Consider the following 46,539-nt stretch of genomic DNA (forward strand, 5'->3'; position numbering starts at 1 on the left):
ATCAGACTTAGAAGCTTTAATCGTTAAATGCAAAAATTGGTCATCTGTTATTTGAAGAACAGGACTAAGTTGATAATTAACGCATCCATAGAAAAATTTAAACTTGAATATTCCCATGAAAATACCAAAGGCTAATGCACTTTAGCGAAAAACATATTTAGAATGATTGACTTTAAGTGTTGATTACTTTATCCGCAGCACCAGTTAAGATTTCATCCATCCAAGCATTTATGCTTTTGCCAGCCTTTTTAGCAGCAATAAATATTTTGCGGTGGTGTTCTGGAGTTGTGCGGAATAGAAGTTTACCAGAGAATGGTTTATCAGGTTCCTCTCCTAGTTCTTCACAGAAAACAAGATAATCATCAACAGAAATTTGAAATTCTTGACGTGCTTCCTCTACAGTTTTTGCCTTAAAGGTAATCACGTCATTAATATCTAGGACTTGACCAAAAAGTATTCCCGCTTCTACATCTACTTCTATACTAGCTGTGTATCCTTTATAAGTCATCATATTTCAATTCCTGCCTTAATTAAAAATTCTCTAACAGATTTGACTGCTCCTTTATCTGTTTCATTTTGAGGATGCGGTTCGTGAAAAACAGCTTTCACATCATTTAATTTTACACGAACCCGCGAACCTCTACCTTGAGTAATATCAGCACCAAGAGCTATGAATAAACTTTCAATATCTTTCCAAAGAATATTAGATGGTACAGGATTTGTAAAAATTAACTCTAAAATCTGACGTTGTTTGTTATTGAGATCCATTTAATCAATACAATTACAGCCATATTACAGTTAAGTTGAATATAGCCACAGATATAATGATATCATATTATGATATCGTTGAAAAGATAGAAGTGTAGGTGTAGCCCGCACAACTCTTGGAGACGCTGCGCGTAGCTTGCTTCCACGTTCGCGTAGCATCCCGCAGGGAAGTGGTACGGCATGGTTCGACTCCTCTCACCAGCCGCTCAGTGACAATCGTAGACATCGCACTTCCACATTTCCAAAGCGATCGCCTGTTGTGGAAGAGTAAGTGCGATGGCTATTTATAAACATTCAATTCTCAATTTTGCGAGGCTACCATAGGCTCCTATCCCAACCCCAACCAACACCGCAAAGATTGCTCTAACAGTTCAGCATCAGCATCAGCTAACTTGCCAATTACTTTTACAACCAAGCTTTTATGCACTGTGTATAAACCTCTCTTGACTGCTGTAGCCACGTTTAGCCCTGCTGCTGCCCATTCTGACAAGACGAACTCACCTTCTAGTAATGCTCCCGTTTTGCTCGTCAAGGGCGTAATTAGGATGTCTTGAGAAATATGTGGCGCACTTACAACAACAGCAGGTCTAACTTTTGAACTGGACAAATCTGAAAAGGGATACTGAACCAAAATGATGTCATTTTTAGAGTAGTTGGGCATAGACATCATCCTCAGTGTTATCCCAAACTGATGAGAGTGATGTTTGACTGGTTTGAAGCCAAAATTCAGTTTCATCATCAGGAAGCAGCGTCACTAACACTCTTGTCCCTTCCGGTAATTCCTCTGACTCCAGCAATTCGATTTTTCCTTCCCGAACAGTAGCCCAAAGCGTTTTTAGCATATCTGTTTTATGAATAGTCATGCTTTAATTTTATGCTTTGATAGTTGATGACAAGCGATCGCTTTGCAGAAAACCTCAAATATAAGGCGATCGCCTGTTGTGAAAGAGTGAGAGATCATACTTAGTATTATCATCAATCAGGCAGATGTTAAATGCTGTTTCAGTTCAGGAGTTGGACAATCTGATTCAATTTTTACCTTGACTAATCAGTTGTGATTATATTTTTAAACTCTTCTAGTGTCGGTATAGGTTTTATTCTGTGTATTATACGGTGACAATTGGAACATAAAACAGTAAAATCAGTTGAAGGGTCTAACTGAACTTTCGTTTTTTCTAGAGTTGCAATCGGTACTAGATGATGAGCTTCTATATAATTCTTGCCTATATTGCCATATTTCATCTCGAAATCAAAACCGCAAGCTTTGCATATATACCCATGTATTTCTTTAGCTTTATTACACAAAGCTTGATTTCTTTCTACTCTTTTATGAATTTTATACTTTGTTAAATCTTCAAACCAAACTTCTTCAGAATCTAATTCATTATCCTGAGTATCTAAAGGTTGCTTTTCAATCAATTCTTCATAAATTTTGATAAAAAATAATAAATCATTGACTAGTTTATCTGAGTCTGGCAAACGTGTTTTTGGATAATAAACAGCTAATACATTACCGGCATGGTATGCCTGACCTAATCTTCGAGCAGTAGTTTCTTTAGGAATTGCTTCAAGTTTAAGATCAATATTTTCATAATACTTAATAATTATATCGGTCGATATAATTTTCCTAAAAGTTTTTGCTCTTTCTCGTAATATATCTTTTGCACCTCCAAGTCCATAATTTTTTTTCAAAGATGCTGTACCTTGATTCAAAGATAGATAAACACCAGAACAATCTGCCTGAAATAAATAGACAAGGAAAAATCCAAATCTCACACTTTCTGTAACCAGCTTATTAAAAACAGCTATCCAAGGGATATTTGCCCATGAGCCATTTCCTGCTGAAGCTTGTATACTATATATTTCAGAAAGATTCAGAGAATTATCTAACAACTTTGGAACATCATTCTTTAAATATCTTGGAAAACTATGGTTTTTGAATTTTTCTTGGTTTACTATTGGATATTCGTATAATAATTTTTCAATAGTTTGTTTGAGCATTTATATTTATACAATTAGATTGAAATGTTAAGATAGGCATTTTGCCTGCCCTATAAGCACTATTCTATTCCTTCAATTCGGTCTTTAATCTGTTGGTACAAATCGCATAGGCGATTTAAGATTCGTCAGAATTTCTTCTAAACCAATGTCATTACTTGTTCATATTCTTCTTTTTAGCTTTGCAAGCATCCCAAAGATCAACTTTTTGCTGAAGATTGAGCCAAAGTCTCGGCCCATTTCCTAAAGCTTTACCAAGACGTATTGCTATATCTACTGTAATTGATCTTTGACTATTAATAATTTCCTGAACTGTTTGATTAGATACTCCTAAATTTTCTGCAAATTTTGCGATATTAATATCTAAATCATCTAAAATATCCGCAATTACTTCGCCAGGATGTATTGGTCTTACTAATCTATCATCAGTAATATCTTGCCAATTATCCATAATTAACCTTATCTCATTGTTAAGGCAGGCATAAAGCCTGCCCATGTAATCCTAGTCTATCCCTTCAATTCGGTCTTCAACTTCTTGGTACAACTCGCGCAGACGATCTAAATTATCTTCGCTAGTCTCCCAATAACCGCGTCCATTCACTTCCAACAAAGTTGATACAATCTTGCGGAAAGAATGGGGGTTGAGGTTCAACAACCGTTTCTGCATTTCTTCATCTTTGATGAAGGTTTCGTTAGTATCCTCATAAATCCAGTTATCCACAGCGCCAGCTGTCGCACTCCAACCTGTTGTATTTACCAACCGTTTGGAGAGTTCGCGCACACCTTCATAACCGTGAGAGAGCATCCCTTCGTACCACTTGGGATTTAACAATTTGGTACGCGCATCCAAACGCACGGTTTCTGATAATGTCCGCACTTGGGCGTTAGCTGTGGTTGTATCTGCAATGTAAGATGCTGGTTTTTTACCATCACCCCGCAGACTTGCCACTAACTTAGTGGGATCTGAATCAAAGTAATGAGAAACGTCTGTTAAGCTAATCTCGGAAGAATCCAGATTTTGGAAAGTTGCATCAGCAGTTTTCAATGTACTTTCAAAAATCTGCCGGGATTCGTCCATGATTCCGGGGTTATCGGAATTGAAGGAGAAGGATTTCCGGTTGAGATACATTTCCTGCAACTCGGCTTCGCTATCCCAAGTGCTGTTTTCTACTGCCAAGTTGATATTTGACGAGTAGGAACCAGAAGCATTGGAGAAAACGCGCGTCGCTGCTTGACGCAGATTAATACCCATGTCTTCGGCTTGTTGCAAAGCGTGTTTGCGAACAAAGTTCATTTCTAAGGGTTCATCCGCCTCAGCCGCCATCTTCACGCCTTGGTCTAGCAGGTTCATTTGGTTGATGAACAAGTCGCGGAATACACCAGAACAATTGATTACTACATCAATTCTGGGTCTTCCCAACTCTTCTAAAGATATCAATTCCAACTTGTTCACCCGTCCCAAGGCATCGGGAACTGGACGCACACCCACCATCCACATAATTTGCGCTAGGGATTCACCGTAAGTCTTGATGTTATCGGTTCCCCAAAGGACGCAGGCGATGGTTTCTGGCCATTTTCCATCATTTTCAGCCTTGTTACGGATCAAAAGCCTGTCTACGACGATTTTGGCTGATTGGACTGCTGCTGTTGTTGGGATGGATTGTGGATCTAAAGCATGGATATTCTTACCCGTAGGCAATACATCCGGGTTGCGGATGGGATCGCCACCAGGGCCAGGTAGGACGTACTCGCCTTCTAAGCCTTTGAGTAATGCTCCGAGTTCGTTGTCGGCACAAACTTGTTGCAGGCAGAATTCCAAATACTCAAATAAGGGTTTGAGTGTGGCTGTGTCAACTTTGGGATAGCCAAGTTTATGCAATGCTTCTACCCAAGGTTCTTTTTTGCCCATGTTGAAGAAATTCAACCGCGAAACCAGAGAAACTCGTCCTTCCGCGTCGATTTGCTCTTGGACAAGGGCGGTAACTGCTGCACGGGTTGCTAAAGTGATATCTTGCAATAACTGGACATCTTCTAAAATGCCTCTGTCATTACTTTGATAAATATCGTCAATGTTACGCCCAATGCTGTTAGCGATAATTCCGGGTAAGCCTTGAAGTCCTTCTTCCTGACGATCTAAACTAGCAATGTTGACGAGAGTTGCGATCGCTTCTTCTGCACTTGGCGGTTTACCAATAACGTGCAAACCACAAGGCAACAACCGTGACTCGATTTCCATCAACTTGCGGTAGACGTTGCCAACAATATTATCCCGCTCTTCGGCACTCATGTCTCTGGCATCGGTTTCTGGCAGGTCAATATCCTTATCCAGATTCACGATCCGGCATTTATCCATGATGCTGTTGACAATGGAAACACCGCGTCCACTATCTTTTAAGGTTTGGTAGGAAGCAATTAATTCGCTGAGTTCCTTTAAACCTTTATATAAACCAGCATTTTCTGCCGGCGGTGTCAAGTAAGAAATTGTTTCAGCGTAACTCCGGCGTTTGGCAATTGTTGCTTCACTCGGATTATTGGCTGCGTAGTAATACAGGTTGGGAATTGAGCCAATCAAGTTATCTGGATAACAGTCACCAGACATCCCCATCTGTTTACCTGGCATAAATTCTAAGGAACCATGTGTACCAAAGTGCAGTACAGCATCAGCTTTCCAAACTTGCTCTAGGTAGGTGTAGTAAGCAGCAAAACCGTGGTGAGGACTAGCTGAACGGGAGAACAACAGCCGCATCGGATCGCCTTCGTAACCAAATGTGGGTTGTACACCGATGAAGACGTTACCGAATTGCTTACCATAAATCAGCAGGTTTTGCCCATCACTGTTGAGATGTCCGGGAGGTGGGCCCCAATTTTCCTCTAGGCGGTGAGAGTATGGGGTCAGCGCCTCATACTCAGGAACCGACATTTTGTAAGCAACGTTCAGTTCTGGGCTGTTGTACTGCGCCTGTGCATCGTGGATGACTTCTTGCATCAACGCTTCGGCTGATTCTGGCAATTCTGGTAAGTCGTAGCCGTTATTTTTGAGGGCTTTCATCACCTCGTAGATGGAACCGAATACATCCAAGTAAGCGGCGGTTCCGACGTTGCCTTTATCTGGCGGGAAGCTGAAAACGGTGATGGCAACTTTTTTATCCAGCTTCGGTTTGCGGCGGAGGTTAGCCCATTTTAAGGCGCGTTCGGCTACCGCTTCAACCCGATCGCGCAGTGCGATCGCTTTCCCTGTAGTTCCATCTCTACCTGACAAAATTATCGGCTCAATTGCCCCATCCAATTCAGGAATCGCAATTTGCAAAGCTACTTGAATTGGATGTAACCCTAAATCGCTATCCATCCACTCTTCTGTGGTTTGGAATACTAAGGGTAACGCCACCATGTAAGGACGGTTTAAGCGTTTGAGTGATTCAATTGCCTTGGGATGGTCTTGTCTGGCTGGGCCACCCACTAAAGCAAAACCAGTCAGCGATATCACTGCATCTACTAACTGTGTGTTGGTATTTGGTTCATAGAAGTAGGCATCCACAGGCTTGGAGAAATCCAAACCACCAGCAAACACAGGTAATACCCGTGCGCCTAGTGCTTCCAACTCCTGCACCATCGCTACATAATGGGCATCATCCCCGGTAACTAGGTGGGTACGTTGCAATACTAACCCGACACAAGGAGCAAGGGGATCTTTTAGATCGCTAGAAATATCCTTACGAGCTGTATACCAATTAAGGTATTCTCTGACATCCTCAAACATACTAGGAGCCAAAGGATGCCAAATCCCTAAATCGGGATAAACAACTGGCTGCTGATATGTAGAAGGTGCAAAATTTTGTTTCTCTAAACCTTTAAATACATATTTATCAGCTAGCATTAGCAAGAAGTTTTCCAAGTTTTCTGGAGAACCACCTAGCCAATACTGAAAACTGAGCATGAAATTTCGGGCATCCTGTGCCTTATCCATTGGTAAAAATTTCAGCACTTGCGGGAGGGTACGCAAAAGCTTCAGCATCCCATCTTGGAATCCCGCACCGGATTTTTCTTTGCGTTTCCGCATGAATTGGGCGATCGCACTTTTTGACTGACCCAACTGTGCCAAGGAAAAGCTGCCCATTTTACTCAGGCGCATTACCTCTGGCATCGAGGGAAAGACAACGGAAACATCCAAGCGATCGCGGTGTGGTTCTACTGCCGCTACAACTTTTTGTGCTAAGTCTTCGATGAAAATGAGGGAAGCGATGAAGATATTCGCATTCTCAACTTCTCGTTTGAACTCCTCGTAATTCTCTGGGTCGCGGAGTTCCTCAATCAAGTACCCGCTGATTTCAATCGCCAAGTCGGGATTATTCGCGTTAATCGTGCGAACCGCTTGCGACAATGCGCTTTGGTACTGGGACTCAAGCACGACATAGACCACCTTGATTAAACTACGTCCGCGTAAGTTATCAGGCGCAATGTGTCTAATGGTGGACTTGACGTGTGTGAACATGCTTCTTCGGCTCCTTTGATGCGTGTTCTCTGAAGGAAGTTCCTAGCGGCATCATCAGCCACAGGTAACTTGTGATCTTTAAGCAATATCTGTTTTTTATCAGAAAATGCCTACTGGGTAAGCATTTTATCCCTTATATGACACAAATCGATATAAAAAACGAAATATTTCTTTGTAATTGTTGACTTCATATAAAAGCGTTTACTCACAATTTGTAAATTTATTGTTACATCTTTAAAAAACTAAATAACTATCAAACAATTATTAATTAGTTACAAAATAAAACTTGCCTATGCTGACTAAAAAATATTTAGTCAGCATAGGCAACCTTCAATTATGTAATTGCGGCTTATACCAAACAAAAAACAACAGAAACTTGGTATCTGCTGACGAACAAACAACTTTTATTTAGCCAATATTGGCTTGCTATTTAAAGTATCTATAATTCCATCATGGAATTTATTCACTGAAGATAAAATTCCATTTTCCTTATCATTCATTAATGAGTCTTTTACCTCATTCAAATAATTGTTGAGGTTTTTTCTTAGAATTGGTCTTTCTACTTTAACTGCAAACCAACATTCCCAATAAGATTTTCATTGGGGAACTGAAAAAATTCTTAAAAAAATCCCCTCAACCTTCGGAAAATGAGAGTTGAGGAGAGCAAGTTTTAACTAAACTGTATGGTGCTATCAGGAATAAGCATCCATTGGCAGACAAGAACAAACAAAATTCCTATCGCCAAAGGCTGCATCAATGCGACCAACAGCAGGCCAGAATTTATATTCACGAGTCCAAGAAGCAGGATAGGCAGCTTGTTCGCGAGAGTAGGAATGATGCCATTCTCCTGTAATAAGACTTTCAGCAGTGTGGGGTGCGTTCTTTAAAACATTATCTTGGATATCCACCTTACCTGATTCTATTTCGGTAATTTCTTGGCGAATAGAAATCAAAGCATCACAGAAACGATCCAACTCTTGTTTTGATTCGCTTTCTGTAGGTTCCACCATGATTGTACCTCCTACAGGCCAGGAGACAGTTGGCGCATGGAAACCGTAATCCATCAAACGCTTGGCTACATCATCGATTTCGATCGCAGCTGATTTTTTTAGCGATCGCAAATCTAAAATACATTCATGGGCAACTAGACCATTTTTCCCTTGATACAAAACCGGATAGTACGACTCCAATTTCTTAGCAATGTAGTTAGCGTTAAGAATCGCCACCTTAGTTGCTTCAGTCAAACCATCTGCCCCCATCATGGCGATGTACATCCAAGAAATCACCAAGATACTCGCACTACCCCAGGGCGCAGCCGCCACAGCACCAATATGCTGGGTACTGGGGATTTTCTCTTTCCTAGTCCCCAGTCCCCAGTCCCCAGTCCCTACTACAGCATGTCCCGGCAAAAATGGCACTAAATGAGAGGCTACCCCAATTGGCCCCATACCAGGGCCACCGCCACCATGGGGAATACAAAAAGTTTTATGCAAATTTAAATGGCAGACATCCGCGCCAATATCTCCAGGACGGCAAATCCCCACTTGGGCGTTCATATTTGCCCCATCCATGTAAACTTGTCCGCCATGACTATGGACAACAGCGCAGATTTCCTGAATCGGTTCCTCAAAAACACCATGAGTTGAGGGATATGTCACCATTAACGCGGCTAATTCATGACTATGTTTTTCTACCTTCGCCTTCAGGTCATCAACATCAATATTACCTTGTGAGTCACAGGCAACTGCCACCACCTTCATCCCGCACATTACCGCACTCGCCGGGTTTGTCCCGTGTGCTGAAGTGGGAATCAAACAAACATTCCGGTGTGCTTCACCCCGATTTTCGTGATATTGGCGAATTACTAAAAGTCCGGCATATTCGCCCTGAGAACCAGCATTTGGTTGTAGAGAAATTCCGGCAAAACCAGTAATTTCAGCTAACCATCCCTCAAGTTGCTTAAATAGGATTTGATAACCCTGAGTTTGCGACGCAGGTGCAAATGGATGAATCTTGCCAAATTCTTCCCAACTTACCGGAATCATTTCAGCTGTCGCATTCAATTTCATTGTGCAAGAACCCAAGGGAATCATTGATGTCGTTAGCGACAAATCCTTAGCTTCTAGCTTGTGCAGATAGCGCAACAATTCAGTTTCTGAGTGATAGCGGTTAAAAACTGGATGAGTTAGGTAACTACTTTGACGAGGGAGGGAGAGATAGGGTGAGTGGGAGATGGGAAGATGGGGAGAAAACCATTCTTCTAAGCTGAAGGGTAATTCATTTTCGCCTGCGAAGATTGCTAATATGTGAAGCACATCATCTACTGTGGTAGTTTCATTCAGAGAGATACCAACAGCAGTTGCATCAAAAATCCGCAAGTTAATTTGAAGTTGTTCGCTATTTGCCAGAATATCTTCTAAATTATGTGTTCCTAGTTCTACTCGCAACGTATCAAAGAAAGATTTTGAAACGACGCTATAACCTAAACGTTTTAATCCTTCCGCCAGCAACACTGTCAGGGAGTGGATATTTTCAGCAATTTGCTTCAGTCCAGCAGGGCCATGATAAACAGCGTACATACTCGCCATCACTGCCAGTAGCACCTGTGCCGTACAGATATTACTAGTAGCTTTTTCGCGGCGGATATGCTGTTCGCGGGTTTGCAAAGCCAGACGCAATGCAGGTTTACCCTGAGCATCTTTGGATACACCTACAATTCGCCCCGGAACCAGCCGTTTATACTCTTCCTTCGTCGCAAAGTATGCCGCATGAGGCCCCCCAAACCCCAAGGGAATACCAAAGCGCTGGGTGCTACCTACCGCAATATCAGCACCAAATTCCCCAGGAGGGGTGAGCAAAGTTAAACTTAAAGGATCTGCTGCTACCGTCACCAATGCACCCTTAGCATGGGCTTTTTCTATAAAAGCACGGTAGTCGTAAATAGTGCCATCACTTGCGGGGTATTGCAGAACAGCCCCAAAAATTGATCGATCGAAATCAAATGTTTGATGATCGCCGACAATAATATTAATCCCTAATGGTTTAGCCCGTGTTTGTAACACGTCAATAGTTTGGGGATGGCAATCATGAGAGACAAAATAGGCATTTGCCTGATTTTTGGAGACACCGTAGCTTAAACTCATTGCTTCAGCTGCGGCTGTGGCTTCATCAAGTAACGAAGCATTGGCGATTTCCAAACCTGTGAGGTCAATAATCAGGGTTTGAAAATTTAGCAGCGCTTCTAGTCGCCCTTGGGCAATTTCTGGCTGATAAGGAGTGTAGGCAGTATACCAACCTGGGTTTTCTAAGATGTTACGCCCAATCACAGGTGGGGTAATAGTGTCGTAATATCCCATACCGATGTATGAGCGGAAAACCTGATTTTTGCTAGCAACTTTTTTTAACGATACCAGTGCTGCATACTCACTTTCGGCTTCTGGTAACTTTAGCGGTTGCTTCAGCCGAATTGTCTGGGGAACTGTTTTATCGATTAGGGCATCCAGGCTGGGAAACCCCAAAACCTTAAGCATAAGCTGGATATCGTCGGAGTTAGGGCCAATGTGTCTTGGCACAAAACTACTTAACTTTTGACTTTTTCCGTCCAGCACTTGCTGCTCATTAGACTTGAGAATAGGGGCGTTTAATACCACAAATTACTCTCCAGATGGTACTATTTCATATTTTGCAATAAATACTGATGAGAAGTAGGTGTAACTTTGAATTTTATCTAAATTTCATGACTTATTTTCGAGTGGAGTAGTAGAGACGATATGGGGAGACAGTGACCCCACATTTCTCACAAGCTTGAGGGGAAGGATGGGCAGAGGGGCAGAGGGGCAGAGGGGAAAGAACTTTGTATTTGAACTCTCTCCTGCTCCCCTGCTCCCCCTCTCCCTGCTCAAGCGCAGGCTTAATCGAGATGTGGTGAGAAATCCGGGTGACGCAGGGAAATCTTCATTCTCTGCTTCACCATCTCCCTCTTCCTTACTCCCCTTCCACCTGGGCGCGATACTCATCTGCTGTCAAGGCATCCTCAACTTCACCAGGGTCATTGACGCGCACTTTCAAAAACCACCCTTCTCCGTAGGGGTCTTCTGACACTTCTTCGGGAGAATTAATTAAGGCTTCATTGCGTTCTATAACCGTGCCTGTGACTGGTGAATTCAGTTCTTCAACGGCTTTTACTGATTCAATTGTGCCAAAGTTTTCTCCCCTAGTCAGAGCGTCGCCAATTTCTGGCAGTTCCAAAAAGACGATATCACCCAATTCATGGACGGCAAACTCAGTAATGCCAATGGTGGCAATTTCGCCATCTATTCGCACGTATTCATGAGAATCGAGGTATCTAAAATCTTGAGGATATTCAAAAGACATATCACTTCCTCTCCCTTATCAAAAAAATTATTGCCCCAACAGTCATCCAAGCCATATATAGTAATGAACCTTACTGTAGATTGAGTAACTCACAACACATTATTCCTCAAAAACCTCGGCGCTTATCAGTTAGCAACACGATTTTTTGACCGATAAAAGGGACGTTTAACTACAACTGCTGGATAAGCTTTGCCACGAATTTCGACTTCTAGCTGCTGACCAACGGTTGCTAGCTGGGTAGGAACGTAGGCTAAGGCAATGGGATAACCAAGTGTGGGCGACAGAGTGCCACTGGTAACTTCTCCCACCACTTTACCTGCTGATAACACTTGATAGCCATGACGGGCAATGTTGCGTCCTTGGGTTTGTAAACCCACCAATCGACGCTGCACTCCAGAGGCTTTTTGTTGTGCTAAAACTTCTCGTCCGATAAAATCACCTTTGGTATCTAAGTGAACTAGCCACCCCAAACCTGCTTCTAAGGGTGTGGTGGTGTCATCGATATCTTGTCCGTAAAGTGCCATCGCGGCTTCTAGGCGCAGGGTGTCTCTCGCACCAAGTCCACAGGGAGTAACACCAGCTTTATGGAGATTTCGCCACAATTCTATGCTCACATCTGGGTCTACCATCACCTCAAAGCCATCTTCTCCGGTGTAACCTGTGCGGGCCAGGAAGGCAGGTTTGCCTAGTAGGGTTGCTTCTAAATGTCCGAAGGCTTTGATTGGTTGTAAGTCTTCTTGCACTAAAGGCTGGAGATATTTAATCGCTTTTGGCCCTTGCACGGCAATTAAGGCTTTTTCTGGTGAAAGGTCTTGGAATTGCAACTTATCCAGGTCAAGGTGTTGCAATAACCATGCTTTATCTTTACCAGAGGTGGCTGCATTGACAATGATAAATGCCTTCTGTATACCAGTGGTATCTTCACCTTGGTAATAAACAATGATGTCGTCAATAATTCCAGCTTGGGGATTTAACAATACGGTGTATTGTGCTTGACCAGGTTGCAATCGACTCAAGTCTGAAGGCACTAGAGGCTGAAGTTGGGAAATGAGATTTTTACCTTGGAGGGTAAATTTACCCATGTGGGAAATATCGAACATTCCGGCTGTATTTCTTACAGCCTCGTGTTCGCGGCTAATGCCACTAAATTGCACAGGCATTTCCCAACCGCCAAAGCTGGTAAAGCGGGCTTTTAGTTCTATACCCACTTTATATAAAGGGGTTCGCGCCAGAGATTGGGCGTTGTCTTCTTGATTAGCCACAGGTAATTTTGCGTAGATGCGGAGCAACTTGCCGTTAGGCATCGCACCTTAACATCTATCATCCTACGAGAGATTAGGGAAGAGGTGACAGGAGGTAGATGATAGGGAATAATCTCTCCCCTGTAACCTGTACCTTCTTCCCTCCTTTCTCCTCTTCTGTGAGGTTTAATAGTTAATGGTGGAAGTGTTGAGATTTATTAAGAAGACATTATGAAATATTGGCGACTAATAGCTAGCTGTGTTTTAGCTTTGGTTCTTTTTTTGTTTCCCCTATCGGCGGAAGCTGCAAGTTCTTCCAGTATTACCCGTTCTATGGGTAATGATGAACTCAAGGGTAAGGATTACTCTGGTCAGACTTTAATTGGCACTGAATTTACCAATCTCAAATTAGAGAATGCTAATTTTAGCAATGCTGACTTACGTGGTGGTGTATTTAACGGTACCCTTTTGGAGGGAGTAAATCTGCATGGTGCTAATTTTAGTGAAGGCATAGCTTATCTCACAAGATTTAAGGCGGCTGATTTGAGTGATGCTGTGTTAACCGATGCAATGATGCTACGTTCTACTTTTGATGATGTAAATGTCACAGGTGCTGATTTTACGAATGCAATTCTAGATGGGACGCAAGTGAAAAAGCTTTGTGTGAAAGCCAATGGTGTTAACTCTAAAACTGGTGTAGATACTCGCCAGTCTTTAGGATGTAAGTAAAATCTAACCGCTCGTTAAAAGGTGGACATAACTACCTAAAAGTACCAAAGTCTACCTTTTAAAGTTTGTAATTTTGCAGAATGTTGAGAAAAGATTAAACGAATCAAAATATAATTCCGAATTTTAATCAAGCGAACCTTAGAGTTTGAATGAACAAGTATTTCACTATGATTTTAGGCACTTCTAGATCCCCCCTAACCTCCCTTAAAAAAGGGAGAACCGGAATTAGAGTTCCCTCATTTATCGGGGAATTTAGGGGAATCTAAAACTTTTGATACCGACAATAAGGCTTTTCAAACATCCTCTTAGAAGTATTTACTAAAGCCTTGTGATTTGGAGCTTATTTTTAATTACCAAATAAAATATTATAGTTCATAAAATTCAATTATATTCTGATAAATATAGTTTGATTTTGTTTAATAGAATAAGAATGAATAAGTATCTATCTCAAGATACAAGTTAAGTCAATATTTCAGATATCTATCTAAAAGTATAAGAACATATAAATTGTTAAGAAAAATTATTTTTTCTACCCATAGTGCTGAAAGCGATCGCTCAAAAGAAAGATGGAATCTTCTAACCCTCTGTGTCAAGGTTATATGAGTAAGGACTACGAACACTTTGCCGAGGAGAACACAGATGGTAGCTACTTTAGATGATACGAAACGCAATGCTATTGCTATTAAATTGGCAGACCTGAAAGCACTGCAACAGTTGGTTATCGAAAAAGAGCAACTGTTTTTGAAAGAAGGACTCGATCCCGAAATCGCCGATCGCATCCGAAATTTTCTCAATGATGACGAAAAAAATCTTGGCATTCTAGAAACTGTAATTGGTCAGTATGGCATCCAGGCTGAACCAAGAAAGATTGTTAGAGAATTCATTGAAAAATCGAAAGAATTGTTCAAAAGTTCGGAGCTAAGTCTGTATGACAAAGTATCTCAGCATGAATTGCTAAAACATCAACTAGTAACTACTGGTTTGATAGTTCATAAAGCTGCTCAAAAAGTTGGTGCTGACGTTTTGTTAGCGATCGCACCTCTCAATACCATTAACTTTGAAAACCGCGCTCACCAAGAACAACTCAAGGGTATTTTAGAAATTCTGGGTGTCCGCGAACTCACTGGACAAGATGCAGATCAAGGAATTTGGGCGCGTGTTCAAGACGCTTTGGCCGCAGTCAGTGGTGTGGTAGGTAGCGCTGTTACCCAAGCCAGTGATAAAAAGGATATAAATATCCAGGATGCCATCCGCCTCGATCATAACAAGGTAAATACCCTGTTCGTCGAATTGATACAAAGCGACAATCCTCAGAAGATCCAAGAGTACTTCGGTCAAATTTATAAGGATCTAAGTGTCCACGCTGAAGCCGAAGAGGAAGTCGTATACCCAAGAGTACGTCCTTTCTATGGTCAAAGCAACACCCAAGAACTGTTTGATGAACAAGCTCATGCAAAGCAGGCGTTAGAAGAAATTAAGGCTCTCAGCCCATCTTCACCGCTATTCAAAGAGAAAGTCAAACAGCTGAGGGAAGCTATTGCCGATCATATTCGTCAAGAAGAAAGCACAATGTTTGCTGCCATTCGCAACAACTTAAGCACCGAGCAAAGTGAGCAACTGGCTACTGAATTCAAAGCTGCTAAGACCCGAATTCAACAGAAGCTAGGTGTTGTTACCGAATCGAAGGTGTAGGACGCTTTTGAGCTTTCTATATCTACTAAAAAAGGTTAGTTAAAAGGCATCTGGTGAAAAAGAATGTAGAGACGTAGTAGTGCTACGTCTCTACAAGGGTTCTAGATAATGCATATTTAATTTTTGGAAAAGTCTAAACAAAAACTCCCAGCTTTGGTGTGCTGGGAGTTTTTGTTTAAACATTTTGCTGATAGTATTTATAAGCGGCATAAGCCATAGTTACAACCCCAGTGATAATGGCAGATTCATCAACTTCAAACTGGGGATGGTGTAATGGGTGGTTAGTAATTCTTTCTTTGTAGCCTACACCCAAGCGAAACATGGAACCGGGGGCGTGTTCCAAATACATAGAAAAATCTTCAGCACCAAGGGAGGGTTCGGGTAAAACTTGGACGCGATCGCTACTCCAAGCTTCTTCTGCGGCTGACTGTAATAATTGTGTCAAGGTGTAATCATTTTGAACGCTGGATACACCCTGACGATAATTTACTTGATAGTTTGCTCCGTAAGTATGGCAAACATTAGATACAATATTTTCAATCCACTTAGGAAGATGAGCGCGGGTTTCGGGATGGAGCGATCGCACGGTTCCTAATAACTGCACTTTATCCGCAATTATATTCGGCGCTCTGCCACCATTAATCTTCCCTATGCTCAATACAACAGGACGCAAAGGATTTTGTGTCCGGCTGATAGCTTGTTGCAATGCGGTAATGATTTGGCAAGCAATCCAAATCGCATCAATAGCCTCATGAGGACGCGCCCCGTGCCCAGATTCCCCCATAATTAAAATCTCTAAATCATCTGCGGCGGCTGTCAATGCCCCATAACGCACGCCAATAGATCCTGCGGGTATAGAAGGAAAAACATGAACCCCTAATACAGCTGAGACGTTTTCCATCGCCCCATCTTTCACCATCCAGCTGGCCCCTTGAGCAATTTCCTCGGCTGGCTGAAATAAAAACCGCACTTTTCCACTCAACTCCTCCGCCATTTGGGACAGCACCATCGCCGTTCCTAACCCCACAGTGGTATGCACATCGTGACCACAAGCGTGCATAATACCTTCGGCGCGAGAGGCGTATTCCAAATTTGTGCCCTCTTGAATTGGCAAAGCATCCATATCGGTGCGAATTGCCAATAAACGGTCATTTTGACCAGTGCCTTGCAATTCTCCAATAACGCCCGTTTTACCAACACCTTCTTGTACATGCAGACCACTAGAAGACAAAACACCAGCTACAAAAGCTGCTGTTTGGTATTCCTGACCGCTGAGTTCTGGGTGAGAGTGGATATGGCGGCGAATTTCAATCAAGCGAGGCGCTAGTTTTGCTGCTAAGTCTTTTATATGGGTAAGCATCGATTTAGTTAATCTACAAGCTTTTTTCCCATGATAAAGAACTGTTAACAAACAAAATGCTTTTGCTAGACAAGGATAGTTGAGAACAAGAGGGGAAGTAGGGGAGGCAGGGGAGGCAGGGGAGGCAGGGGAGGCAGGGGAGGCAGGGGAAGCAGGGGAAGTAGATAAAGAAAAGCTATTGATTATTGCCCAGTCCTCAATCCTCAGTCCTCAATCCCCAGTTTATTTTGAATAACAGGTTGTGCCTGGAGTATTTTCGGGTTTGAACTGGTTACATTCTCTTGTCTTTTGACGCTCTGACGACCAGCTATAAGGCATATCTGAGGTGACAACACCATTAGCTAGAGTTGTTAGTCGGAAATTAGCCCCCCGAAAATTGGTAAATTCTAATTTCGCATCTTTTAAGTTTGCTGCTTCTAAATTGGCGCTGATGAAACCAGCGTAAGACAGATCGGCATTTTCCAAGGATGCTGATTTCAAATTTGCTCCGGTTAAGGAAGCACTATTAAGATTCGCCAAATTCAGAATCGCACCTTCTAAATTTGCACCCGTGAGATCGGCTTTGGTGAGATTAGCTTTAGATAATGTTGCACCACTCAAGTCGGCCCCTCGCAAATTTGCTCCAGTTAAATTCAGTTGAGTTAGGTCAGCACCACTCAAATTACACCGGGGACAGGCACTTGTTGCCTTCAACTGATCTAAATCTAGCTGATTTAACGCCAGGGCTTGCTCTGCAAACCCAAAACAAGCCAACAAAGCGACGGTAGCAACAATCTTAAAGTTCATATTTTTTACAGATATCTACAAAAATGACAATTTACGCACACTGCGTACTGCCATACTTACATATACCGCTTCTCTAAGGAAGAACAGGGATGAAGCATTCATTAAGAAGGTGTAAAAATACTATAAATTCTAGTGGTAAGACTACTCAAACTGAAATATAGGCTATAGAATCGATTCGTAAGGAACTATACCGAACCTCTTATAGACTACCATATATGTGATCCCCCTAGCTCGATGAAAAATACGACTAGGGGGATCTTGTTTTTAGGCACTTGATTAAAATCATAAACCCGCATTTCTCACAAGCTTGAGGGGCAGAGGGGAAGGATGGGCAGAGGGGCAGAGGGGAAGGATGGGCAGAGGGGAAAGAACTTGGTATTTGAACTCTCCCCTGCCCCTCTGCTCCCCTGCCCCTCTGCTCCCCTGCTCCCCTTCTCCCCTGCACAAGGCTTAATCGAGATGTGGTGAGAAATCCGGGTAAACTCTATACGTTGAGTTGAACCTTCGCGTAGCGTCCTGTAGGGAAGTAAAACCCAACAAAATCAATTCAAAATGTTGGGTTTCGTTCCTCAAAGCGCGATCGCCGATCGCATATTGGTAAAATCAGCTTTTCAAAGATCGCTCCTTATCCCTCACTATCCAAAATGCTGCTGATATCTTGTGTTGCGTATAGGATTCGTACAACCTCAATGGCATCCTCCCATACAATGTAAAAAATCAGGTACTTCTGGTAGTGTTTCACTGCCTACTTTCGTAGTCCCTGCAAACGAGGATTGCTAACGGGATCAAGGCTACCCACTTATCGCATTTTGGCAAGTTGGGCTAAATATAGGAATCCCTCCTTCCTCTTTCATCGCCATCCTAAAAAGCGCAATCCAGGGACAATTAGGTAGTAACTCACTCCTAACCAGAAGCTGATGAAGAAGCCTAGAGAACCAAAAAAAATCAGAGGTAACTGTAACTCTGACCAGGCTGGGTGAGTAGTAAATTGGAAGATCGGAGGTGCCAACCTCAAAAGAATCAAAAATGCGTATGCGATCGCACTACCAAAGGCAGCAAACACAGCATACACTACATGATGGCTGCGAAGACCTAAGCTCAAGGTGAGTAGGCAAGCTGATACTAAAATCACTGCCACTAAGCCTTCGCCACTATCTTTTGGTGCGATCAATTGCAAAATGAACCAACCAAAGCCATAGCTAATCATGCCCATCAGCGACGCTACTAAAAACCGCCGCCGTTGACCAAAACACCCAGAGACTGTTAGCCCCCAAGCGGTTCCCCAGCCTGCGACGACGAACACCAAAATATCTGCCCCGAAGACGGGTTGAGTATTTGGCACTAATTGGTTTAGCTGACTGGAAATAAATTCCACAACCCAACGCCCCAAGTTGGTGTGATATGCCAAAATAAAACCAGCGATCGCACCAAAACAAGCGCCAACATAGGCCAGGATCATCGCCCAAATGGTCGCCAAACAAGCTTGGAAAATTTTGATGATTGTCTGAGCAATAAAAATAACGGTTTTAGTTACAGCTTGGCTAAAGTTAGCTAAAACTTGTTCAATAGCTTGTGTTATTAGGGTAAATCCCTGGGAAACTTGCGTTGACGCTTGCTTAACCTTGTCTCCTAGTTGGGCAAATAATCCTGGTGGCGGTAATGGTTGAGAAATCTTCGCCAAGCGTTTTTGAATCATAGCTGCATTTGCTGGACGCGATCGCACATCCTCCTGCACCATCTCATCCAGTAAATCTGCTAGTTCTGGTTTGACATTTACCGAACTTCGCCAGCGCAATTTTCCAGTTTGTTGGTCTTCCAACTCTAGCGGGTATTTGCCTGTTAGCATTTCAATCACTGTTCGACCAAGGGCATAAAAATCGGCACTTGGCCCGACAATACTTCCACTTACTTGTTCTGGCGGACTGTAGCCAGAAGAAAATAAGCGGGTGGAACTAGACTGAGAACGCAGCTTAGAGGCGCTAAATTGTTTGGCCCCACCAAAATCAATTAGTACCAAGCGATCGCCTTCTGTTTGCCCTTGAGGTAGGGTTACAGTGGGCGAAGATGTGCCCAGCATTAAATTAGAGGGTTTAATATCCCGGTGAATAATCTGACGTTTGTGTAATTCTTGTAAAATCTCTATAGTTTGAGCAAACCAGTTTACAACCAAATTCTCTGGACAACCTTGGGGAAACTTTTTTAATATCTCCTCTAAAGTCCGCCCATTGATTTTTTCCATTACCAAACAAGGTAGTTGGTGCGGTTTCGGGTTAAACAGTTGTACCTGAAAATACCCTTCTGCATCGACTGTGGGGACACCTGGATGCTGCAAACTAGATAAAACCGCCGCCTCTTGGGTAAATAACTCCAGTGCCTTTGGTGAATCTTCTACCAACACTTTCAGCACTTTCTCTGTTTGAGTTTTTTCATCCCAAACCGTGTAGATTTGAGCAAATCCTCCCGATCCTAATGGCTGAAGTGGGACATAGCGGTCTAACAACTCTAGCGGTGCGCCACAGCTGTTGCAAAATTTGTTTCCCCAAGGCTGGGGATAAGGACGTTGACAATCAGGATTTATGCAGTGAACCGCACTCTGAGTGATGTGGGACACAACCGCTACAATACAAAGGCTGAGTTGATTTTAGCGTTTCTTGAGGTTTCCTGATTTTTAAATAAGCAAAAGGAAAACCCTCATAGAATCTATGAGGGTATTTGTTTATATCTCAATATCCTTGGGTTAAGGCTTGATCCTTCCCAACCCTCCTTAATAAAGGAGGGTTGGGGGGATCTTCCGAAACGAAATATCACTAACCCAAGCCTATTGGTTTATAGCTGCTGTCAGCTTTTAATTACGAAAACTTCTCTTACTCTGTCTGTGCTTGGCAACTTCTTTGCGCTTGCGTTTTTCTAAGGGTGTTTCAAAATGACGATGCTTTCTCATGTCTGGAAAAATTCCAGCCTTGGAAACTTCTCGCTTAAATCGTCGTAAGGCTGATTCAATGTGTTCATTGTCACCGACAATTACTTGGGTCATTATTTCTCCTACTAAGTTGACTTAATCAATGATATGCAGGCGGTAACATTACAAAAAAAAGACAGACTTTTGTTTTGTCTGACCTTTAAGACTCTTGGTAAGTTTTCTTGGTTTCCAAGATTTAATAGCGTCCGCCGCGTCCACCGCCGCCACCGCCGTATCCTCCCCGGCCTCCGCCAAAGGAACCTCTATCACCTCTATCTTCCTTGGGTTTAGCCTTATTTACTTTAAGGTCACGACCCATCCACTCTGCACCGTCGAGAGCTTCAATGGCAGCTGTTTCTTCAGCTTCAGTTCCCATTTCCACAAAAGCAAAGCCTCGCGGACGACCCGTTTCACGGTCAGTAGGCACTTGAACTCGCTTTACAGTACCATATTCTGCAAAAATACCACTTAAATCTTCTTGTGTAACGTCATAAGAGAGGTTACCTACGTAAATTGACATCGATTCGCTCCAAAATCATCACTGTGTAGAGATTTTAATTTCTCTGAGAAGTCTGTAAATACTAAAAGGAAAAGCCTTTCAATACTAAAATCAAAGACATCACTGAATTAACTCTCCTAAATCTAGGATGACATAGGAGCCAGCTCTCTGCATCCAGTAGATAGTTAACCAGCGATCCGATCGCACAAATTGCGATCGTCTGCCCCCACTTACCCTAAGTACAGCCCAACACACATAAGGGTTGGAAATGGAAGAAGATAAATTCTGTAGGGTGATAAAGAAAATCAGACATACAGGGGCACATCTTTGAATATCCGAATTGAACGTTTGACTGCATTAACCATGAAGCATTACATCAAGATTTTAATACGAAAGCTAAAGTCAAGCAACAAATAAAGGCTATGTCGGTTTCTATTTCTTCGGAAAACCAGCGATGAAAGCAATTGTGATCGCGGCCTCGCCTGTCGTCGGCAATCGCGCCCATTTCACAACATGAAGCAACACCTCGTAGAGAAGCAGGGGGAGCGACGCGAAAAAGTGAGATCCTCGTGAAATAGGCAGGGGAGGCAGGGGGAGCAGGGGGAGCAGGGGGAGTAAAGAGGCATTTTTAGTATTTTTTACTACCGAAACCGACTGCTTATACACTTATTTCTTCCCCTGCCTCCCCTGCCTCCCCTGCCTCCCCTGCTTACCCACCTCACTGTTAGAGCATTGCTCCCAGAAGCAGGTCCGAGGGGGTAAAGATTTTGTCACTAGCATGGGTGAGAAATTTTGGCAAGCTAGCGATCGAAAAATTACCATCTCAACCAAGAAATTTCAGGGTGTTGGCGTAGCGTGTCGTGGAGAAGCCGTTATTGGCATCTTGGCGGTAGCCTGGGGCAAGCTAGTATCTATCTCCGATAAATGAAGCTTTTTGACAAATTTTGCGGAAGTCCTAGTTATTACGAACTAACTGCAAACGGCGAAGCCCTGTTAATACTTGTAGCGTAAATTACTAAAAATTTTGACTCCAATCATGGGATAATTTCGCTTACTTACTGAGTCAGTTATGAATACTGAATTTTTGATACAATAATACCAATAAATACTGCAAGACCTAGCGCTCTACGAAAATAATTAACGCCTTGAAATAATTCTAGCCAAGCCCAAGTAAACAAAGAGCCATTTGCTATTATTTCTAAGACTGTATTGATTTTGCCATTTGTAAAAATTAGAGCGAGTAAAGTAGTTGCTATCCAAACAATAAGCGGTAGGTTTGGCATCTGGGCTATAACAATGTTGCCATCACTATCACGGAAGGTTTTATCAACTAATGTATTAGATGTCATTTTTAATCACCACGAAAATTACTAGATTGACTGTTGAGAATAGACTGAGATTTGATTGCAAATTCTTTAATAAAATTAAACCACTTGGGTTAATCTCTTTCCAACCATCTAATTGCTGAGATGAGAACGTTAAAGCATATTCATATATGAGTATATTAAAAGATATACTTATACAAAATCTGCGAATATAGCTGTTGGCAGCCTAAATGCAATTTGGAGAAATTCTCAAGTAATAGGTATAGCAATTCACTGCATCCACCCACCATAGCTAACAAGGCATTTATAGCACAAGCCTTGGTGGTTAGGACATCAACAGATGATGAAAATTAGACACAAAAAGACTTTTCACCCAGTCCCCAGTCCCTTACTATACTTTGCGAGTGCGTCAATCATCTACTAATTACTGCACTTTGGTAGTAGACATTTGCTGCACGATTGCTTCATAAGATAAGCTCCATGAGATATCCAATATTGTCTACTGTAAAACAAATATCTTAGCTGTATACTTTGGTAAGTCAGTAACTAAACCATCCTCTCCAGATTCTACTTTTCGATTACCAACCCAATCTCGCAAATACTTAGCAGTTGGGAAGTCGGAAATTTTATATTGATTTAGATTTTTGTCAGAGAAATTTGCCACTATGACAACATGAGAATTTTGCTCATCCCAACGAGTGTAAGCCAGCACTTTATCATCTGCATTTTCATAAAAAAACTTAATATTATCGCTTTGCAAAGCTGGAGTTTGCTGGCGTAAAGCAATAAGCTTGCGATAATACTCAAATAAATCATGATTCTGAGCGGCTGACAACAAAGACCAAGTAATCTTCTGCGGCTTAGTCACATCTTCGCTTTTCTGCTGGTATTCACCAAACTCTTCTCCCATCCACAGCATGGGTACACCCATCGCTGTGATTAATATAGTCGCTGCTAACTTCGCTCGTTGAAATACGGCGGTGTCAAATATACCGCAATTGCCTAATTCTCGTAATACACGCTCGCGATCGTGGGTTGCCAAATAATTTATCACATTGGTAGCGATCGCATAACCCTGCTGTTTGGGATCTAAAACCTGCTTGAGTTGTTCTAATTCAAATGATTGACCACAAATATATGGAATTATAAAGTGGCGAAAACTTTCATGCCAACAAGCATCTAATGGCCCATCTGGCTTGACTACAGTGTTTGTATCGGGAATGTGTTCAGCAATATTGTAAAATTGCTTAGGTGCAGCATGGTTTTTTGCTTGCTTAGTTAGCCAGTTGAAAAATTCAAAGTTAGCCAATTGGCGCACTGCATCAAAGCGAATTCCATCAATGTGATACTCCTTAATCCAAAATTCTACTACATCACTGATGTATTCCCATGCAGGTTTAATATTTAAGTTTTTGTCATAATTATTATAGTTAAACTCTGGCCCCCAGTAGTTATCTGGGTCTTCAGGATAATGCTTGTATTCGTAGTACCAGTAATTTCGGTCAATCAGTATTAAAGGACATTCTTCATCTGTGTGGTTATAAATTCCATCCATAAAGACGCGAATGCCTCTACCATGACACTCGTCAATCAACCGCTTTAAATCTTCGGTTGAACCGTAACTAGATTCTGTAGCAAAGAAGTGACGAACTTTATAACCCCAGTTATAATCACCAGGATACTCATTAACTGGCATTAATTCAATTGCATTAATTCCCAATTCGCAAAGATAATCTAACTTTTCAATTATCCCTAAATATTTGCCTCCTTTGTGAGAGCTAACTTCATCACCAGTAAAATCTGCAACGTGCATTTCATATATAACTAATTCCCGATTATCAGGTAACGGCATTTCATCATATTGCCAAAGGTAAGTATCAACAATGCGTCGCCCATCTTTAATACGTACCCTGCTAGATTTTTCTGTTTCATCAACATCTGTTGCTTTGGGATCGATGACATCTATCCATTCATCAGATGTGTAATTTGGACTTTTGGTTTGAATCCTAAATCTGTATTGATAAACGCCGTCCTCCAGTTTTATTTGAGTGCGAAAATAACCATCTTCACCTTTTGACATGGGAATTTCTTTCCAATCAGAAAAAGACCCAATTAAAGCTGCTCCTTTGTTGCGAGGAGCAAATAATGTAAATTCAGTTATATTTTCCATTGCGGCTCGATTATATTTTTGGCGATTACTACGTTTCAAAGATTGCTCTTGATTTAAAGCATTAAGGACAATACGTCTTAATACTTAACTATATTTGAGAAGGCGCAAGCCCTCTAGCCGAAGAGCTTCAGGGTATAAAGCTTTGTAAATATTGCAATTTGGAGATTGAATATCATAACGACCTGTAGCCTTAAACGTAGCCAGAGAGCAACCACCCGTACACCAGTATTTCCATTCACATGTACGACAGCCTTCTTTTTCTTCAACAGACAAATTCTGAATACCTGTTTTATCTTGTCGCACAACACTTAAAGGATCTTGAGTGTTGATTGAAGATATAGTTTTATGTAGCTGCATCTGACATTTGGCAATTTGTCCTTGGTAATCAAAGACGAGATAGCTTTGCCCAACTCCACAAGTTCGTTTATGAGGGGATGCTAAATTAGCCCGATCGACTAATGAACCTAATAAGCTTCGATTAGGTAATTTCAATTCTATAACTTTGAATGCTGCCAACATTCCCTGAATCAGCCTAGATTCTTCTAGTTGCAAATCTTCGTAAGAAGCGGACAGTTCGTTTTCACGATAGAAATTGAAGCTAAAGGGCAGATTATGCTCTAATATCCATTCAATCAGATCGGTTAATCCTTCTGCATTCCGCCCGCTAACAGTGATAGAAATATCAGGTATTAGCCCATTTTCTAAAGCAATTTTAATACCCCGTTCAACATCTTGAAACGATCCCTTTCCACCTGCATAAGTTCGTTGAATATTGTGGAAATTTGATAACCCATCTAGTGAAATCATTAGACGCAGATTCAAGGTTTGAAGCATCTCAATAATCTCAGGGGTAATCAATGTTCCATTACTGAGAACAACTCCATCTAATATAATGTTTCTTTCTTCGCTAAGAGATTGAGCATATAAATGGAGATCCTTGATTAAAGGAGAGCATAGTAAGGCTTCTCCACCTGCATATTTTAGTTTGACGCGGCGGTAATGATTTAAGCTGGCAGAGCGAAATATAGATTCAATAGCTGCTCTACCTATATCTATTGACATATCTCTTGCTAAATGAGGAAGGTAGCAGTAGTCACATCTTAAGTTACAGCGATCGGTGATATGTAACCATGCTGATAAAGTTTCTGGCCTTTCATTTAGGTTAAATGAGCTATTATTTTTAGGAATAATTAAACGGGCTTGATATAGTTCCTGAATAGCTGTCTTTAAGTCTATTTCGTTAATACGAGAATGCGCTATTGTGATATTATTTAACTTATGAGGTTTTTTAAATGTATTTAGTACATGTAGTGCAGATTGATTTATAACTACTACTTGATGATGAGTCCCATAACAGATAGAGTAAGTATCATCTAGATTCATGATTTGCGAGTTGGGAGATATCACAAACTCTGTTTCCAACATCCCCAAAGATAATTGGATATCTGAGCTTAATTCTGCTAAAGGGGATAAGTCACAGGCACAGTCCCCTCCATCACAATCGCATTGCCCAGTTGCTACGTAGGTAGAATTGAGAGAAACTAAAATTATAGGTCGATCAATTTTTTTACTAAGCATGAGAAGATGGGTGTTTTGTTGAACGGATTCTAGTTAAAAACATTTGTTGATCGCACCATTCCTTGAGAGCTTTATTGTCTTGCCATTGATGTTTGAGTTGCTGGATTAGAATTTTAGAAAGTTCTATAGGCAATCGTTCGATTTTCTTTTGCAGCAGATTTAACTCATGTTGAATCGAATACGGCCCAAAACCTCCATCCTGGAAGATTTGAGGTATGCCTTGAGCATATTTTGCAAAGGCGAGATCGTAGTTCGCTTGTTGAAATGCAACATCACCTTCTATCCGTAATATCCGACCAAAGTACAATTGATAGGTATTTTGATATGATAAGAAGCGATCGCTAAGTTCTCGTGCATAATCTGAAATATTCTTGTATGCTTTTGCATAATAATCAAACTCTGCTTTCCCTACCAAGCTATCGATGGCATACCGCATGTCATTGTACTCTAGACTAGTCAGGTAAGAGCGCTCGTTGAGTTTGAGAGCTTGTTCTTGCAGAGAGCGATCGCACTTTTGAAACCCAAGATACCAATACACACTGGCCGTTTGGTGCAAAATTTTAGGTAATTCCTCTTCAAGTCCGTATTTCTCTGCCAGTTTCAGGCTTTTTTCTAAAGCATCTTGAGCAAGACTTAGCAGATTGAGATCCCACTGTACTTGTGTCACATCCCAAACGGCTTCATTTACTACCTCAGCACTAAACCACTGATTTAAGCCTAATTGAAAGTATGCCCTACACAATATTCGATTATCGTTTTCTTCATTGTCGCAACGGCTTAAGGCTCTTTCAAGTAGTTGTTTAGCTTTAATATAATTACCATTATCTACCAAAATAGCAGCAGAGGCAATTTCGGCATCAGCTATTTCGCGCTCACTTTCAACACTAGACCACATATCAATGGCTGCCTTAAAACACTGTTCAGCCTTTACGTAATCTTTTTGTTGTCCGTACAAAAATCCTAAGTTATTCTGAATGCTAGCCATAACTTGAGTTAAGCCTTTGTCAGGGATGTCAACTTCCATCGCAGCATCCCAACCTAGTTTGTAATATTTTTCAGCTTCGTTAAACTTGTTGAGTTGTCGATAAAGATAACCAACTTGGTTAGCTACGCGAGGTATAGCAGATGATAGCCTGTTTCCTTGAACTAGGGATAAACACTCTTGCTGATATTTCAAAGCTTCGTCATAAAGATGTAACTTGGTATTCAGTATTCCCAAAACATTATAAATATCTGCCTTATGAGAAGAATTAGAAGATTGTTCAGATAATATTTCCTCCAGTTTTTTCACCTCATGTTCTGTTGTACTCTTGTCTTTAAGGGCGTGAACAATCCTTGATTCAAAAATAATCAGTCTAAGTTTTTGATCGGGGTTTAGGTCTTTTTCAAAGTTTTTAAGAAGTGTTAACAATTGCTTGACAAAGCTAATTTTTTTGGCTTGAGTACGGATTGTATTAGTAACTTTATACCAAGTCTCAAACCCTATTGTCAGATCGGCATATAAAGCATTCCATAGCCATCGCGTAGTATTGAATTCTCGTAATTGTTTCACTTCTTCAATTAGAAACTCAATATTGGCTACTTTATGAGAATCATCAGAGGAAAGTTGAACTTCCAATATCCTTTTTTGTGGACCTAACTTATAATCTTTTTGCTCAAAATATTTAGCAGCAATCCGACTATCTCGTTTTCTCCATTCAAAATCTGGGTCAATATCTGTCCACACATATTTATCAACCAAGTCTCGCACAATATCATGTAATGATATTTGATTACCACTCATTACTGGTTTGATAAAAAAGTAGCTTTGGGCATCAATAAATAATTTTTCAGCATCTCCCATCGATAGTTCTAATAGATTAGAAATATCATAACTATCTAATGGGTAGATACGTGAAAGTAACAGGGTTAGCCTGTCCATTGATGTCCGAAGCTGTGTAATATGACGAACCATTTCAGCTTCAAATCCGCCTGTTTTTTCCAACCTAGCTGGAATGGTTTCTATATCTTCACTCTCTAACCAATCTGGAATAACTTCTCGATAAGCATACTCTACTCCAAATTCAATCATGATGGGGCTGCCACCAGAAAGAACTATAATTTTTTGAACTAAGTCTTTCCCAAGATTAAAGTGAAGTTGCTCCTCTTTAGAAATAATGTATGTCTGCACATCCTCATGAGTAAATTCATTTAACTCAAAATAAGTTAATTCTTCTTCATTAAATGACTTTTCTAGAATTGGACGAGCAACGCTAGGACGACCTGCTAAAATAAATACGGCGTTATCTAGTTGCTGGCATAAATTAGCGATATATTCCCAAACTTCTGCTCTTATTTCTGGTTGTCCTAACTTCTCAACCGTATCAATTAGAAATACTAGTTTCTGTTGTCTGGATTTTCGATTAATTTCATCTACTAAAAACTTTTCAATTTGTCTGCGTTCTTCTTGGTATGCGATTTCACTGAGGTGGTTTTCATCTTCTCTTAGTTGTCGTAACCTGAGCAGCCATTCTTGATATGTATTGTCATACAATTGCTTGGCAATTTGAGTGCATAAATCTTCTGCATCATTAAAAATAGGGGTATCGCAATCAATAATTTCACTTGTCCAGAATTGAATTTTGTTTAGGCGGTTTTTTAATTCATTAAGCAACCAAGTTTTGCCAATACCGCCTCTACCTTCTATTAAAACAACATGGAGTGTATTGGCTTCTTGAACTACAGAAATAATTCTATTTAGATGTTCTTCACGACCAACAAATTCTAATTTATCTATTTCAAACATAATAGACTCCTGAGTTAGTTATTTTGAATAGCTTCATCAAGCTTATGAATTAAATATCTATAGGGTATATCATTATATTCGTCATTGTGCAGATAGTAATTGACAAGAAACTGAAATTCCAAGTCATGCTCTACTTCAGATTTAAGAGTAGACAGAAATTCGTGGGTTTGTTCTCGGTCTGTATTGCGAAATATTCCAATAGTTTCTTCAACAGTTTTATCAAAGAAAGTTCTGCGAAGCTCTTGTCGATAAGCCAAACTATCAGCACCACAATTGATAAATCCAGCATGTTGCTGAAGACTTTGAAAAAAATACTGCATTGACCAAGTTCCCGCCACAGCAGAATCATTCTTGAATTTAAGCTCATGAACATATTCCCAGCAAATTTGAGCCGCTTCGCTACAAAGCTTTTGAAAGCTATCAGGCGAACTTTCTCGGAGAAGACCGATAACTAACAGCCGACGGGTCATTCCATCTTTTATAATCGTTTTCTCACGAGTAAAAATAGATGTTTTTGTCAGTTCAGCATTTAATTTAAAACTATCGTCACTGAAAGGTAACTGAAATCTCCGAACGGCTTCCTTTAAGATCCAATGACCATTTAGTATGGGAAATATACTCAGTTTTTCAATAGATTCATAAAGATGATTATTTTCTTTTATCAAACTTTCTTTAATCTGATCTCTACATTGTCTAAGGGTTCTTTCCCATATTTTGCTGCCATAACTGTTTAAAAACCAATTAACTGTGTAACCGCCACTTCGATAAACTTTTAAAGCTTCAGCAATACACCCTGGATGGCCACCAGTTAAATATAATAAGTGTCCTGACAATAGAGATATACTTTCAGAAGTCATTTCGATTGGCTTGAGATATTTTGTTGCTGTATCCTGAATTACGTCCCAATTAAAAGGAGAGAGAGTTAGCTTAGGAAAAACTCTATCAGAAGGGAGATCGGTAAGACAGCGAGCTGCTATTACAACTCGAAGACTCTTGGAATTATCTTTAAAAAATTGTAATTCTTTCAAACATTTTTCAATTCTCCACCCAAGCTGTTTAAGCTGATCGAAAATTTCGTTTAAACGTTGTTTGTGGGGAGCATTCCCATCTAGATCGATTAGCAGTACAATGCCTTTTTGACCCTGCGATTGCCATTTAGCCCAATTCCTATGTAATAATAAACCTAAGCGCTCTCCCGAAGGGAATTCATGCCCTTCTTGGATCTGAAGATTGAGAGAACTAGCTAATTTATTTTCTAAGTCTTCAATACTTTGATCGCCAGACATGGAAGCATAAGCGCAACACCATTGTAATTCTTGAAATCGCTTCTTTATCTGTTTGAGAAATTCTGTTTTTCCGTAACCTATAGGAGCTGTTATTAAACAATAACTAGGAAAATTATTTCCTGTAATCTCAATAATTGCAGCATCTCGATTAGTGAATGGGATTTTATCATGTTCAAGTTGCTCTATAGATGGTTGATTTAACTGGCTTAACTCTGATTCAGCTTTTTCTATTTCTTTAAATTTAGTGTCAATTTGCCTTTGCAATTGACCTTTATCTACATTACTCTGCGTCCACCCTATTTGATCGTTGATACTTTCAATCTCAGCGCTTAAACGGGCTATTAACTGCTCTAGATAATTTTTTCGTAACTCTGAGGAATTTTTCATTGTATTTAAATGGCATTAAGTTCGCTTTCTACTCGTTCAAGTTCTTGTAGTATGGTGTTGATTTGCCGTTGAATGATATTGCGATCGCTCGCGGCGAGTGTATAGTTAAGTTGGTTGTAAGCTGCCTCATAGTCACTACTTAGAACCTCAAAACGTTGTTGCAAAGTCCTGATTTTGAGTTGTTGTACCCGACTCAGACTATTTTGAGTATGTGCATTTGATGAAATCGGCAAGGTTATTTCATCCCATGCTTTGCTCAAGACATCCGCCGGAATCATGAAAGCAGTCTTGATATTTTCTCGCTGTTTCTCCGCCGCCACAGCCATACCAACCACTCCTACAAGGGTTTCATCCCATATAGGCGCACCACTAAAGCCCGGTTCTATTCTGTAGCCAGTTACCTTACTGTCTTCTAGTTGCACCCATCCCTTTCCTTGCCCGTCTCGTAACACCCCTGTAGACCAAACGCCATCATTGTGTCCGTGGGGAAAACCGAATATGCGGAAAGGATGCTCCCAGACGTTATTAGCTGAGATTAGCTTGATAGGTTGCGCTTCATGAGGCAACTGTCCTTCTATTTGCAACCCAGCAATATCTTCAGGTTCGGAGGTTGATACGTTGTTGACAACAGGTAGCCAAAAAACAACTTTAGCTTTTAGTTGTTGCCCTGATGCAATTAAGGGGAAATCGAAGTAAATATCATCACTAGGAGCTTCAACAATATCCTGTGGTAAAGATAGAGCCGAGGTAACAACATGAGCGCATGTCAGAATATAATTTCGAGTTCGCCCCGATATTAAAAAACCTACACCAACGACCGCACCATTGGGATGAAAAATTCGAGCGATCGCTGACCTAAAAGCTGGAATATAATTATCTGCAATGGATGCCATACTTTACTATGCCTTGTTTTGCTTCCATTTCAAGGTAATTTCGTAGTTAGCTTCACCACCTACAGAAGTAAAAATTGCACCTGCAACTGCATTTAACTTAATACCAAACTTAACCTCTACCTCATCGGCAGGTGTATTAAGCTGACTCAGTTTGATAATAATTGCTGAAGCTACAGGTTGTATTTGATCTAATACTTCATCAAATTTCTTTTTAGCTTCAACTACCATTTGTCCAGCATCTGGTCTAGCAACACGGACAAGAGAATTGCTATTTTCTGGCTCATCAACTTCAGCTAAAAACTTTGTACCATCTTCTAGAGAAAACTCTGTGATTTGTTTCTGAGTCATGGTAGAACCTGTTATTTTGAACTAATAGTTGAATGTCTAAATAATCAAGATAGTTTGTAAAAGTTTTTGTACCTAATCTTCTTTTGTTCTAAATGTCCTGATTAAACCTTGCTATGAGCGATGAATCGCTGACTACGAACAATGCTTGCTGCAAACTTTGTCCTGGGTCAACCCTCGAACTTTGTGAAGTTTCGACCAACTTCCGGCTGTTTGGGCGTTAAAGCTGTTGGATTCTCATGTAATAGATTTAACAATTAATATATTAATTGTTATATTAGTTATATATGTACCCTGAGTTCAATTAGTAATTATACTGAGTTAGGTTCTGGCAAGGAAACAAAGATGGAATGGAACCCTAAGAGTTTCAAGTCGCTCTTAGCCTTGCACTTCAAGTTTTGGTAGGCTAGGCATACTGTTCGATTAACGCCAAAAAGGCGATTTTTTGGGCTATTATAAACAAAAAACCCGACTTCTTAAAAAAGCCGGGGTTATGCGGGTTTCCATTATTACAAATCAAAGTGAATGCACTACTGAGCAATACGATCGCACTGTAAAAGTATGTACGTAATGTCTAATGGACTTACGTAGAAATGATAAATACTTACAACATAAGAGGTTCAGCGATTATTAAGAGGTTGAATGAACAAGTGTTTCGCTGTTACTTTAGGCACTTTTTGATACCGATAAGAGGACTTTTCAAACCAGGACTTACGCAAAATTATGAAAAAACGAACCATAGAGGGCGCAGAGAAGCCAGTGCGTTGGGCGGGTTCCCCGACTTGTAGCAACTGGCGCGACACGGAGAAATAAGAGTTTCAGAGAGTTTTTGCGTAAGTCCTACAAACAATCCTCTAAGATAAGTAGCGTTAGCGTAGCTCGTTGTAGACATCGCTAGAATAAGTAAACGCAAAAATATAGGTATAGGAAAAAATAAATTTTTCCAATTGCCTAATATATCTAGAAAGTTGCTCGAAGTACCAAGTAATTTATTCTGGCAAATAGTCCATCAATTTGGAGAACAATTAGAACAAAAATCAGGATTGAATTTGCAGTATTGGCTTCCCGTCAATACGTAAGCTGTACAATAAGGAAAACTCGTAAGTTCAATTTTGGCTACTTGCAATTTTGAAGCATTCCGCAACACTTGATTGGCTTTGGTTTTATCATCTAGAAGAATAGCTACAAGCTTAGGAAACGCCATACAAGCAGCAGCATTGATGAGCGTTAGCACTATAGCATCTATCAAATTCATAGGTAATCATCTCCTGTAAAAAATAGGCGATTGCTGTTTTGAGGCGCAAGCATAATATTATGTGTAGGATTGGCGTTCAGTCCATCTATTGCTTGCACTCTATGTAAACTAACTTTAACATAAATTTTTGTAAATATAAACGTGGAATTCCTGAAATTATTATACACAGAAGGGAATGTGGATAATAAGGATGGTTATTGTAGCGGAATAACAAAATAAGCTGTAAAAACGATTAATTTACAATATTTAGGTAAGGTGTTATGTCAAAAACCCAAACCGCGTCTTCTTTTTTATCTAATATCAACGAGCAAGAACGCGAGGCATTAAAGCGATTAGTAGATTACACAAATGTGGAATCGCTACCAGAAGTTTGGCCTTTAGCAGCTCAGAAATTTGGTGATGTTGTCGCCCTCCGCAGCCCTCACACTAAACCAGAAATAGTGATTACTTATACCCAGTTAGCGGAGCAAATACAACTATTTGCATCTGGTTTACAGGCGTTGGGAGTGAAGGTAAGCGATCGCATTTCCTTAATTTCTGACAACAGTCCCCGGTGGTTTATTGCCGATCAAGGCATAATGACTGCTGGAGCAGTTGATGCGGTGCGTAGCTCTCAAGCAGACAAAGAAGAATTGCTATTTATCATCGCGAATAGCGGCAGTACGGCAATAGTCGCAGAGGATTTGAAGACACTTAAAAAACTGCAAGACCGGATCAAAGATTTACCAATTCAGTTTGCGATCTTACTTTCAGATGAAGCACCACCTACAGACGAAACCCTAAAGGTGCTGAATTTTTCCCAGTTGATTGAAATTGGGAAAAATCATAATTTTGTGCCAGTTAAACAAGACCGTAAGGCTTTGGCAACCCTAATTTATACCTCTGGCACCACAGGCAAACCCAAGGGTGTAATGCTGTCTTATAGCAATTTGATGCACCAAGTAACAACCTTTGGCACAGTATTGCAACCAAATATCGGCGATATGGTTCTCAGTATTCTGCCTTCGTGGCATAGTTACGAGCGAACTGTTGAGTATTACCTACTATCTCAAGGTTGCACGCAAGTTTATACTAACCTGCGCTCTGTGAAAGGAGATTTGAAAAAATTTAAACCTAACTATATGGTGGGTGTACCCCGTTTGTGGGAATCGATTTATGAAGGAGTGCAAAAGCAGTTCCGCGAACAACCAGCAAATAAGCAACGCCTAGTTAACTTTTTATTGGGCATTAGCGATAAATATATCAAAGCCCAGCGAACTGCTCAGGGATTGGATTTAAATAATCTTCATGCTTCAGCCGTCGAACGATTAACAGCTAAGATCCAAGCATCTGCTTTATTACCCCTCCATGCCTTGGGAGAACGACTGGTTTATGCTAAGGTGCGAGAAGCCACAGGCGGAAAAGTCAAGCAGATGATTAGCGGCGGGGGTGCGCTTCCCAAACACATCGATAACTTCTTTGAAATTATTGGTGTCCAGATTTTGCAAGGTTATGGTTTGACAGAAACTTCTCCTGTTACCCATGTGCGTCGTCCTTGGCGAAATTTGATTGGTGCATCAGGTCCACCACTGCCCGCTACAGAAGCTAAAATTGTAGATCCTGAGACAAAAGCGCCTCTACCAGTAGAAAAGCGAGGCTTAGTATTGTTGAGGGGCCCGCAGATTATGCAAGGCTATTACCAAAATCCCGAAGCGACAGCGAAAGCCATTGACGCTGAAGGTTGGTTTGATAGCGGCGATTTAGGTTGGCTGACACCACAAGACGATTTGGTGCTGACTGGCAGAGCAAAGGATACGATTGTATTGACTAACGGGGAAAACATCGAGCCACAGCCAATTGAAGATGCTTGTTTGCGATCGCCATACATCGATCAAATTATGCTCGTTGGGCAAGATCGGCGCAGCCTGGGAGCCTTAATTGTCCCCAATGTCGAAGCCATAGAAAAATGGGTGCAGAACAATCCAGACACTTCTTCAGCTAGTCAAAAAATTGACTGTGAGAGTAGAATGATCCAGGATTTATTTCGGCAAGAATTGAATCGAGAAGTGCAAAATCGTCCAGGCTATCGACCGGATGACCGCATCGGGACATTCAAACTCATTCAAGAACCGTTTTCCATTGAAAATGGTTTGATGACACAAACACTAAAAGTTCGCCGACATATCGTCACGGAACGTTATCGCGATATTATTGACGGCATGTTTGCCTGATAATTCCACCTCCCAACTGTAAAGAGTGAACGTGAAATATTTATGGATGTCTCCAAATCTAATTTGCTTCTGAAACGCGTCGTTAACGTCAAAGTTATTGTGACTCCTCTTTGGAAAGAGGAAGTACAACAGCAGCTGCAAACGCAGATCAATCAACTCGATCAGCAACTGCAACAGTTAGACGTAGAAGGACAAAGAGCGATCGCGGCAATTCAAAAGCAGAGTCTGCAACCACCCGGCCCCCAGACCCTCCAACAAATTGACAATATTCAACTCCAAGTCAATCAAAAGAAAAGTGAATTTCTAGAGCAGAAAAATCAGTTGCTGCAAAATCTCCAGCAAGTGCAGTTTCTCCAGCAAGATCAAGAAGTCAACCAATTCCAAATGGAAGGCTTTTTCCGGGTAGAAATCGGTGATAACCTGATTAGCAAAATGCAAGTCGAAATCGTTCTGCGCGACGGCGTTGTAGAAGAAATTCGCGGCGACATTTAAATTTGTCATTTGTCATTTGTTTTGTGACCAATGACCAATGACCAATGACTAATGACAAATATGATTTAACTTAGTGTGGGAGCGGCTCCCAGCCCAACATTCTACCTGGGAGCCAGCCCAAACTATTTGCCAGACTGGAGGTGAGCTAATAAATAGCGATCGCCCGAAGGCTGACATCTCAACTCGATATTTAATATCAACTGAATCATCACCCCGCTTGAGTTGCGTAATCGTCACAAAAGCCTGATTTCGTTGCGGATAAGCCACCTCTACCTTTCGCGTTCCTTGCACTGGTGTTATGTCGTCAAAGGCATTTAAAGCAAGGGTAGCAGGATCGCTACCTTGAAGAGATGAGTTAATTTTTTCTAAAGGTATAGTTTTATAATCGGAACGATTTGGATATGCCACAACCTCTTGAGACTGATGTATTGCTTTCACCTGCTGGGTCTGCCCATCACTACTCTCAACAATTGGTACAGATTGCTGGTGCTGGATAATATAAACTCCAGCGCCAGCAGTGGCAAAGATACTTAGTATCACAATCAAAAATAATTTCAACTTTGCCGACATAAAAGTAAACAGGAATTTCAAATAGGTTTATTACCAATTTTGAATTCTAGATTGAACTGTATCTTATATCCTCTACCTGGGAGTAGCTCCTGTATCTTAATCAGTGATTATGAGGAATAAAAATGCCAATTCCATTAAATCTGTGAGAAACTCGTGCTGGTTTTTGCAAGTCAACGACTAAAAACGAGATCGAAATACTGGCTAACCATTGAGGATAACTCTGTACTATAGACCTCTTAAGTTATATTTAGGTTCCTGGGGTCAAGAGTTAGGAGTTAGCCCGGATTTCTCACCACATCTCTCAAAACCTTGTGCAGGGGCGGAGGAGCGGGGGAGCAGGGGAGCAGGGGAGCAGGGGAGCAGGGGAGAGTTCAAAAACCAAGTTCTTTTTCCTCTGCCCCTCCGCCCCTCCGCCCCTCCGCCCCTCCGCCCCTCTGCCCCTCTGCCCCTCCGCCCCTCCGCCCCTCAAGCTTGTGAGAAATGCGGGTTAGGAACTCTCCCATTCCCCATTCCTAATTCTCAACCTAAAATATAAAATCTCCAGTCCAAAACTCTCCCGCCAAGATACAATTCGATCTGATAAAAGCTGTTAAAGTCCATAAACCATTGATTCCCAAACCACCCTATGAGCATTCACGAAGTATTTATGCCGGCGCTGAGTTCCACTATGACCGAAGGCAAAATCGTCTCCTGGGTGAAATCGCCAGGGGACAAAGTGGAAAAAGGCGAAACAGTGGTGGTTGTAGAGTCAGATAAGGCAGATATGGATGTAGAAACCTTTTACGAAGGATTTCTTGCCCATATCATAGTTGAAGCTGGTGAAACTGCCCCAGTAGGATCTGCGATCGCCTTCATCGCCGAAACGGAGGCTGAAATTGAACAGGCGAAATCTCTGGCCAATTCCGCCGGCGTGGCTGCTACTACCTCTTCTCCTGAACCAATCGCCGCTACAACCTCAGCTGCAACACCTGCCTTAGCGGCTCAAAACGGGTCTAACCACAAAGAAGGAAGGCTTGTAGTTTCACCCCGTGCTCGCAAGTTAGCCAAAGAACTCAAGGTTGATTTAACTACACTCCAAGGTAGTGGCCCCCACGGTCGCATTGTCGCCGAAGATGTAGAAGCTTTGTCCAATAAGGGCAAACAACCTGCCACTGCCCCAGTTGCCCCACTAGCACCTGTACCAACCAGCGCCCCAGTTGCCCCCCCAGCACCTCGGACACCAGCATCCACACCAGTGGTAGCGGCTGTTCCTGGTCAAATCGTGCCTCTAACTACCTTCCAAAATGCCGTAGTGCGGAACATGGTAGCTACCATATCCGTGCCCGTCTTCCGTGTTGGTTATACAATTACCACCGATGGATTAGATAAACTTTATAAACAAATTAAATCCAAAGGTGTGACAATGACAGCGCTACTGGCGAAAGCTGTAGCAGTGACATTGCAAAAACACCCATTGTTAAATGCTAGCTACTCAGACCAGGGTATTGTTTATCATTCTGATATCAACATTTCTGTAGCAGTTGCGATGGATGATGGTGGATTAATTACACCTGTGCTGCAAAATGCAGATGCAGTGGATATTTATTCTCTATCGCGTACTTGGAAGTCTTTGGTAGAACGGGCGAGGGCAAAACAACTACAGCCCCAAGAATACAACAGTGGTACTTTTACCCTGTCCAATTTGGGAATGTTTGGTGTAGACAAATTTGATGCGATTTTGCCGCCTGGACAAGGTTCAATTTTAGCGATCGGGGCATCCCGTCCACAAGTGGTAGCAACACCCGACGGTTTATTTGGTGTGCGTCAACAAATGCAAGTCAATATTACTTCTGACCATCGGATTATTTACGGTGCCCATGCTGCGGCGTTCTTGCAAGATTTAGCAAAATTGATTGAGACGAATTCTCAATCTTTGACAATGTAATTTTGAAAAGATACCAACTTTAAATCTTAGCGCTATGAGCGGGCAGCAGTTTTTCGTAGAGTAGCGCTAAAAACTATATAAAGAATCGGTGCAGGTTGACTGCACCGATTGCACAATTTAACTCTAATTGCACTGGAAATTTCCCTCACGCCAATGCTGAAGCTTGGGGTTTGGCAAAAATCATTCTTCCTGCGGTAGTTTGCAAAGCGCTGGTGACTACTACTCGCAGTTCACCACCTACATAATTGCTGCCTTCTTCAACTACTACCATTGTGCCATCATCTAGGTAGCCAATACCTTGGCTGGGTTCTTTGCCTTCCTTGAGAATTTTTAAATCAAGGTTGTCGCCAGGTAAATAACTAGGACGGACGGCATTTACTAAATCATTGACATTCAAAACAGGTACTTTTTGAACACTGGCGACTTTAGATAAGTTGTAGTCGTTGGTTAGCAATGTACCACTGATTTCTTGGGCAAAACGTACCAACTTGGCATCTACTGTGGGAATATCTTCGTAGTCAACTGCATTAATCAGGATGCGATCGGGATAATCTTCCTTAATGCGGTTGAGAATTTCTAGTCCTCGTCTTCCCCGCACCCGTTTTTGGTCTTTGCTAGCATCAGCTACTTGCTGGAGTTCTTGCAAGACAAATTGCGGTACGAGAATTTGTCCCTCCAGAAACCCTGTTTCTAGTAGCGCTTCGATGCGACCATCAATAATGCAACTGGTATCTAAAACCTTGGTGTTAGCTGGTTTTAGCGTTCCTTCCACAACCATTGATTCGACAGTGTTGGGATTAATGAACCGCAATAAGCCCCGCCCGTGGGTATCTGCCAAGTTCATACCAGTGACGGAGAGGATAATACTACCAACAACTGCCACAAGTGGCTTAATAAATCCAAAATCTGCCGGTATAGGTAGTAAAAATAGTGGGGCTAACATCAGGTTAGCTAGCAATAAACCAATGACTAAGCCGATCGCACGAGTTAAAATCACTTCCACAGGCATTTCTTTGACTTGTGATTCTAGGCGACGATATGTCGTCTGGAAACTCAGTCCAATCGCACCACCAATAATAGCGGCAAAGACGGCAACAACTAAGCGTAAAGCCTCAAGATTTGTTACTTGGTCTAGCGCCCCATTGGGTAGTAGTTCAATGCTGTAGAACCCTATTCCCGAAGCTGCCAGGATAAATGAGAAAATGATAATTGCGTCAAGCATGGTTATGTTGTTTTCCTGCAACTGTGTTCACCGAGAAAGTTCAGTATTTTTTATTTCATCGGTAAGATAAACTCATCAATATTGACTTACACTAAGGGTTTAGGCTAGCAATATCTGCAATTATTATAACTAAAGGCTTTTATCTTAATATTTTTCATTGTTTCTTTGTAAAACGACAAAAATTTGTAAAAAAACTCCTCATTTTGTCAGAATTCAGAATCCAGAATCCAGAAGTCAGAATTAAGAAGACTTTGATACCCAAACTTAATAATTTTAATAAAATCAAGAAGTTATTACAGGCTTGATTTTACAATTATTCTGGCTCCTGACTCCTTACTCCTGAATTCTTGCCTCATTTTCATTGTCTCTAATTCGCAGTTGGATTAACTTAAAACTTTTCTCAAAATGAGTCAAAAATTTAGTGTTTCTGGAATTGCGAGTTCAGCTTATGTGCATATTCCCTTTTGCAGACGGCGGTGCTTTTATTGTGATTTTCCGGTGTCTGTTGTGGGCGATCGCTTGCGGGGCGAAACATCTGGTACTATCTCCCAATATGTTGAGGTGCTGTGTCAAGAAATTGCCATTACACCAGCCTTTGGTCAACCTCTAAAGACAATTTTCTTTGGTGGTGGTACTCCTTCGCTGCTATCAACAGAACAGCTAGAACGAATAGTAACAGGGCTAGAGAAGCATTTTGGTATTGCAGCTGGTGCAGAGATTTCTATGGAAATTGACCCAGGCACCTTTGATTTAGCGCATATATCAGGCTATCGCAGTGCAGGCGTGAACCGGGTAAGTTTGGGTGTACAAGCCTTTCAAGAAGAATTATTGCAGAGGGCGGGGCGATCGCACTCAGTTGAAGATATTTTTGCAGCTGTGGAACTAATCCACCAAATTGAGATTCCCAAATTCAGCTTAGACTTAATTTCTGGGTTGCCGCATCAGTCTTTGGATCAATGGCAGGATTCCCTAACAAAAGCGGTGGCGCTTTTACCCACTCACATTTCTATCTACGATCTCACCATCGAACCAGGTACAGCCTTTGGTCGTTACTACAAACCTGGCGATACTCCTTTACCCACTGATGAAGCCACAGTCAAAATGTACCAGATGGGGCAGCAGGTTTTGACTGGTGCAGGTTACGAGCATTATGAGATTTCTAATTATGCCCAACCCGGTCATCAGTGCCGACATAATCGAGTGTATTGGGAAAACCGCCCTTACTACGGCTTTGGGATGGGTGCGGCGAGTTATGTTGAGGGGAAACGCTTCACTCGTCCGCGCAAGACTAGGGAGTATTACCAGTGGATACAAGGTGGCGCTGTGATTGATTGTGATGTGACTCCCCCAAAAGAAGTATTGTTAGAAACGTTAATGTTGGGGTTGCGTTTGGCGGAGGGTTTGAGTTTGGCGGCTTTGATGGAGGCGTTTGGAGAAGAGAAGGTGGAGGAGATTTGCAGGTGTTTGCAAAGGTATTTTGATAAAGGTTGGGTGGAGATTGCAGAGGGAAGATTGCGTTTGATCGATCCCCAAGGGTTTTTGTTTTCTAATGTGGTGTTGGCGGAGTTGTTTGAGAAGTTGGGGTGACAAACCACACCAGGCGCAGAGTCCGCAGAGAGAGGAGGGGAGATTTATGCAGAAAAATCAAGTTAGAAAGGCTGTGATTCCGGTAGCTGGTTTTGGGACTCGGTTGTTTCCAGCTACCAAAGTTGTGAAAAAAGAACTTTTTCCGATTATCGATCGAGATGGTAGGGCAAAACCTGTGATTCTTGCAATTATTGAAGAAGCAATTAGGGCTGGAATTGCAGAAGTGGGGATTGTGGTGCAGCCGGACGATCGAGAAATATTTGCAGATTTATTGAAAAATCCACCTAAAAAAGAACTCTTACAAAAACTTTCACCACAAAATCAAGAATATAGTCGATATCTGGAAGATTTAGGTAGCAGAATTACAATTTTATTGCAAGAGGAACAATTAGGTTATGGTCATGCAGTATTTTGTGCTAAAGATTGGGTACAAGATGAGCCATTTTTGTTAATGTTGGGCGACCACATTTATACATCGGATATTGAAAAATCTTGTGCTAGTCAAGTTTTAGATGTTTACGAACAAGTTAATCAAAGCGTTGTGGGTTTGACTACAATGCCAGCAGAAATTATTCATAAAGCTGGGTGTGTAACAGGAGTTTGGCAAGAGTTAAACTCGATTTTGTCAGTAACGCAACTATATGAAAAACCGACTGTTGAGTATGCACAAAGGCATTTACATGTAGAGGGAATGGCAGACAATGAGTTTTTAGGCATATTTGGTTTGTATTTACTCACGCCGAAAATTTTTGACTTTCTAGCAGAACACATCAACCAAAATTTTCGAGAGCGAGGTGAATTTCAGCTAACATCTTGTCTAGAAAAATTACATCAAGCAGAGGGAATGACAGGATACGTTGTGAAAGGTAAGTGTTTTGATACAGGATTGCCAGATACTTATCGTCAGACAATGATTGATTTTAGAAATTTCTAGATTAATCTTGTTTCAAAAAGTTTTGGGCGATGAAAAATCGCAACTACACAAGCAAAGTTCACCTCCGTGGACTAAGAGAAATTGAGTCGCTAGTAACTATATAATTACGAATTACGAATTACGAATGATGAATTATTTTGCAACGGTTGCTCGTGGATTAGAAACTCTCGCGGCTCAAGAGTTAGAGCAATTGGGAGCCAATTCTGTGGAACCAGGGTTTTGTGGTGTAGCCTTTGAGGGCGATCGCACTCTCCTTTATCGCGTCAACCTCTGGGCTAGGCTACCGTTCCGAATCTTGGTGAATATCCATGATTTTCCATGCCTTGATGCCAAGGATCTCTATCGTGGCATTCAGAGTATCGATTGGATAAACTATCTCACACCAGACATGACGCTGGCGGTAAATACCACCGGCAAAAACGATCGCCTCAACCACACCCACTTCACATCTCTCCAAGTCAAAAATGCGATCGTTGACCAGCAGCAAGAAAAGCTGGGTGAGCGTTCAAATGTAGAGCTTCATGAACCAGATGTGCGGATTAATGTTCATATTGAACGCGATTTTTGTACCGTTAAACTCGACAGTTCTGGAAATAGTCTGCACCGCCGAGGCTATCGCCCTGCCGTTGGATCGGCCCCTCTCAAGGAATCTCTGGCTTCTGCCCTTATTCAACTTTCGGGCTGGCAGCCCAACCAGATGTTCTACGATCCTCTCTGTGGTTCTGGTACTTTACCTCTAGAAGCTAGCTTAAAAGCACTTAATATAGCGCCAGGGCTATTTCGTGATTGCTTTGGATTTGAAAATTGGCTCGATTTTGACCTGCCTCTTTTAGAAAAGCTGCTCCAAGAAGCTAAGGACAGTCAATTGGATAACTTGACCGCACCTATTTGGGGAAGCGATCGCGATGAAAATGTAATTGAGCAAGCGATTACCAATGCTCAAAACTGCGGTGTTGATAACCATGTATGGTTTTCTCAAATGGAGTTAGCCGATGTTGTCGCCCCCGCAGACAGTGGAATTTTATTATGCAATCCACCTTATGGCGAACGGCTGGGGCGAGATAGTGATTTAGGGGCATTTTACAAACTTTTGGGCGATGTGTTGAAACAACGCTTCAAGGGCTGGACTGCATTTGTGCTAAGTGGTAACAAGGAACTATCTCAATCCATTGGACTGAAATCATCCCAACGGATGGCAGTGTACAACGGAACTATACCTTGTCAGTTAATGAAATATGAGTTGTACTAAGGGCGTGTAGTATGGTTTACCCGCATTTCTCACAAGCTTGAGGGGAAGGGGAGCAGAGGGGCAGAGGGGAAAGAACTTGGTTTTTGAACTCTCCCCTGCTCCCTCACTCCCCTGCTCCCCTGCTCCCCTGCTCCCCTGCTCCCCTGCTCCAGCCAAGGTTTAGCCCATTCTGACTTCTGAATTCTTCTTCAATTACTCAAAATTGAGTACCAGTGAGGATGTGCTGTATTGCCGGGGTTTGTGAGAGCCGCGATCTAAATCTCCTGTTGCGTGGCATTGACTATCTCACATATAAATTGGTGATATTTTTAATCCTCTTTAAAAAATTTAACTTTAGCAAAAAAACGGTTAAAACCCATTCTATATATGGATTAGGGCAGCTAAGATGACAAACAGTTCAAAAAAGTGAAAGTATAATCGGTGACTGACAACCTGCAATTTATTTATCGCTAGAAGGCTATTTATGTCAGATCAATTCACCTTTACCGTTACCAATGAAACTGAACAGGCAATTACAGAGTTGTGGGTATCTGTGGATGATGAAGAGTGGGCTTCATTTACCTTGAGTGATTCAGGGATTCCATCAGGTGAAACAATAACCATTGCTTGGGCTGAATATACGAATGATTCGCCCTGTGAATGGTACATCTCTGCTGTATTTGAAGATGAATCAGAAACAGAGTCAGCCCTATTTAACTTCTGTGAAGAACCAGCTTTGACAATCGGATAAATTCCCCACTGCGATCGCGTTTGATACGCGATTAAATATCGACTCCAGACATAAAAACAAAAGCCCTAACTAGAAAGCATCTAGCTAGGGCTTGATATTAGAATTGACATTTCGCGTTCGCGCAAACGTTCCTAAAGCATGTCGTTTGGATTTTAAACTTCGCTCGATTTTGATCTGTCTCTTTTAGAAAAATAGCCAGTCTGAATTCTTCTTCAACTGCTGAATACGGCAGATGTTCAATATCAGCTTGAAGCTTACTTTTTCATTTAATCGAAAAATAATATTTTTTTTAACAGAAATATAGTCGTTTTACCCAAAATCTGCTGCTTAAAACTGGTACGATGTCTCCGATGGACTATGTATGCTACACTAAAAATTAAAGTGCGTAGCCCATCGGAGACATCGCCTTACACATAACTTAATTGTTTATTTTGCCTGAGTTACGAGTTTGATTTGACAGTTGGTGCTTTTGTATAACCTGTTCAATCTGGCAAGTCACCTCATCTATTCTATGTTTGACCTTATCAAAATCAATATTCACCCAAATATAGGCTTTGTCAGATTTTTTCTGAAAGTTATCCATATATTTTTTTGCTTGTCAAGATAAGTTTTTATATCTAAACAATATAGCTATCTCGATTTACAAACTACTTTCTCTAGACGTATAAGTAGATATGCTTAATGTTTACTTAAGGTTTTATCTGCTAGAAATTCAATCAATATCTACTGAAAGAGACGCGACATGTCGCGTCTCTAAGAACCAAAATATAAATTCTAAGTGTTCTTAAATCTTTGTTTGTAGATACTGCACCAACTGTGGTGCTTGCATTACTCCCTCTATCCGTTCTACAGGCTGACCCTGCTTAAATAGTACTAAGGTTGGAAGAGAGGAAATTTTATATTGACTCGCCAAATCTGTGTATTTTTCTGTGTCAATTTTGACAATTCGCAAGCGATCTTTAAGTTGGGCATTGACTTGCTCTAAAATTGGCACCATCATTTGACATGGGCCACACCAGTCAGCGTAAAAATCTACTAATACAGGTACATCAGAAGCAGACAGCATCTCTTCAAAGCTGTCAAATTGTTTTTTAGTTGCCATGTGACACACACCGATTTTCAATTGTTTGTTTCAATAGTAATTCTTAGAAAATAAAATCGGTATAGGTTCATAGGTTTTTATTGTAAAACGATTAGATTAACCAATATAGACTTATTTTCTCGCCAAAAATATTAAATAATTATAATAAAATTCGCATATCCTTTGCATTTGTGTATTGATTCTTAAATTATGTATTTAAATTATCCTGACCAACTAAATAACTATAGAAGCTTTCACAAAAGTGATTTCTATCAGAGGCGTAGCTGCAATGCTTCTCATACCATTTATTTGTGAGGCTGCGCCAAATTCCATTAGCTTCCTCTATCTTTCTTCGTGTCCTACCCCTGCGGGAAGCGGCTTTGCGTCTATGCGCCCTTTGCGGTTCGTTCCTTATGTAGTTTGGCGCATCTTCATACAGAATTGGTACTAGTCATAGATATTTAATTATCCAGACAATATTCAGATGTTGCCTAAATCACCATAAGATAATTAGCGCGGTATTTCTAAGATTGAGGAACATTAAATGACACTATTAGAAGGTAAAGTTGCTATTATCACAGGTGCTTCACGAGGAATTGGCCGAGCGATCGCAATTGAATTAGCTTTACAAGGAGCGATCGCAGTTGTTAATTATGCCAGTTCAAGTGCAGCAGCCGAGACAGTTGTTACAGAAATTACAGAAGCGGGAGGGGAAGCGATCGCTATTCAAGCAGATGTTTCTAAAAGCGATCGAGTAGACGCACTAGTTAACGCCGTCATGGAAAAGTTTAAGCGTGTGGATATTTTAGTCAACAACGCAGGAATTACGCGCGACACACTGCTTTTGCGTTTAAAGCCAGAAGATTGGCAAGCTGTGATAGACCTTAACTTAACTGGTGTTTTCTTATGTACACGCGCTGCCAGTAAAATCATGCTTAAGCAGCGATCGGGCCGAATTATTAACATTACCTCTGTTGCTGGACAAATGGGCAACCCAGGTCAGTCCAACTACAGCGCCGCCAAAGCAGGTGTAATTGGCTTCACCAAAAGCGTTGCCAAAGAACTGGCTACTCGCGGCATCACCGTTAACGCCGTCGCCCCTGGATTCATCGCCACCGACATGACTAGCGATCTCAACAATCCCGAAGATATTCTGAAATTCATCCCCCTCGGTCGCTTCGGTCAGCCTGAAGAAGTTGCTGGAATGGTGCGCTTTCTAGCCGCCGATCCCGCCGCCACCTACATCACCGGACAGGTTTTTAATGTCGATGGTGGCATGGTAATGGCCTAAATTAAGTATGGTTAAGGCAGGGGACAGGGGGAAAAAGGGTTTGAGCCTTATTTACTTTTCTTCACACAGTTTGGTTTTATTGTGCCTACTGCTGAGTTAAAGGATGCAGGGGATTCGATCCCGAATGAATTGAAGCTACTGTTGTGTTTGCTTGCCGCGCTTTCTTACGAGAGTTCAGTGGGGGGTCTTAAACCCTTGCTATCTCTGCCTCCTGCCTTATCAGTCAGTTATGTATGGGAGCAACGCGAAAAAGTGAGATCCTCGTGAAAAGAGCTCTTGAGGCAGGGGGAGCAGGGGGAGTGAAGAGAAAACTTTAGTATTTTTTACGAC

38 protein-coding genes are annotated in these 46,539 nt (G+C 41.4%); 12 read left to right on the forward strand and 26 right to left on the reverse strand.

Annotation, left to right across the window (positions count from 1 at the left end):
* Positions 1–172 precede the first annotated feature (172 nt).
* The gene (locus V7K42_RS10140) at positions 173–508 is read right to left on the reverse strand and encodes a type II toxin-antitoxin system HicB family antitoxin (RefSeq protein ID WP_334915851.1); all 336 of its coding nucleotides are present in this window, start codon (positions 506–508) and stop codon (positions 173–175) included.
* The gene (locus tag V7K42_RS10145; protein WP_174711983.1) at positions 508–768 is read right to left on the reverse strand and encodes a type II toxin-antitoxin system HicA family toxin; all 261 of its coding nucleotides are present in this window, start codon (positions 766–768) and stop codon (positions 508–510) included. Before V7K42_RS10145 ends, V7K42_RS10140 begins: the two co-directional genes overlap by 1 nt.
* Before the next feature lie 116 nt (positions 769–884).
* Here V7K42_RS10145 and V7K42_RS10150 point away from each other — a divergent pair, with 116 nt between their 5' ends.
* On the forward strand, positions 885–1,058 hold the full coding sequence (locus V7K42_RS10150) for a hypothetical protein (RefSeq protein ID WP_334915800.1): 174 nt from the start codon (positions 885–887) through the stop codon (positions 1,056–1,058).
* A gap of 38 nt (positions 1,059–1,096) precedes the next feature.
* On the opposite strand, the gene V7K42_RS10155 is transcribed toward V7K42_RS10150, so the two are convergent.
* From V7K42_RS10155 to gcvT, 8 genes are all read right to left on the reverse strand, one after another.
* On the reverse strand, positions 1,097–1,429 hold the full coding sequence (locus V7K42_RS10155; protein WP_334915802.1) for a type II toxin-antitoxin system PemK/MazF family toxin: 333 nt from the start codon (positions 1,427–1,429) through the stop codon (positions 1,097–1,099).
* On the reverse strand, positions 1,413–1,631 hold the full coding sequence (locus tag V7K42_RS10160) for a hypothetical protein (protein ID WP_334843202.1): 219 nt from the start codon (positions 1,629–1,631) through the stop codon (positions 1,413–1,415). Before V7K42_RS10160 ends, V7K42_RS10155 begins: the two co-directional genes overlap by 17 nt.
* A gap of 181 nt (positions 1,632–1,812) precedes the next feature.
* Complete coding sequence (locus V7K42_RS10165; protein ID WP_334915804.1) at positions 1,813–2,769, reverse strand: MrcB family domain-containing protein; 957 nt, start codon at positions 2,767–2,769, stop codon at positions 1,813–1,815.
* Between the two features lie 151 nt (positions 2,770–2,920).
* Positions 2,921–3,217, reverse strand: coding sequence for a HigA family addiction module antitoxin (locus tag V7K42_RS10170; protein ID WP_334915805.1), 297 nt, complete (start codon positions 3,215–3,217; stop codon positions 2,921–2,923).
* Between the two features lie 51 nt (positions 3,218–3,268).
* Entirely contained in the window at positions 3,269–7,255 is a 3,987-nt protein-coding gene (locus V7K42_RS10175) for a magnesium chelatase subunit H (protein ID WP_334915807.1), read from the reverse strand.
* 692 nt (positions 7,256–7,947) lie between these two features.
* On the reverse strand, positions 7,948–10,905 hold the full coding sequence (gene gcvP / locus V7K42_RS10180; protein WP_334915809.1) for an aminomethyl-transferring glycine dehydrogenase: 2,958 nt from the start codon (positions 10,903–10,905) through the stop codon (positions 7,948–7,950).
* 334 nt (positions 10,906–11,239) lie between these two features.
* Positions 11,240–11,629 carry a glycine cleavage system protein GcvH gene (gene gcvH / locus V7K42_RS10185; protein ID WP_069072677.1) on the reverse strand — a complete coding sequence of 130 codons (390 nt, stop codon included), beginning with the start codon at positions 11,627–11,629 and terminating at the stop codon, positions 11,240–11,242.
* 125 nt (positions 11,630–11,754) lie between these two features.
* On the reverse strand, positions 11,755–12,891 hold the full coding sequence (gcvT, locus tag V7K42_RS10190; RefSeq protein ID WP_334915852.1) for a glycine cleavage system aminomethyltransferase GcvT: 1,137 nt from the start codon (positions 12,889–12,891) through the stop codon (positions 11,755–11,757).
* 210 nt (positions 12,892–13,101) lie between these two features.
* Here gcvT and V7K42_RS10195 point away from each other — a divergent pair, with 210 nt between their 5' ends.
* Together V7K42_RS10195 and V7K42_RS10200 are read left to right on the forward strand one after the other, a co-directional pair.
* The gene (locus V7K42_RS10195; protein WP_334915811.1) at positions 13,102–13,599 is read left to right on the forward strand and encodes a pentapeptide repeat-containing protein; all 498 of its coding nucleotides are present in this window, start codon (positions 13,102–13,104) and stop codon (positions 13,597–13,599) included.
* A gap of 639 nt (positions 13,600–14,238) precedes the next feature.
* Positions 14,239–15,291 carry a hemerythrin domain-containing protein gene (locus V7K42_RS10200; protein WP_334915813.1) on the forward strand — a complete coding sequence of 351 codons (1,053 nt, stop codon included), beginning with the start codon at positions 14,239–14,241 and terminating at the stop codon, positions 15,289–15,291.
* A gap of 175 nt (positions 15,292–15,466) precedes the next feature.
* On the opposite strand, the gene V7K42_RS10205 is transcribed toward V7K42_RS10200, so the two are convergent.
* From V7K42_RS10205 to V7K42_RS10225, 5 genes are all read right to left on the reverse strand, one after another.
* Positions 15,467–16,651 (reverse strand): M20 family metallopeptidase, encoded by a 1,185-nt coding sequence (locus V7K42_RS10205; RefSeq protein WP_334915815.1) that lies wholly within the window; start codon positions 16,649–16,651, stop codon positions 15,467–15,469.
* Between the two features lie 222 nt (positions 16,652–16,873).
* The gene (locus V7K42_RS10210; RefSeq protein ID WP_334915817.1) at positions 16,874–17,437 is read right to left on the reverse strand and encodes a pentapeptide repeat-containing protein; all 564 of its coding nucleotides are present in this window, start codon (positions 17,435–17,437) and stop codon (positions 16,874–16,876) included.
* Between the two features lie 850 nt (positions 17,438–18,287).
* Positions 18,288–20,048 carry a serine/threonine protein kinase gene (locus V7K42_RS10215; protein WP_334915819.1) on the reverse strand — a complete coding sequence of 587 codons (1,761 nt, stop codon included), beginning with the start codon at positions 20,046–20,048 and terminating at the stop codon, positions 18,288–18,290.
* A 234-nt stretch (positions 20,049–20,282) separates the two neighbouring features.
* Positions 20,283–20,471, reverse strand: a complete 189-nt coding sequence (gene rpsU / locus V7K42_RS10220) for a 30S ribosomal protein S21 (protein ID WP_012407716.1) — start codon at positions 20,469–20,471, stop codon at positions 20,283–20,285.
* 121 nt (positions 20,472–20,592) lie between these two features.
* On the reverse strand, positions 20,593–20,916 hold the full coding sequence (locus V7K42_RS10225) for an RNA recognition motif domain-containing protein (protein ID WP_094343500.1): 324 nt from the start codon (positions 20,914–20,916) through the stop codon (positions 20,593–20,595).
* Positions 20,917–21,673: 757 nt separating this feature from the next.
* Here V7K42_RS10225 and V7K42_RS10230 point away from each other — a divergent pair.
* The gene (locus V7K42_RS10230) at positions 21,674–21,823 is read left to right on the forward strand and encodes a hypothetical protein (protein ID WP_334915821.1); all 150 of its coding nucleotides are present in this window, start codon (positions 21,674–21,676) and stop codon (positions 21,821–21,823) included.
* Positions 21,824–21,962: 139 nt separating this feature from the next.
* On the opposite strand, the gene V7K42_RS10235 is transcribed toward V7K42_RS10230, so the two are convergent.
* From V7K42_RS10235 to V7K42_RS10270, 8 genes are all read right to left on the reverse strand, one after another.
* Entirely contained in the window at positions 21,963–22,244 is a 282-nt protein-coding gene (locus V7K42_RS10235) for a hypothetical protein (protein WP_334915823.1), read from the reverse strand.
* 475 nt (positions 22,245–22,719) lie between these two features.
* Positions 22,720–24,390: an alpha-amylase family glycosyl hydrolase gene (locus V7K42_RS10240; protein ID WP_334915854.1), complete on the reverse strand. Its 1,671-nt coding sequence runs from the start codon at positions 24,388–24,390 to the stop codon at positions 22,720–22,722.
* A gap of 84 nt (positions 24,391–24,474) precedes the next feature.
* Positions 24,475–25,968: a radical SAM/SPASM domain-containing protein gene (locus V7K42_RS10245; RefSeq protein ID WP_334915825.1), complete on the reverse strand. Its 1,494-nt coding sequence runs from the start codon at positions 25,966–25,968 to the stop codon at positions 24,475–24,477.
* Positions 25,961–28,753 carry a tetratricopeptide repeat protein gene (locus V7K42_RS10250; protein ID WP_334915827.1) on the reverse strand — a complete coding sequence of 931 codons (2,793 nt, stop codon included), beginning with the start codon at positions 28,751–28,753 and terminating at the stop codon, positions 25,961–25,963. Before V7K42_RS10250 ends, V7K42_RS10245 begins: the two co-directional genes overlap by 8 nt.
* A gap of 14 nt (positions 28,754–28,767) precedes the next feature.
* Positions 28,768–30,426, reverse strand: a complete 1,659-nt coding sequence (locus V7K42_RS10255; protein WP_334915828.1) for a hypothetical protein — start codon at positions 30,424–30,426, stop codon at positions 28,768–28,770.
* 5 nt (positions 30,427–30,431) lie between these two features.
* On the reverse strand, positions 30,432–31,319 hold the full coding sequence (locus tag V7K42_RS10260; protein ID WP_334915830.1) for a trypsin-like peptidase domain-containing protein: 888 nt from the start codon (positions 31,317–31,319) through the stop codon (positions 30,432–30,434).
* 6 nt (positions 31,320–31,325) lie between these two features.
* Positions 31,326–31,667: a CU044_2847 family protein gene (locus V7K42_RS10265; RefSeq protein WP_334888929.1), complete on the reverse strand. Its 342-nt coding sequence runs from the start codon at positions 31,665–31,667 to the stop codon at positions 31,326–31,328.
* A 1,006-nt stretch (positions 31,668–32,673) separates the two neighbouring features.
* Positions 32,674–32,919 carry a hypothetical protein gene (locus V7K42_RS10270; RefSeq protein WP_334915832.1) on the reverse strand — a complete coding sequence of 82 codons (246 nt, stop codon included), beginning with the start codon at positions 32,917–32,919 and terminating at the stop codon, positions 32,674–32,676.
* Positions 32,920–33,179: 260 nt separating this feature from the next.
* On the opposite strand from V7K42_RS10270, the gene V7K42_RS10275 reads away from it, so the two are divergent.
* Complete coding sequence (locus tag V7K42_RS10275; protein ID WP_334915834.1) at positions 33,180–35,129, forward strand: AMP-dependent synthetase/ligase; 1,950 nt, start codon at positions 33,180–33,182, stop codon at positions 35,127–35,129.
* 42 nt (positions 35,130–35,171) lie between these two features.
* Positions 35,172–35,621 carry a YlqD family protein gene (locus V7K42_RS10280; RefSeq protein ID WP_012412623.1) on the forward strand — a complete coding sequence of 150 codons (450 nt, stop codon included), beginning with the start codon at positions 35,172–35,174 and terminating at the stop codon, positions 35,619–35,621.
* Positions 35,622–35,669: 48 nt separating this feature from the next.
* Here V7K42_RS10280 and V7K42_RS10285 read toward each other — a convergent pair whose 3' ends face one another.
* Positions 35,670–36,191 carry a hypothetical protein gene (locus V7K42_RS10285; protein ID WP_334915836.1) on the reverse strand — a complete coding sequence of 174 codons (522 nt, stop codon included), beginning with the start codon at positions 36,189–36,191 and terminating at the stop codon, positions 35,670–35,672.
* A gap of 625 nt (positions 36,192–36,816) precedes the next feature.
* Between V7K42_RS10285 and V7K42_RS10290 the strand changes: the two genes are divergently transcribed.
* Positions 36,817–38,115, forward strand: a complete 1,299-nt coding sequence (locus V7K42_RS10290; RefSeq protein ID WP_334915837.1) for a dihydrolipoamide acetyltransferase family protein — start codon at positions 36,817–36,819, stop codon at positions 38,113–38,115.
* Between the two features lie 145 nt (positions 38,116–38,260).
* On the opposite strand, the gene V7K42_RS10295 is transcribed toward V7K42_RS10290, so the two are convergent.
* Positions 38,261–39,337: a PIN/TRAM domain-containing protein gene (locus V7K42_RS10295; RefSeq protein WP_334915839.1), complete on the reverse strand. Its 1,077-nt coding sequence runs from the start codon at positions 39,335–39,337 to the stop codon at positions 38,261–38,263.
* Between the two features lie 405 nt (positions 39,338–39,742).
* Here V7K42_RS10295 and hemW point away from each other — a divergent pair, with 405 nt between their 5' ends.
* From hemW to V7K42_RS10315, 4 genes are all read left to right on the forward strand, one after another.
* Positions 39,743–40,924, forward strand: coding sequence for a radical SAM family heme chaperone HemW (gene hemW / locus V7K42_RS10300; RefSeq protein WP_334915841.1), 1,182 nt, complete (start codon positions 39,743–39,745; stop codon positions 40,922–40,924).
* 46 nt (positions 40,925–40,970) lie between these two features.
* Positions 40,971–41,858 (forward strand): UTP--glucose-1-phosphate uridylyltransferase, encoded by an 888-nt coding sequence (locus V7K42_RS10305; protein ID WP_334915843.1) that lies wholly within the window; start codon positions 40,971–40,973, stop codon positions 41,856–41,858.
* A 124-nt stretch (positions 41,859–41,982) separates the two neighbouring features.
* Entirely contained in the window at positions 41,983–43,107 is a 1,125-nt protein-coding gene (locus V7K42_RS10310) for a THUMP domain-containing class I SAM-dependent RNA methyltransferase (protein WP_334915845.1), read from the forward strand.
* Positions 43,108–43,570: 463 nt separating this feature from the next.
* Entirely contained in the window at positions 43,571–43,837 is a 267-nt protein-coding gene (locus tag V7K42_RS10315) for a hypothetical protein (RefSeq protein ID WP_334915847.1), read from the forward strand.
* A 784-nt stretch (positions 43,838–44,621) separates the two neighbouring features.
* On the opposite strand, the gene trxA is transcribed toward V7K42_RS10315, so the two are convergent.
* Positions 44,622–44,939: a thioredoxin gene (trxA, locus tag V7K42_RS10320; RefSeq protein ID WP_094328900.1), complete on the reverse strand. Its 318-nt coding sequence runs from the start codon at positions 44,937–44,939 to the stop codon at positions 44,622–44,624.
* 523 nt (positions 44,940–45,462) lie between these two features.
* Between trxA and fabG the strand changes: the two genes are divergently transcribed.
* Positions 45,463–46,209: a 3-oxoacyl-[acyl-carrier-protein] reductase gene (fabG, locus tag V7K42_RS10325; RefSeq protein WP_334915849.1), complete on the forward strand. Its 747-nt coding sequence runs from the start codon at positions 45,463–45,465 to the stop codon at positions 46,207–46,209.
* The last annotated feature ends 330 nt before the right edge of the window (positions 46,210–46,539 follow it).

It is taken from the genome of Nostoc sp., from assembly GCF_036917455.1.
Lineage (GTDB): Bacteria > Cyanobacteriota > Cyanobacteriia > Cyanobacteriales > Nostocaceae > Nostoc.

What these genes read in the sequence shown, in the direction of transcription:
- V7K42_RS10255 (WP_334915828.1), bottom strand. Translation starts at nt 30,426, where the DNA reads ATGAAAAATTCCTCAGAGTTACGAAAAAATTATCTAGAGCAGTTAATA.
- V7K42_RS10245 (WP_334915825.1), bottom strand. Translation starts at nt 25,968, where the DNA reads ATGCTTAGTAAAAAAATTGATCGACCTATAATTTTAGTTTCTCTCAAT.
- V7K42_RS10205 (WP_334915815.1), bottom strand. Translation starts at nt 16,651, where the DNA reads ATGCTTACCCATATAAAAGACTTAGCAGCAAAACTAGCGCCTCGCTTG.
- V7K42_RS10290 (WP_334915837.1), top strand. Translation starts at nt 36,817, where the DNA reads ATGAGCATTCACGAAGTATTTATGCCGGCGCTGAGTTCCACTATGACC.
- V7K42_RS10275 (WP_334915834.1), top strand. Translation starts at nt 33,180, where the DNA reads ATGTCAAAAACCCAAACCGCGTCTTCTTTTTTATCTAATATCAACGAG.
- V7K42_RS10240 (WP_334915854.1), bottom strand. Translation starts at nt 24,390, where the DNA reads ATGGAAAATATAACTGAATTTACATTATTTGCTCCTCGCAACAAAGGA.
- V7K42_RS10155 (WP_334915802.1), bottom strand. Translation starts at nt 1,429, where the DNA reads ATGCCCAACTACTCTAAAAATGACATCATTTTGGTTCAGTATCCCTTT.
- V7K42_RS10175 (WP_334915807.1), bottom strand. Translation starts at nt 7,255, where the DNA reads ATGTTCACACACGTCAAGTCCACCATTAGACACATTGCGCCTGATAAC.
- hemW (WP_334915841.1), top strand. Translation starts at nt 39,743, where the DNA reads ATGAGTCAAAAATTTAGTGTTTCTGGAATTGCGAGTTCAGCTTATGTG.
- V7K42_RS10235 (WP_334915823.1), bottom strand. Translation starts at nt 22,244, where the DNA reads ATGACATCTAATACATTAGTTGATAAAACCTTCCGTGATAGTGATGGC.
- fabG (WP_334915849.1), top strand. Translation starts at nt 45,463, where the DNA reads ATGACACTATTAGAAGGTAAAGTTGCTATTATCACAGGTGCTTCACGA.
- V7K42_RS10295 (WP_334915839.1), bottom strand. Translation starts at nt 39,337, where the DNA reads ATGCTTGACGCAATTATCATTTTCTCATTTATCCTGGCAGCTTCGGGA.
- gcvH (WP_069072677.1), bottom strand. Translation starts at nt 11,629, where the DNA reads ATGTCTTTTGAATATCCTCAAGATTTTAGATACCTCGATTCTCATGAA.
- V7K42_RS10265 (WP_334888929.1), bottom strand. Translation starts at nt 31,667, where the DNA reads ATGACTCAGAAACAAATCACAGAGTTTTCTCTAGAAGATGGTACAAAG.
- V7K42_RS10170 (WP_334915805.1), bottom strand. Translation starts at nt 3,217, where the DNA reads ATGGATAATTGGCAAGATATTACTGATGATAGATTAGTAAGACCAATA.
- V7K42_RS10195 (WP_334915811.1), top strand. Translation starts at nt 13,102, where the DNA reads ATGAAATATTGGCGACTAATAGCTAGCTGTGTTTTAGCTTTGGTTCTT.
- rpsU (WP_012407716.1), bottom strand. Translation starts at nt 20,471, where the DNA reads ATGACCCAAGTAATTGTCGGTGACAATGAACACATTGAATCAGCCTTA.
- V7K42_RS10280 (WP_012412623.1), top strand. Translation starts at nt 35,172, where the DNA reads ATGGATGTCTCCAAATCTAATTTGCTTCTGAAACGCGTCGTTAACGTC.
- V7K42_RS10250 (WP_334915827.1), bottom strand. Translation starts at nt 28,753, where the DNA reads ATGTTTGAAATAGATAAATTAGAATTTGTTGGTCGTGAAGAACATCTA.
- V7K42_RS10260 (WP_334915830.1), bottom strand. Translation starts at nt 31,319, where the DNA reads ATGGCATCCATTGCAGATAATTATATTCCAGCTTTTAGGTCAGCGATC.
- trxA (WP_094328900.1), bottom strand. Translation starts at nt 44,939, where the DNA reads ATGGCAACTAAAAAACAATTTGACAGCTTTGAAGAGATGCTGTCTGCT.
- V7K42_RS10270 (WP_334915832.1), bottom strand. Translation starts at nt 32,919, where the DNA reads ATGAATTTGATAGATGCTATAGTGCTAACGCTCATCAATGCTGCTGCT.
- V7K42_RS10145 (WP_174711983.1), bottom strand. Translation starts at nt 768, where the DNA reads ATGGATCTCAATAACAAACAACGTCAGATTTTAGAGTTAATTTTTACA.
- V7K42_RS10305 (WP_334915843.1), top strand. Translation starts at nt 40,971, where the DNA reads ATGCAGAAAAATCAAGTTAGAAAGGCTGTGATTCCGGTAGCTGGTTTT.
- V7K42_RS10285 (WP_334915836.1), bottom strand. Translation starts at nt 36,191, where the DNA reads ATGTCGGCAAAGTTGAAATTATTTTTGATTGTGATACTAAGTATCTTT.
- V7K42_RS10165 (WP_334915804.1), bottom strand. Translation starts at nt 2,769, where the DNA reads ATGCTCAAACAAACTATTGAAAAATTATTATACGAATATCCAATAGTA.
- V7K42_RS10200 (WP_334915813.1), top strand. Translation starts at nt 14,239, where the DNA reads ATGGTAGCTACTTTAGATGATACGAAACGCAATGCTATTGCTATTAAA.
- V7K42_RS10225 (WP_094343500.1), bottom strand. Translation starts at nt 20,916, where the DNA reads ATGTCAATTTACGTAGGTAACCTCTCTTATGACGTTACACAAGAAGAT.
- V7K42_RS10210 (WP_334915817.1), bottom strand. Translation starts at nt 17,437, where the DNA reads ATGAACTTTAAGATTGTTGCTACCGTCGCTTTGTTGGCTTGTTTTGGG.
- V7K42_RS10310 (WP_334915845.1), top strand. Translation starts at nt 41,983, where the DNA reads ATGATGAATTATTTTGCAACGGTTGCTCGTGGATTAGAAACTCTCGCG.
- V7K42_RS10140 (WP_334915851.1), bottom strand. Translation starts at nt 508, where the DNA reads ATGACTTATAAAGGATACACAGCTAGTATAGAAGTAGATGTAGAAGCG.
- V7K42_RS10230 (WP_334915821.1), top strand. Translation starts at nt 21,674, where the DNA reads ATGGGTGAGAAATTTTGGCAAGCTAGCGATCGAAAAATTACCATCTCA.
- V7K42_RS10315 (WP_334915847.1), top strand. Translation starts at nt 43,571, where the DNA reads ATGTCAGATCAATTCACCTTTACCGTTACCAATGAAACTGAACAGGCA.
- V7K42_RS10160 (WP_334843202.1), bottom strand. Translation starts at nt 1,631, where the DNA reads ATGACTATTCATAAAACAGATATGCTAAAAACGCTTTGGGCTACTGTT.